The following is a 56,108-nucleotide window of genomic DNA, read 5'->3' as shown; positions in this document are numbered from 1 at the left end:
GGCGGGGTGGACATCCTGGTGAACAACGTCGGTACGGCTCGCTTCAGCGCTATCGCCGAGGCCACCGACGAGGACTACGAGCGGATGTTCTCGATCAACACCCGAGCCACCTTCGTCGCCCTGCGCGAGGCCGCGAACCGATTGCGGGACAACGGGCGGATCGTCGTCGTCTCCTCCGGGGTGACGGCGACGCATCGCCCGGGAAGCGGCCTGTACGGCGCCAGCAAAGCGGCGAGCGAGGAACTGGTCCGAGTACTCGCCAGGGAACTCGGTCCGCGCGGGATCACCGTCAACAATGTGCGACCGGGTGCGATCCGGACCGAGGCGCTGGCCGCGGCGCGCGCCTCGGAGCTGACCGAGCGGATCGTCGCGTCCACTCCGCTCGGCCGCATCGGTGAGCCCGACGATATCGCCGGGATCGTCGCCTTCCTGGCCTCCGACGCGGCACGGTGGATCACCGGTGACACCGTCCATGCGGGCGGGGGACTGTTCTGAGCATGTCGACCCTGATCATCCCGACGTCACCCGGCGCGTAGGCGCCTGCGGACCTCGGGGAGCACCTCCTCGCCCATGCGCTTGACGTTGGCCAGCACGCTGTCGTGGTCTCCGGCGGCCTCCACCTGGCACAGCACTCGACGGCAACCCGATCCACGGATCTGGTCGACCAATCGCTCCACACAGATCTGTGGTGTGCCGACCGGATGCGTCGCCATCACGCTGTCGGTCATGCCGTCGATGATCTGCTCGGGCGCGACGTCGCGGGAGATCCGCTGCGGCACATCCAGCAGCAGTTGGTAATGGCTGCTCGCCCGGACGAATTCGGTAGCCGCACGGCGCATTACCTGCCGTGCCTCCTCCGGGCCGTCGGCCACGTGCGCGAACAGGGCCGTCCCGTGGGCGTAGCCGGTGTCGGGATGGCCTGCGGCGCGGGCGATTTCGGCGTGTTCGGCGATCATCGCGGCCTTCGCGTCGATGTCCTTGTCGAAGAACAGCAGCATCGGCAGTCCGCGAGTCGCGGCCAGTTCCACCGAAGCCGGTGAGTTCGCGGCGAGATAGACCGGGGTCGAACGCCCTTGCGCGGGGCCGGGTTCGGGGACGACCTCGCGGAAGCGGTACAGATCGGAATCGGCGGACACCGGACCGGCCAGCGCGGCCAGGGTCAGATCCAGCGCCTCGGGAAGCCCACGCTGCCAGTACTCGACCCCGCGCCCGATGGCCTCGTAGTCCACGACCGGCTGCGCCCGGCCCACGCCGAGGTCGAACCGGCCGCCGGACAGGTGATCCAGCAGCGCGGTCTGCTCGGCGACATGCACCGGCGAATGCAGCGGCAGCACGGTGACGGCCGTGCCGACGCGGACCGTGCTGGTCCGGCCGAGCAGGTATCCGGCAAAGGTGAGCGCGGACGGATTGACCCCGAACGGCACGAAATGATGTTCGGTCACCCACACGTCGTCGAACCCGGCAGCCTCGGCGGCCTGTGCCGTGGCAACACCCCGCGCCAGCACCTCCCCGGCCGATTGCCCCTCGTGCCGGCTGGTGAATACGAACGCGCCTATACGGACCTCATCAGCGAAGCTCATGACGATCATCCTCCGACGACAGCGCGCCCCGGCGCTTGGACAAAAGGGAACCGGTGGTCCTCGGTCGAGCGTAGTGCTCGTCCAGCAGTGGCACCGGGTCGAGTTCGTCCACATGGTGGCCTGCGTTGAAGTGGTCGGTGAGGTCCTTGCCGTCGCGGGCCTGGACGATGCGGATGTCGTGGACCAGGAAGGTGAGGGTGTCGGCGACCTTGGTGGCGCGGCGGTAGCCGGGGGCGTCACGGTCGGTGATGATCCAGATGCGGTGGGCGCCTTCGAGCCAGTGGGCGTGGTCGGGGGTCCAGCTCAGAGCGCCGCCTGCGTTGGTGGTGGCGATGAGCCCGGCTCGGCGGGCGGCGAGGGCATCTTGTTCGCCCTCGCAGATGTAGATGTCCTCGCCGGTTTCCACGGCGTGGACGAGGTCGGGCAGGTGGAGGGGAATGTGCGCGAAACCCCCTTTCCGCCAGCCGGTTTCGGTCCAATGCTCTTGCCAGAAATGTTTGTCGTGGCCGTGTTTGTGTGGGGTATGGACGCGGGTGATCTTGCCTTCGGGACGGCCGTCGGGCCAGTAGTAGATGTAGGTGGCGACGGGCCGGGAGGGGCCGGTGGGTCGGCCGAGGTCCGGTTTGTGTGCGGACAGGGGGAGTCCGGCGGCGAGGAGAGCTCGATCAACGAGGGAGGGTTCGATCCGGCGGGAAGTGCCTGTCCTGCTGCGGCCGTGGTGGTCGGGCGGTGTGTCGAACAGGTCGCGCACATGCAGGCCGAGGCGTTCGAGCACGGCCTCGTCGGAGCAGCCCGCGAAGCAGCGGATGATCGTTTTCTGCTTGCCGTGGTTGTAAGTGACGCCGAGGGAGGGGTGGTGGCGGCGGCCGTCGCCCTCGTGCACGGGGCACAGGTAGCGGATCCAGTCACCGCTGGCCCTGCCGGGGCCGGACACGCGGTCGAGGGCCTCGGTGATGGTGTCCCAGGATCGGTGGGCGTCCATGACATGGTCTTCCTCTCACCTTCCGGTGTACCAAGCGCTGCCCCCACGGTCGAGCCGTGCGGGCGACCGCCGTCGCGGGAAGCGGCAACCAGTGCGGACTGTCGATCACCGCGAACGGCAACGGGAAGATCGACTGGGGATCGGACAAGGCCAGCTCGTTCGATCTGAAGATCACCCCGGGTGGCGGCACGGGGATGACGTTCGAAGCGACCGTCACCGACGGTCAGCTGAAGGGTGATGCGATCACGCTGTTGCCGCTGGGCGCCCAGGCCAACCCGAACTGCGACACCGCGGGAACGCTCGGCTCGCTCAGGCCAGCGGGTACTCACCCGGCGGGTAGCCCCCGCCACCATTGCCCCCGTTCGGCCCGGCGCCGTCGATGATGTCCGCGATGAGCTCGATAACCGCGCGCCCGATGGAGAGCACGTCCGTGCCGATCTCGCGGAAGTAGTCCGCAAAGCTCGAAATCATCGCTCGTAATCCTTCCCGCCGCCAGGATGGTCGCTGTTTCAAGGTTCCCAGGTTCCGGTCGAGGACACGCCGCAACCGCGTGGACCGGGCGGCCCACCCCGGTTATGAATGGGATTGCATCGTCATGCATAATCATTTGCAAGCGGTTCGGGCTGCCCGGGGTGGCGGCGGTACCGGCGCCGCACGGCAGCTTGCACGCACGAAACCTGAGGAGCTTCTGACATGGCCGATCGCGTCGTTCTCGCCTACTCCGGCGGGTTGGACACCTCCGTCGCCATCAGCTGGATCGGCAAGGAGACCGGGGCCGAGGTGGTCGCGGTCGCGATCGACCTGGGCCAGGGCGGTGAGGATATGAACGTCGTGCGCCAGCGCGCGCTGGACTGCGGTGCCGTCGAGGCGATCGTGGTCGACGCGCGCGACGAGTTCGCCGACGAGTACTGCCTGCCCACCATCCAGGCCAACGCCCTCTACATGGGCCGCTACCCGTTGGTGTCCGCGATCAGCCGCCCCCTCATCGTCAAGCATCTCGTCGAGGCCGCCGAGTACCACAATGCCTCCACCGTCGCGCACGGCTGCACCGGCAAGGGCAACGACCAGGTGCGCTTCGAGGTCGGCATCGGCGCGCTGGCGCCGGATCTGAACGTGATCGCGCCGGTGCGCGACTACGCCTGGACCCGGGAGAAGGCCATCGCCTTCGCCGAGGAGAACGACCTGCCGATCACCGTCACCAAGAAGTCGCCGTTCTCCATCGACCAGAACCTGTGGGGCCGCGCGGTCGAAACCGGCTTCCTCGAGGATCTGTGGAACGCCCCCACCAAGGACGTCTACGACTACACCGTCGACCCGACCGTCAACTTCGAGGCGCCCGACGAGCTCATCGTCACCTTCGACAAGGGCGTGCCGGTCGCCATCGACGGCCGCCCGGTCAGCGTGTACGAGGCCATCACCGAACTCAACACCCGCGCCGGTCGCCAGGGCGTGGGCCGGTTGGACATGGTCGAGGACCGCCTGGTCGGCATCAAGAGCCGCGAGATCTACGAGGCGCCGGGCGCGATCGCGCTGATCACCGCCCACCAAGAGCTGGAGGCGGTCACCATCGAGCGCGAACTGGGCCGCTACAAGCGCCAGGTCGAGCAGCGCTGGGGCGAGCTGGTGTACGACGGCCTGTGGTTCTCCCCGCTCAAGCGCGCCCTGGACGCCTTCGTGCAGAACACCCAGGAGCATGTGTCCGGCCAGGTCCGCATGGTGCTGCACGGCGGCAGCGTCGTGGTCAACGGCCGCCGCAGCGAGGAGTCGCTCTACGACTTCAACCTGGCCACCTACGACGAGGGCGACACCTTCGACCAGTCGCTGGCCAAGGGCTTCGTCCAGATCCACGGCCTGTCGTCCAAGGTCGCCGCGCGCCGGGACCTCGGCAAGAAGTAGTAGCCTGCCGCCGTGCGCACCGACGACGACAGCTGGGATATCACCGAGAGCGTGGGTGTGACCGCCCTCGGCATCGCGGCCATCCGCGCGGCCGAGACGCAACGCCCCGACGCGCTGTTCCGCGACCCCTATGCGCAGCGGCTGGTGGCGGCGGTCGGCACGGAGGGCTGGCTGCGGATCGCGCAGGGCCAGGTGCGCGCCGACGACGAGAACGCGAACCGGATGTACCAGTCCATGTCCGGCTTCGCCGTGGCGCGCACCTGCTATTTCGACTCCTACTTCGCGGACGCTGCGGCCGAGGGCATCCGGCAGGTCGTGATCCTGGCCGCGGGCCTGGATGCGCGGGCCTATCGGATCCAATGGCCGTCGGGCACGGTGGTTTACGAGCTGGATCAGCCGAAGGTGCTGCAGTTCAAGGCTGCCGCACTGGCCGATGCGCGGCCCACCGTTGACCGGCGGGAGGTCGCGGTGGACCTGCGTCACGATTGGCCGAAGGCCCTGCGGGACAAGGGTTTCGACACCAGCGCGCCCACGGCGTGGCTGGCCGAGGGGTTGCTGCGTTATCTGCCCACCGAAGCGCAGGACCGCTTGCTGGACGATGTGGTGGCGCTCAGTGCGCCCGGCAGCCGGACAGCGCTCAATATCGGCCGCGGCAACCGCCCGGACGAGCAGCTGCGCAGCATGCGGGCGCAGGCGCTGCAACAGCTGGGCGTGCGGCTGCCCGACGGTCCGCTGTGGTATCCGGACGAGGGCCGCAGCGATCCGCGAGAGTGGTTCGCCGCCAAGGGATGGACGGTGACGGAGGCCGATCCGCCGAGCGTGCTGATCGACCACGGCCGCGACGTACCGGAGCAGGTGGCCGCCGATATGCGCCGACAGATTCTGATGACCGCGATACGACCGCGAGGAGACGACAACCGATGACCCAGGGCGGCAGCACCAACGAGGGCGCGCTGTGGGGCGGGCGCTTCGCGTCCGGACCCGCCGCGGCGATGGCGGCGCTGAGCAAATCGACCCACTTCGACTGGGCATTGGCGCCCTACGACATTCGCGCCTCCAAGGCGCACGCACGCGTGCTGCACAAGGCCGGGCTGCTGTCGGAGGGCGATCTCGCGGATATGCTGGCGGGGCTGGATCGCCTTGCCGCCGACGTGGAGTCGGGTGCGTTCGTCCCGTCCGAGTCGGACGAGGATGTGCACGGTGCGCTGGAGCGCGGGCTGATCGAGCGGGTCGGGCCGGAACTGGGTGGGCGTCTGCGGGCGGGGCGTTCCCGTAACGACCAGGTGGCCACGCTGTTTCGGATGTGGCTGCGCGATGCGGTGCGCCGGGTCGCGGCCGGGGTGATGGATGTGGTGGATGCACTGGTGGCGCAGGCGGCCGCGCACCCGGACGCGGTGATGCCCGGTAAGACGCATCTGCAGGCCGCCCAGCCGGTGCTGCTGGCGCATCATCTGCTCGCGCATGCGCATCCGCTGCTGCGCGACGTGGACCGGCTGCGCGATTTCGACAAGCGGGCCGCCGTGTCCCCGTACGGGTCCGGTGCGCTGGCAGGGTCCTCGCTCGGACTGGATCCGGAGGCGATCGCGGCCGAGCTGGATTTCGATGCGGCCGCGGCCAATTCGATCGATGCCACCTCCGCGCGCGACTTCGCCGCCGAGGCGGCCTTCGTGCTGGCCATGATCGCGGTCGACCTGTCGCGCATGGCCGAAGAGGTGATCATCTGGAGCACACCGGAATTCGGGTACATCACTCTTGCCGACGCGTGGTCGACCGGTTCGTCGATCATGCCGCAGAAGAAGAATCCGGACGTCTCCGAGCTGACCCGCGGCAAGGCGGGTCGCCTCATCGGCAACCTCACCGGCCTGCTCGCCACCCTGAAGGCCCAGCCCCTGGCCTACAACCGCGACCTGCAGGAGGACAAGGAGCCCCTGTTCGATTCGGTGGCCCAGCTGGAACTGCTGCTGCCCGCCATCGCCGGACTGGTCTCCACCCTGACCTTCCACACCGACCGCATGGCCGAACTCGCCCCCGCCGGGTACACCCTGGCCACCGACATCGCCGAATGGCTTGTCCGCCAAGGCGTTCCCTTCCGCGTCGCGCACGAGGCGGCGGGTGCCTGCGTGCGTGCCGCCGAATCCCGCGGCGTGGGTCTCGATGAACTCACCGACGAGGAATTCGCCGCCATCGACCCGGCATTGACTCCCGGGGTGCGCGAGGTCCTCACGGTCGAAGGCTCGATCGCCTCCCGCAACGCGCGCGGCGGCACGGCCGGTGTCCAGGTCGCCCAGCAACTCGACGAGGTCCGGCAGACGGCGACCCGGTCTCGTACCTGGCTCGACGAACGGCCATAGGTAAAGGCCGGCCCGTCACGGCGCCGGATGTGCTTCGAAGAAGTCCCACGCAAGGTCGGTGGCGTTCACACCGGCCTCGGGGTCGGCATAGAGGCCCCGCGTGGCGCCGGGCCAGGCGTGGTCCATCTCCGGCAGGCGGTAGACCGCGAGATCGCTTCCGTCGCCGCAGCGGGACGTCGCGACGGTGATGCCCTTGGGGTACTGGGTCGGCGGGCGGTCGGCGGTGCATGCCAGCCGCTGCTGCCACTGGGTGATGCCGGTGTCGAATTGGCTGTAATAGCGGTCTTTTCCACCGAGGAAGGTGATCACCGAGACCGGCTTGGAGGGACGGTATGCCGGATCCGCCGCGGCGGGCCCGATGAAGCCGCCGCTGACCGGGGCGATGGCGGCGAAGGTTCCCGGCAGTTCCACGGCGAGTTTGAACGACATGTCGCCGCCGTTGGAAATACCGCTGGCGTACACGCGCTTTCGGTCGATCTTCCACTCGTCGGCCACCTGGTCGACGACCGTCCTGATGAAACCGACATCGTCCTCGGAACCGCAGCAGATCAACGCGTTGAACGCCGAGCCGTGCCCCTCCGGATAGACGACGACGAAATTCTCCCTGTCCGCCTTGTCATTCCAGCCCGAGGTCTCGGCGACTCCCGCGGCGTCGCCCGGGTAGTAGTGCATCGCGACGACCAGCGGCAGCGCGGCAGTGCCGTCGTGACCCGGGGGCAGGTGCACCACATAGCTGCGTTGCTTCCCACCCCAGTCGAGGGTTACTTTCCGGTCGTCGGGGCCGAGGCCGCCTGGTGGCGTGGTGGTTTCCGCTGGGGGGACCGGCGCGGGTTCGGGACTCTGACAGGCCGCAATTCCCAAGGCGCACAGTGCGATGACGACAATGCCGCGAAGCCGAGCCACAGTCCGAGTATCCGCCTGGTGGCTCGGCAATTTCGGCGAAACGGTCAACCCGCGGCTTTTGCCTGGAGCAGGAGGCAGCCGGGGTGGCCGGGGACGGGGATTCCCTCGGTGATCGCGAGACCAGCAGAGGCGCAGAGCTTTTCGAGCTCGTCGAGGGTTCGTTCCCGCCCGCCGTAGATGACGAGCATGTGGAGGTCGTAGAGGTAGGGGCCGGGTGGGGTGTCCCGGTCCGCGGCATTGCGGGCGCCTCGGGGATTGTCGAAGACCGTTCCGTGCAGGTGGGGGTGGCGTTCGGCGACGGTGGTGAGCAGGGTGCCGTCTCCGCCGCCGACGTCGACCATGGTGGTGTACCGGCCGAAGTCGTAGCAGTCGCGAATGGCCGAGCCGACCTCTCGGCTGCCCCGGCTCATGAACGAGTTGTACAGCGTGGCCAGTTCGGGCCGGTCCACGAGATAGTCGAAGATCGACATGCCGTAGGCCCCGTCGAAACCCGCCCGGCCGGTGCGGAGCGAGTGTTCCAGATGAGTCCAGGAGTTGCAGGTGATCTCCGCGGACATCAGTCGCACCATATCGCGGAGCGACTCCGGATGCCCCTCGGTCAGCAGGGCGCCGGTCTCGGTGAGAGCGTATGCGCCGGGCCGTATTTCGTGACACAGCCGCATGCGCGTCAGGGCGCGCAACAGCCGGACCAAGGGCCCCGGGGCGAGACCACGGCGCGCCGCCAGCTCGTCGACCGTGCATCCCTCGCCGATCGCCTCGGGCAGATCCATCGCGACCACCGTGGACACCACACTGGTCGCCATAGCGCCGGACAACCACTCGAATATCGGTTCGTGGGCGGCGGATTCGGTCATGGCGCTTGTCCTGTCCTGTCGAGTGTGCGAGGAGTTAGGGTTACCTAATGTTGGATGTTGACGTCGACGTCATGTCAACCGATGACTCCCTATCGATCGGGTCCGCCGCGGCGCTGTACGGCCTGACCCCCGCCACGCTGCGCTGGTGGGAGAAGCAAGGCGTGATCCCGCGCCCGGATCGGCGCGGCGGCCGCCGCCGCTACGGCGAGGCCGATCTGCGCCGCATCGGACTGGCCTACCTCTGCTGCATCACCGGCCGAATGCCCTTGTCCAGCGCGGCCGTGGTCACGTCCGGAAAGTCGCGAATCGACCAGTGGCAGAACACCGTCAGCGACCAGATCGGCCGACTCGACGACCAGATCGCGCAACTACAGGCAGCCCGCGCCTATCTGCGCCACATGCTGCACTGCACCGACGACGACATGGCCGATTGCCCATATCTCGACGACGAACTGACCACCCACACCCCGTGGCGGCGTGACGAAATCCCACCTGGCGATGACGAATTCGACCCCACCCGCTGCGCGGTCTGCGCTACACTCCTCTCGCGATCGCCACGCGGCAGACCGCCGACATATTGCTCACAGACCTGTCGCCAACGCGCATACCGCAGCCGTAGAACTCCGACACGTCGCAGCGGGCGCCGCTGACTATTGATCATGGAGTGTTCCACGGTCTCGGAAGACGACTCGTATGAAGGTCTCGGTGTGACGGTGAATGTCGTCCCGGGCCTTCGCAAGGTCCTGGTCTATGGCGTCGGCGTGCAGGTGCAGTATGCGGGTCAGGCCGATGAAACCGGTGAAGGACATCGCCAGGTCTTCCGGTGCGGCGAGATCCGCCGGGATCAGACCGGCGGCGATCCAACGGTCGAACAGGAGGCTCACCTGGGTTCTCATGGCCGAGATCGCATCCCGCAGGGCGGAGCTGTGGAGCAGGCCGTCCCGCGCCATCATGCTGATCAGTAATCGGGCGTCGTCCCGCTCCCACTCGTCGAGCGAAGCGCGCACGAGTTCGCGGAGATAGTGCGGTGGGTCGGCGTCGGCGAGGGCGGTGGGGTCGAAACCCGGCACGTCGAGCGAGGTCTTGGGGCCGAGCGCGGACAGCACGGCATCGAAGATCGCTTGTTTGCTGTCGAAGTGTGCGTAGAGCACGCTTTCGCTCAACCCGACCTCGCGCGCGATGGACCGTATCGAGGTCCCCACGTAGCCGTTGCGGGCGAACAGCCGCAGTGCGGCGTTCAGCAGTGCGGCTTTGGTGTCGCCGGCGTCCGCCTTCCGCGGCCGCCCCGGCCCACGCCGTGATGTCGTCATCCGGTCTTCCACGCTCCCTCGGCTGGGTATACAATTAATCGAGCGATCGATTATTTTATACCGCAAGGGGGATCGCATGACTACGCATCAGCGAACTCACACCAACCCACCTCCTCCGTACGTCGAGCCGGCCCCGTACGGCTACCTCTACCTCGGATTCCGCGCCGACCCGCCGCGCCGAGTCCCATTCGTGCCACGCAGTTCCCGGCGCCGTCGGATACTCCGCCGGTGTCAGAACCTGACCCGCCAGTTGAAGGCACTCGACCGGGTGATCGCGGCAACGGTCTACCGAGCCGTGGCGATCCAGCCCTCCGGTGTCAGCCCACGCTTCGACGTGATCGTCCTGATCGAGACCACCTCACCGGACACGATTGCGACAGTGCAGGCCGCACCGGCATTCCGGCAGATGGGCGCCGACTTCGTCATGCCCGCCCGCAACATCAGGCGTCTCGGCGACATCGACCGCTCACCTTCGGGCACCTTCCTGTTCAACCACTTCACCGCCGACGACCCGGATCGCGCGTTGCAGTACTTCGACTCCGTCGCCGGCTGGTTCAGTCATGACGCCGAGGTGGACGACATCGCACTACTCGGCCCCATCGACGCCGCCCCATACGTCTTCATCAACCAAGTACGGCTACCCGGCACACTCGCGGGATTCGTGCTCGCCCTGATGCGACCGAACTTCCGGCGATCGGTGTACCGGAAAATGCGCGCCAACCAGATCGGCTTCGCCTCCATCGTCTGCAAACCCATCTGACACAGCCCACCCGGCCCAACGGTGCTTCCAAGGTGAATTCTGTGCTACGGATAACTCGCATGACGGCCTCATGGCGTTCGGGGATAGAGCGAAGAAGCACACCTGCCCGTGACCGGCGGTGCTTTCGTTCCCCTTCGAAAGGGGAACTGATCATCCGTCACGCAGCGACTGCCACAGTGATCGCCGCAAGCTTTCCGTAGCGGTGAGGGTGGGCATCGCCGCGCGACCTGCGCAATATCCTCACGTCGGCATTATGGGATGTCCTGAGCCGCAGCCGGTCTCGTGGGCCGCGGTCGCCGACACGAGTTCCTTGATCCACACGCGGGAGGAGTGGCTGCCGTGGAATCCACGGCGAGCCGTCCCACATCGTCTGCCACTCGATGATCTCCTCGGCGGTTGTCATCAGAGCAGCCAGGGGTTGCCGGTGCACACCACGTCGGGGTGGGCCACGGGGTCGAGTGCGTGCAGGGTGATGGATATCGCCTTGGGCGAGTAGAGCATCGAGTTGTGGTCGGAGGTTTCCTGCTCACACCCGTCCTGCAGGACGAGATTGTGGACGGTGGCACCGGGTCCGGCCGCCAGGAACGTCCGGTCGAACGGGGTGGATACCTCGTCGTAGCGGTCGCCGACGATGGTGTAGTCCATGCCGGGCACGGTGTCGCCGCCCTCGTTCAGCTCGGTGACCACGGGCGAGTCGTATACCTGCTGGATTGCCGCAGTGCCCGCGACCTGCATGAACGGCACGTGCAGATCGATGGTGCCCGGCGGGAGTTTGCTCTGGATGGACAGCATGAGCGTGGCGAAACTGTCGAGCGAGGTGCCGTGATTGGTGGCCCCGAAGGTGATGAGGTGCTTCACCTTGTTCCGAGCGGGATCGTCCGGGTTCGCACCGCCCTCGAACTTCAAATACCGACGCGCCTCCAGGCCACCCTGGGAGTGCGCGATCATATCCACCTGGTCCGCGCCGGTGGCCGCGAGCACTCGGTCGACGAAGGTCGCCAGTTGCCTGGTCGACTCGTCGATGTCACCGGTGGCGCCGGGGAGAAGTGCATCGAGCCCGGGACCGGGGGCATTGGGACGACCGTAGTTGAACGTGAATACGCAGTAGCCGGCCCGCGCGAGTTGTGGGGACATTTCGGAGTAGGCGGCGAAGGCGCTCGCCCAGGTTCCGTGTACGAGAACGACCGGGCGCGGGTGGGCGTCGTCGGGCTTGCATCCCCAGTTGTTGGCCCCCTGGGGCGCAACGTCCGGGTTGAAGAACCCATAGACGACGGCCGCCGCCTCGTCTGTCAGTTCCGGCCGTATCCGGCGGTGTCGGCAGCGTGCGATCCGGCGTATCCAGGTGCCACCGGTGCCGGTACCGCCTGGGCCGCAGTGATATTCGCTCCCAGTGTCGTCATCATCGCGACCAGCGTGATGAGCATGGTCTTCGCGCGCTGGGTGAAGGTCGGACTCTGCAACACGTACTCCGTTCTCGAGCTGACAAGCCGGATGGATCGAAGGAGTCCATGATGGTTAGGCAATTACCTGGCAAACAGGGTCGTGGATGTCGGCCATCCGTAAGATTGTGACAATGAGGATGGTGGCGCTTCTCGTCTCCGAGGGTGTGAACGCCTTCGACCTGGCCTCGGGCGGCGAGGTCTTCGCGGGCGCGCGGATGCCGGACGGTAGCCGTTGCTATGAGGTGCGCATGTGCGGCACCGACACGATTGCCACGGCATTCGATCAGCAATGCTTTCGGCTGGAGACGCTGTGGCCGCTGGAGGCGATGGCGGAGGCCGATACCGTGATCGTGCCCGCCGCCGAGAACGTGCTCGATCCGGGTCCCGCGGTGCTCGACGCCGTCCGGGCGGCGGCGGACCGGGGCGCCCGGGTGGCCTCGATCTGCCTGGGCTCGTTCGTGCTCGCGGCGGCCGGTCTGCTGGACGGCCTGCGCGCGACGACCCACTGGCAGTACTGCGACGCGCTGGCGCGGCTGTATCCGCGGGTCGAGGTGGATCCGGAGGTGCTGTTCGTCGACGCCGGGGCGATACTCACCTCGGCCGGGCAGGCCGCGGGGCTGGATATGTGCCTGCATCTGGTCCGGCGCGACTTCGGGTCGGCGATCGCCGCCGGGACCGCGCGGTCGATGGTGCTTCCGCTGCAACGCGACGGCGGGCAGGCCCAGTTCATCGACCGGTATGTGCCCCCGGAGGACGGGTCGGCGCTGCAGCCGGTCTTGGACTGGATCGAGCAGAACCTGCACCGGCCGGTGCCCCTGACCGAGATCGCCCGCCACGCCGGTCTGAGCACCCGCACGCTGCAGCGGCGCTTCGAGGCCCAGCTCGGCACGACCGTCCAGCGCTGGCTGCTCACCGCCCGCATTCATCGCGCGCGGCAGCTCCTCGAGACCACGGGCCTGCCGATAGACCGCGTGGCCGAGGAGGCGGGATTCGGATCGGTGGAAACCCTGCGCTACCACTTCGCCCGTCAGTTGCACACCACGCCGCGCGACTACCGAAGGGCCTTCGGCGATCCGGGCAGGCAATCCTAGTCGATCGAATCGTGACGGGTCCGTTCTGGCGCGTACAGCCAACGCGACTGTGCTGGCGGCGATACGAAGTTCTACCCTCCGGTGCTCTCCATCCCATCGGCGGCTCGGCCGTTCCGGCTGCGATGATGGCTCTCGATCGACGGCCGGGAGGAAGATCGTATGTGGCTTGGGAGACTGGGGCGGGTGGGGCTGAGTGCTCTGTTGGTGGTCGTAGGGATGGTCGTGGGAGCCGGGGGAGCGGCGGCGGGTTCCGATGACTTCTACCAGGTACCGGCCGATCTGGCGGGGGTCGAGAACGGATTCGTGCTGCAGTCTCGGCCCATTACCGCGGTGGCGGTCGTGGTGCCGATTCCGGTGGCGGCGTGGCAGGTGAAGTACAAGACGGTGGATGCGCACGGGGTGCCGACCGCGGCGGTGGCGACCGTGCTCGTGCCGTACACGCCGTGGGCCGGGCCGGGGCCGCGGCCACTGCTGTCGTATCAGGAGGCCGAGGACTCGGTGGGGGCGCAGTGTGCGATATCGCATTCCCTGCGTGAGGGGCTTGCGGCTGGGCCGGGGCCGGGGCTCGGCGGGTCGATACGGATGGCGACGGCCGCGTTGACACAGGGGTGGGCCGTGGTTGCGCCGGATCATGAGGGGCCGCGGTCGGAGTTCATGGCAGGACCGATGGCGGCGCATGCGGTGCTCGACGGTATCCGCGCGGCCCTGCGCTTCCCGCCCGCGGGTCTGTCCGGCGCCACTCCGGTTGGGCTGATGGGATATTCGGGCGGGGCCTTCGCGTCGGGCTGGGCCGCCGAACAGCAGCCGCACTACGCGCCGGAGATCAATCTCGTCGGCGCGGCGCTGGGCGGCATGCCCGGCGATATGCGCGAGGTGGGTCGTGCCGTCGACGGCGGCCCGTACACGGGATTCCTGATCGGCGCCCTGATCGGCCTCGACCGGGCATATCCCGAGGCCGATGCGGCGGCGATGCTCAACGACAAGGGCCGGGCGGTCCTGGACCGCGACCGGAACCGATGCGTCCTCGATCTTCTCGACGAACATCGATCCCGGCGCCTGTCCGAGTTGACCACCACCCCTGACCCCCTCGGCGACACCGTGCTGGCAAAGCTGTTGGCGGACAACAGCCTCGGCAAGGCCACCCCACGCACACCGATATTCGAATACCACGCCACGGGCGACGACGTGACGCCCCTCCCCGCCACCGACACCGTCCTCGACGCCTACTGCACCGCAGGCACCCCGGTCCAGCGCCTCCGCATACCGGGCGACCACATGTCGGGAGGCCCCGCCGCCACCCCCTACCAACTGTCTTATCTGGCAGACCGATTCGCAGGCACCCCCGCCCCGAGCACCTGCTGACTACGCGTGGCCGATCTTGGATCGTCCCTTTTTCGGCAGTGCGAACAGCAGCAGGATAGCGAGGACGAAGGCGGCGGCGACGTACCACAGCGAATAGCCGAATGCGGCGGGCATGCCGTGACCGGCGTCGAGGCGGCCGAAGAACACCAGCGAGGAGATGCCGATGCCCAGAGCTTGGCCGAGCTGGACGGCCGTATTGAGCAATCCCGATGCGGCCCCGGCGTTTTCGTTCGGGGCCGTGGCCAGGGTGAGGTCGGCGAGCGGGGCGATGATCAGGCCGAAGCCGATTCCCATGAGCAGAATGGGAATCATCGTCTGGAGTATGCCCATGCCGGTGCCGTTGTGGGTGGCGAAGGCGTGGTAGACGACGGCCCCGAGGGCGGCGAACACGCCGCCGATCTGCAGGACGATACGTCCGAAGCGGGGCACGAGAACCTGGGCGGACACGCCCGCGCCGACCATCAACGCGAGCGACATCGGCAGTCCGGCCAGTCCGGCTTTGATCGGTGACCAGCCGAGGCCGAGCTGCAGGTAGAGCGTCCATGCCAGGAAGAACACGCCGGAGGCGAGCCCGAAGCACAGTTGCACCGACAGGCCGCCGGAGAAGCTGGGTGCCCGGAACAGAGACAGCGGCACCAGCGGCTGACCGCCGCGCCGGGCAAGCCACCGTTCGTAGCCGACGAAGACCGCCAGCACCGGCACCGAGCCGATCAGCATCGCGATCGACCATGCGGGCCAGTCGAGTTCGCGACCCTGGGTCAACGGCAGCATGAGCCCGAACAGCCCGGCGGTGAGCAGGGCGACGCCGACAGGGTCGGGCTTGGTGGCGTGGTCGGCCTTCGATTCGCGGATGACGAGCGCGCCCACGACGAGCCCGGCGACGCCGAGCGGCAGGTTCACCAGGAAGATGGGCCGCCAGTGCAGGCCGAACAGGTTCGCCTCGACCAATGCCGCGCTGATCAGCGGCCCGGCGACGGTGCCGAGACCGAGGACGGCGCCGTAGATTCCGAACACCTTCGACCGTTCGGTCTCGGCGAAGGTGACGTGGGCGATCGAGAGCACCTGCGGAACCATCAGCGCGGCCGCGGCACCCTGGACGATGCGGCCGATCAGCAGCATCTCCGGCCCGGTGGCCACGCCGCAGAGTAGTGAGCTGGCGGTGAAGAGCGCGATTCCGATGAGTACCAACCGCTTTCGCCCGAACATGTCGCCGAGGCGGCCGCCGGTGATCAGGCCGAGCGCGAAGGCGAGGGCGTAGCCGCCGGTGATCCACTGCACCTGCGCCGAGGTGGCGCCGAGGTCGTGCTGCAGGCTCGGAATCGCCATGTGCACCACGGTCACGTCGACCGAGTCCATGAAGGCCGCCGCCAACAGCACGGCCAGGGCCACCCATCGTCGCGGGTCGGCCCGCACACGTTCTTCGGAGAGGTCGGTAATGGTCATGGGGACGACGCTAGGAAGCTAATAGGACATCGAACGACCGGTTGGCGAAGCGATTGCACCGTGAGTTGTCTCACCCTCTCGGTGTCCGGCCAATAGGTCATCTACTGACCTGTTGGTGAGGGAGAATTGTCCCATGCGTGATCCCTCGGGCCGGTTGCTGCAGTTGCTGTCGCTGCTGCAGTCCCCGCGCGAGTGGACCGGGGTGGAGCTCGCCGAGCGCCTGGGGGTGACGCCCCGGACCATTCGCCGCGATATCGAGCGCCTGCGTGAGCTGGGGTATCCGGTGCACGCCACGCAGGGCAATGTGGGAGGGTATCGGCTGGTCGCCGGCACCGCGATGCCCCCGCTGGTGCTCGACGACGAGGAGGCGGTGTCGATCGCCATCGGCCTGCGGGCCGCCGCGACGACCGCGGTCGCCGGTATCGAAGATGCCTCGGTGCGCGCGTTGGCCAAGCTCGAGCAGGTGCTGCCGAGCCGACTGCGGCGGCGGCTCACCGATCTGTCACAGGCCGCGGTGCTGCCGCCCGCCGCCGACGATTCGGCTGTGGATCCGGAGGTGCTGGCGGCGCTCGCCGCCTCGTGCGCCGCGCACGAGAAGGTGCGGTTCCGATATCGGAAGGCCGATGGCGATACGGGCGGGCGGTTCGTCGAGCCGCACCGGTTGGTCGCCGCCGGGCCGCGCTGGTATCTCATTGCCTTCGACGGCGATCGCGATGACTGGCGCACCTTCCGGGTCGATCGCATCACCGACATTCACCGCACAGGGGTACGGGTCCGGCCGCGCGAACTGCCCGACGGGGTTGACGCGGCGACCTGGTTGATGAGCTCGCTGCGCCGCCGAGAGGCCGGGCTCGTGCAGGCCCGGGTGCTGCTGCACGAGCCGCTCGAGTCGGCCCGTGACCGGGTCGCCGCCCGCCAAGGCGTGCTCGAAGCCGTCGACTCCGACAGCTGCCTGCTCACGACGTACCCGGACAGACCGCCCTACGTCGCCTACAACATCGCGCTACTGCCAATGCCGTACACAGTGCTGGGCCCGCCCGAGGTGACCGAGTTGGTCCGCGCGCTGGGAGAACGAGCCGTGGCCGCCACCAGCGCCTGACTATGCGTGATCGAACTCGCCCGTGGCCAGCCCCGCGGTGAAGGCGTCCCATTCGCGCGGTGTGAAGACGAGCGCGGGGCCGGTGGGATTCTTGGAGTCGCGGACGCCGATCATGCCCTGTCGAAGGTATGCAACCTCGACACATTCTTGCCCGCCCGAGCTGTAGCTCGACTTGAACCACTCAGCTCCGGATAGATCAACGACCACTTCGGAACTCCCTTGCAATCTCTCGCATCAGGTCTCGGCTTGGGCGAACGTCCAAGCTCGCTTCCCAGACCTCCTCGAACGCCTCCTGAAAGCGTTGCACATCGGTGCTCCGTTCAAAGTACATGCCGCCAGTGAAGCTTTCGGCAAACACGATGGTTTGTTCGACCGGCTTGCCTCGGGGGTCGAGACCGAAATCCATAATCACGAAGGCGGGCAAGGGCATTCCCACTGGGAAGCCTGCTTCATAGGTCAGCACACGGATCTCGACGTTGGGGCGAGTGCTCATATCCGCGATGTGCCGCACTTGCACATCCATGATTCGACGGTTGCCGACGACGGTACGCAACGCACTTTCGTGGATGACTGCACGAAGTTTGGCTGGCTTCCGCTGGCGCGTGAGGATGTGCTGCCGCTGTAAACGGAGTTGGATGCGGCGATTCAGTTCCTCCTCCGTCTCATGAGAGAAGAACCGCCGGTCCAAGGTCCGGGCGTAGTCCGCAGTCTGCAGCAAACCCGGAATGATGAGCGGTTGGAATATGGTCAACTGTTGTGTAGCCGCCTCCAAGTCGAGGTAGAGATTGAAGGTGGCAGGGACCAAATCGCCGTAGGCATGCCACCACGACTTCGTCGGGATCTGCTTGGCCAGATCGATCAGCGCGGCCGTCCTGTCCTCATTGCACCCGTAGATCTCGCACAGATCCCGCACATTGCGCCAGTGGACCTTCTGGTTCCGGGCGGTTTCCAGGTTCTGCACCGTGGTCTTGCCCCACTCCATCAAGTTCGCCGCCTGTTGGAGCGTCATCCCGGCCGCCTCACGCGCCTCTCTGAGGTATCTCCCCAGCTGGCGTCGGGACAGGGGACTACCCGTGTCCCCCGGTTCCTCCTCGATCATGCCGACCCCCTCGTTCCGATAGCGAACCGCTTTCGGCCGCGTTGCGGAAAAGGGTAGGCGCACGACGCGATCCGACCCTGCGCTTTCGCAAGACTTTCGCAAACAAGCTCGCTAACCCGGCGTGAGCAGTGGTTTCGAGGTCATCTAGTGCACATGGATGCCGACAAGCACGTCCGTGATTTCGACGCCTGGGTCGCTGGGCTGACCGCGAAAGCCGAACGGCGGGGTTGGATTCTGCAACGCAAACCCTTGCCGCCATATGGGTGGGAGTTGCTGGACGAGGCGACTCGCGATCCGGTGCGCGAGCGTACCCGGCTGGGGGACATGCCCGTCTTCGGTTCGCTCGAGTACATCGAGCGCTATCTGGACCAGGGGCAGCACGAGGAGGGGACGTGCTGACCAATCCGCTGCCGTCGAAACATGAACTGCTGCGGGCATGTCGCGCCGAGCCCGAGGGGGATCATGTGCTGTTGAACCATGCCCATGCGCTGACCGTCCTGCACGAGCGGCGGCTCGGCGCCAACGGCGATATCGACGAGATCGACGGCGAGAGAACGCGTCTGGTTCATGAGATCGACTGCTGGGTGATCTCCCGTCTGCCGCCGTCGCACGGTGGGGCGTCGCTGCACACCGAGACGGTCGGTGCGGTGGTCGATCGCCTGGCCCAGTACACCGCTTGCGCATACGCCGCCCTGGCGAATGCGGGGGATTGGAACCTGTTCGACGCCTGGGAACGCCTGGCGGAATTGGCGGTCGGCTACGAGGATCTCGCCAACGATGTGAGTTCGGGTCGGCGTCGTCTCCCCGGCGGGCCGTAATCGGGTCGTGTTTTTGTCGGGGTGGAAGCGTACCTTGGGATCGGGGTCGGGCCGACGAAGGGAAGGGCGAAATGGCCGAGGGGGCAAAGGGTTCCGTGCAGCTGCCGGGATGGGTGAAGCATCTGAACCGGGTGATCATCTTCCTGCAGCGACGCGGGATCGCGTTCTTGACGTTCTATCTGCTGAGTGTGCCGGGGCGGAAGTCGGGGAAGATGATCACGACGCCGGTGTCGCCGTTCACCGTGGACGGCAAGCAGTACATCATGTCGGTGGGGATGACGGGGTGGGTGAAGAATGCGCTCGCCTCGGGGTGGGGCGTGCTGGCTCGGGGTAAGCGCGAGCAACGGGTGAAGCTCGTGGAGGTCGGGCCGCAGGAGCGCAGGCCGATCGTGCGTGAGTTCCCGGTGCAGGTGCCCCGCGGGGTGCAGTTCTTCCTGCGGACCGGAGTGGTTGCGCCGCCGGGGGATCCGGACGATTTCGAGGCGGCGGCCGACAAGCTGGTCTGTTTCCGGGCGGACCCCGACTGAGACGGGTGCGGGGCCGCGGTGGCTATCCTGCGGCTATGACGTTCCTGCTGTTGGCGCTGGCCATCGTGTCCGAGGTTACGGCGACCGTCTCGCTGAAGATATCCGACGGGTTCAGCAAACTGGTGCCGTCGATCGTCGTGGTGATCGGGTACGCCGGGGCGTTCTTCTTTCTGTCCCAGGCGCTGAAGCGGGGCATGTCGATCGGTGTCGCCTACGGCGTGTGGTCGGCGATCGGTGTGGCCGCGGTGGCGACCATCGGCGCGCTGTTTCTCAACGAGACCCTCACCGCGATTCAGGTGGGCGGAATCGTCCTGGTGATTCTGGGGGTCTTGGCGCTGGAACTCGGCGGAGCGCACTGACCTGCCCCGGAAACTGCGGTCCGATGATCTTCGGCGATTTCGGCCACGGTGCGTCGCGGGCGAAACTACGATCGGGCGGGCGGGCCGGACGTCCGCTGGAGTCGATGTCGCCGGGGTGATCGGATGTCTGCCGTGGTGTTGGAGGCCGAGGGGTTGGTCAAACGCTACGGCGGCGTGGAGGCCTTGCGCGGGGCCAACTTTCAGGCCGATGCCGGTGAGGTGGTCGCCCTCATCGGCGATAACGGGGCCGGGAAATCCACACTGGTGAAATGCCTTTCGGGCGCCGAACAGCCCGATGCGGGCCGGATCCTGCTCGACGGCCGACCCGTGCGGATGGCCACGCCGACCGCCGCCCGCAACCTGGGCGTGGAGACCGTGTACCAGGACCTGGCCGTCGCCCCGGATCTCGACCCGGCCGCCAATCTGTTCCTCGGCCGCGAACTGTTCCGCCGCGGCCTGCCCGGACAGCTCGGCATGCTCGACCGCAAATCCATGAAAGCGCAAGCGACCGAACACTTCCGGCGGCTGGGAGTGACCCTGCCCCGCGCCGACGTGCCGATCGGCGCCCTGTCCGGCGGCCAGCGCCAGACCGTCGCGGTGGCGCGGGCGGTGATGTGGGCGAGCAAGGTGGTGTTCATGGACGAACCGACCGCAGCCCTGGGCGTGGTGCAGCGCGAACGCGTCCTCGACGTCATCCGCCGCGTGCGCGACCAGGGCATCTCGGTCGTGCTGATCAGCCACAACATGCCCGAGGTGCTGTCGGTGGCCGACCGCATCGAGGTGCTGCGCCTGGGGCGTCGGGTGGCGCGATTCGGTTCCGACGCCACCCTCGACCAGCTGGTCGGCGCGATGACCGGCGCCCTGACCCACGAGGACGGCTCATGAGCGAACGTACCGAGGAAGTCACCAACGGCACCGAGACCGTCGAACTCCCCGAACGCACGGTGTGGCAACGGCTTGTGGGGGCGAGCACGCTGTGGATCGGGCTGGTGCTGATCGTGCTGTACGCGGCGTTCAGCCTGCTGCGCCCCAACGCCTTCCCCACCCGCTTCACCCTGCAGACCCTGCTGATCGAGACCGCGGTGCTGCTGGTCCTGTCGATCGGGATGACATTCGTGATCATCACCGCGGGCATCGACCTGTCGGTGGGGATGGTGCTGATCTTCTCGGGCGTGGTCGGCTCGAAGATCATGGAATGGCTCAGTCCGGGCGAGGATGCCACCCGCGCCGGCTGGGGCATCGTCGCGCTCGGCTTCCTGGGTTCGATTGCCGGAGGCGCACTCTGGGGTTTCCTCAACGGAATCCTGGTGGCCAAGGCAAGAATTCCGCCACTGATCGTGACGCTGGGTTCCTTCGGTGCGGCACTGGGCGCGGCGCAGCTGATCACCGGCGGCGTCGATACCCGCACGGTGCCCGAAAAACTGCGCGGCTCACTGGGGTCGGGCACCCTACTCGGCGGCATCCCCATCCTGGTCCTGGTGGCCGCGGCGGTCACCGTCTTCGGTGCCTGGCTGTTGCACACCACCCGCTTCGGCCGCTACACCTACGCCATCGGTTCCAATGCCGAAGCCGCCCGCCGGGCCGGTATCGGTGTCACCCGCCATCTGGTGCTGGTGTATCTGATGACCGGGGTGCTGGCGGGTCTGGCCGGATTCATGAACCTCGCCTACTTCGGCACCACCACCATCGGCGGGCACACCACCGACAATCTCGATGCCATCGCGGGCGTGGTGATCGGCGGCACGAGTCTGTTCGGCGGGGCCGGGTCGGTGCTGGGCACCGTGATCGGGGTGTTCATTCCGTCGGTGCTGCGCAAGGGTTTTGTCATCGCGGATGTGCCGGTGTTCTGGCAGCCGATCGCGGTGAGCGTCGTGCTCGTGGCCGCCGTGTGGTTCGACCAGATGCGAAGGCGGTCACGAGACCGGAAGTAAGACAACAGATCTCGAAGGTGAGGCGCAGATGAGGACCGGTGGAAGAGCCGCCGTACTGGCCGGTGCGGTGATCACCGCGGCGGCGATGCTGGCGGCGTGCGGCGGAAAGGTCGGCGATTCCGGCGGCGCCGACACCAAACGGATCGTGCTCATCCCGGGCGCGGCCAACGAGCCGTTCTACATTTCGATGCAGTGCGGTGCTCAGGACCAAGCGAACAAACTGGGGTACAAGCTGGAAACCCAGGCGCCCACCCAATTCGACGCCTCCCTCCAAACGCCGATCGTCACCGGCGTGATCGCCAACAAGCCGGGCGCCATCCTGATCGCCCCGACCCATGCCACGGCCATGGCCAGCCCGATCAAGCAGGCCAAGGACGCCGGGGTCAAGGTGATCGAGGTCGACACGGCCCTCGACGACACCTCGGTCGCGCTGTCGTCGATCTCCTCCGACAACCGCAAGGGCGGCCAGCTGGCGGCGCAGACGCTGGCGAAGTTGGTGGGGGAGAGGGGACCTGTGCTGGTGATCAACACCAAGGCAGGCACCTCCACCACCGATCTGCGGGCGCAGGGGTTCGTAGACGAGCTGAAGAATTATCCGGGCATGAGCTCGCTGGGCGTGCAGTACAACAACAACGATGCCGCCCAGGCCGCCTCGATCGTCACCGCGACCCTGGCCGCCCATCCGGATCTGGCCGGAATCTTCGCCACCAACTTGAGTTCGGCCGAGGGCGCCGGCACCGGCCTGCGCAATGCGGGCAAGCTCGGTCAGGTGAAAGTGGTCGGCTTCGACGCCAGCCCCAAACAGGTCGAGGACTTGAAGGCAGGAACCGTCCAGGCCCTCATCGCCCAGAACCCCGCCCAAATCGGCGCCGACGGCGTAACCCAGGCCGCGGCCGCCCTCGAGGGCAAACCGGTGCAGCGCACCATCCAAACCGACATGATCGCCATCACCCAGACCGATATGGACGCCAACGCACAGTACTTCTACAAGAGCAGGTGCTGACGCTGCTCCGTCCAATCCCGTCACTCGGTCGGTGTGCGTTCGGCGAGTAGTGCGAGCACGATGCGGCAGAACCGTAGGTTAGCGGCTCCGAGCAGCGGTGGGGCCCAACCGTTCTTGCTTCGGCGCAGGTGACCGGTCGGGGTCGGTTGCACCCATCCGCGGCGTCGTCGGCGACGAAGTGAAGTATGTGCGTGTCCGTGGGCACGCGCCGGATCTACGTCAGTCGACACGGAGGGGCTTGCGATCGGCCGAAGAGCAGGGCGGCCTCGAGGCGGCTCGACACTCCTCCGACCTACCTGAGGAGAGAAAGCTGATGCCACACAGTAAGTGCAAGCGCAAAGCAGCGGCAGCCCTGGCGGGCGTCGGCACGGTGCTCGCGTTGTTGACCGGCACCGCGCACGCGGACTTGCCGGAGCCGCCGAAGAAGCAGGACACGGAGGATATAGACCAGGCCCAGGCGCTGGAGAAGCAGCATGCCGATGACAACCTCGAGACCTGGCTGAAGATCGCCGAGGTCTTCTGCAATATAGATGGCAAGGCGGCGCTCAGCCCGAATGGGGATCCGGCCGCTGCCGAACAACAATTCAGCGACGCCGGCATCAGGGAGTGGTACGAAAAATGGTTCTCCCTCTCGCCTCTGGTGTTTGTCGACGACCCCTGGCGATTGGCGATGACCGAACTCCTGACGAATGAATCCGGCAGGGCGCCCGCCAGCGGCAAGTACGAGGACAGGCTGCGCCAACTGCGGCATCTGACGTGCGAAGCCGCGGATTTCAAGGAGGACTGGGAGGCGGCGCTGAAGACTTTCACCGAACGGTACGGGGTGCGGATGAAACCAGGGATGACCGAGGAGAAGGCCATCCTGGACCTCTACGACAAAAAGATGCGCGGGGAGATAGCCCTGCTGATCAAGGAGCAGAAGCGCCAAGACATCGAGCCCGACCCTGATTTGGAGGCCATATTGGAAGGCTCGTCCGGGAGCTAGCGCAGGGCTAATCCTGCACGCGGACTGCGTAACCCGCGTTCTCCAAGGCTTCCAGGACGTCGTCGCGGTGGGCGGGGCCGCGGGTTTCCAGGGTGAGCAGGACCTCGACCTCGTCGATGGCCAGCCAGGCGCCGGTGCGGGAGTGCACGACGTCGAGGACGCTGGCGGCGGTGTCGCCGACCGTCGCCAGCAGGCGGCCCAGGCTGCCCGGGCGGTCCGAAATCGTCACGCGCACGGCGAGATAGCGTCCTGCGGCGCTGAGGCCGTGGCCGATCAACCGGGTCAGCAGCAGCGGGTCGACGTTGCCGCCGGACAAGATCGCGCATACCGGGCCCTGCAGGTCCAGTTCGTCGGTGGAGCAGGCCATCAACGCCGCGACCGCCGCCGCACCGGCCGGTTCGACGATCAGCTTCGCGCGCTCCATGCACAGCAGCAGTGCGCTGGACAGCGCGTCCTCGTCGACGGTGACGATCCTCGACGCGTACTTCTCGACGTGCGCGAACGGCACCTCGCCGGGCAGGCCGACCGCGATGCCGTCGGCCATGGTCGACATGCGTTCCAGCGCAACGGGTTTACCCGCCGACAGCGATTCGGGCCACGCCGCCGCCCGGGCCGCCTGCACGCCGACCACCCGCACCTGCGGGGCCAGATGATGCAGGGCGATCGCCATACCGGCGAGCAGGCCGCCACCACCGGTGGGAACGAGGACCGTGCCCACGTCGGGGAGTTGCTCGAGCAGTTCCAGCGCCACCGTCGCCTGCCCGGCGACGATGTCGGGGTGGTCGAACGGGTGGATCAGCGTCGCGCCGGTCTGCGCGCCGAAATCCAGTGCGGCCGACAGCGATTGGTCGATCGTCTCGCCGACCTGGTGCACGGTGGCACCGTAGGCCTTGGTGGCCACCAGCTTCGGCAGCGAGGCGCCCACGGGCATGAAGACCGTCGATTCGATGCCCAGCGTCGTCGCCGCCCAGGCCACTCCCTGGGCGTGGTTACCGGCGCTGGCCGCCACCACGCCGCGCCGCCGATCGGCCTCGGGCAGATTCGCGATCCGGTTGTAGGCCCCGCGCGGCTTGAACGAACCCGTCCGCTGCAGATTCTCACATTTGAGCCGCACCTCGAACCCGGTCCGTTCCGACAGCACCCGCGACGCCACGACCGGTGTCCGCCGAATGACCGGCTCCAGCGATTTCGCCGCCGCCTCGATCCGATCCAACCCGATCAACTCCATGGCGGCCATGCTGCCAGAAGGCAGTGGTCCTGTTCGATAGAACAGCCTCCAGCGAGCCTCCTGCGCACTGTGCCCGCCGTATCCGCTCTGCAACTGAGCAGTTTGAGCAGCAACGCACCGCCCTGCGTGAGTGTCGCAATCTCAACACAGTGTGTCGTTTGTACGCCTCGTGATGCGAACAGCGTTCCCTTACCGTGTGAAGGAACCATCGCGTCGACATCACCGCGCGTGGAGTGACTCGATTCGACGGTCGTCGAATGGATCTCGTTGTCAACCCGCACAGAGGAGATGCATGGCAGTGACCGACTTTTCCCTGCTGGATCTGCCTATAACACAAGGCGTAGATCCGAACGAGTATCTGCGGGTCGTGATGCAATGGCACTTCGGCCCGGAGACGGGTTCCCGGTTCTGGCTCGAGCGCGCCGCGGAACTGGACTTCGATCCGCGCGTCGACGTCGAGTCCTTCGACGACCTGGCCCTGTTTCCCAATGTGGTCGACGAAATGCGGGACGTCCCGGTGGAGGATCTGATCCCGCAAGGCTACGGACCCGACTGTGCCAAGCCTCGGATATTCGAAAGCGGGGGCACCACAGGGGCTCCCAAACGAGTGATTTTCACGGATGAATGGATGGATCATGTCGTAGAGCGCAGCTTGCGGTGGTACGCGGAGCAAGGATCGCCGATAGAGAAGAATCTCTTGTCCCTGTTCCCCAGCGGTCCGCATTTTGTCGGGGCGATCTGGGATCACGTGGCCAGGAAGACCAACACGATCAAATACGCGGTGGACATCGACCCCCGATGGGTCAAACTGCTGACGGCCCGTGGCGACAAAGAGGGCGTTCAGGCCTACACCGACCACATTCTGGACCAGGCTCTGTACGTCCTGCGCACACAGGACGTGGGTGTGCTGTGCATCACCCCGCCGATGCTGCGACAGCTGACCCGCCGCCGAGAGGCGGTCGATCTGGTGAATGCCAAAATCACTCTGATAAATTGGGGCGGAGCGCACATGACCACGGACGATCGCTTCGAATACACCCACATTCACTTCCCGGAGGTCGAATTGTGGTGCGGGAGTTACGGCAGCACCATGATCCTGGGCCATGCCCTGCAACGCCCCGGTCTCGGCCCGGACGACGACATGATCTTCGATCCCGATGCGCCGATCGTCACCTTCCGCGTCATCGATCCCGCAACAGGCGAACCGGTGCAGTACGGGCGGCGCGGTCAGGTGGTGATGAACCATCTCAGCAAGGGGATGTTTCTGCCCAACAATCTCGAACGCGACACTGCGCTACGGGTTCCCGCGCCCGGGAATGTCGGCGATTCGGTTGCTGCTGTCCAACCGGTCGACGCCTTCGGCGGCGAACGGGTTATCGAAGGAATCTATTGACAGACAATCCACCGACGAAAAGGAGATAGTCATATGCCACAGCGGGTCGTCACACCCCAAACGGACCACCACCTCGTCGTGGACACCGATGCCGGTGCGGTCGAGGGCACCCTCGACCACGGCGTACCCGCGTGGTTGGGTATTCCCTACGCACGACCCCCGGTAGGTGAGTTGCGCTTTCGCCCTCCGCAGCCGATGCCACCCTGGCCCGGTGTGCGCCCGGCCACCATGTTCGGCAACATCGCCCGGCAACTCCCGGTCGCCCCGGACGTCGTGATACCCGGCATCATTCGGCCGGATGCCACCGAATCCGAGGACTGCCTGTACCTCAATGTGTGGTCACCGGCCGCCGACGATCACCGTCGCCCGGTCCTGGTCTGGTTCCATCCGGGCGGTAATACCTTCGGTGCCGGTGTGGGCGCGTACGAGCCGCGGACGTTTGCGCGCAAGCACGGGCTGGTCCTCGTCACGATCAATCATCGCCTGGGGCCCTGGGGATTTCTGCATCTGGCCACCATCGACAGTGATTTCTCCGATACCAAGAATCTGGGCGTGCTCGACCATCTCGCGGCGCTGGGCTGGGTGCAGCGCAATATCGTCAACTTCGGCGGCGATCCCGACAACGTCACGATATTCGGCCTCTCCGGCGGCGGCTTCAACGTGGGGACCCTGCTCACCGTGCCTGCGGCGCGCGGGTTGTTCCATAAAGCGGCTCTGTACAGCGGCCGGGCCGATCTGGCGACGAGCCACGACATCGTGGCCCACCGGACCCGTCAATTCACCGAGACCCTCGCGCACATCGGAGACTTGCGCACGGCACCGAACTCGGCACTGCGTTACGCGCAGAACACCCTCCTGCGGCGCTACGGCCGCAACCCGTATTTCGACCTGATCGACGGTGACATCATTCCCCGGAGAGGACTGGACGCGATCGGGGCGGGCGCCTGCCGCGATATCCCGCTGCTCGTTTCCGTGACCGCCGAGGAAGGTGATTTCTTCACCTTCACGCTGCAGGAGAAGGAACTCTCGGTGATCGACTACGTCGGCGACATGGATCCAGAGGTGCTGGGGTTGCGGACCGAATACCGTAAGGCCATTCCCGACGTCGCGCGGGCCGACGCCAGGCTGGTAGGTGACCTCGCCTACTACGGCCCGGCGTTCAAACTGATCGACGCCCAACACCGGGCCGGTGGTAAGGCATGGATGCAGGTGTACGACTACGTGCCCTCCACCGCCGTCGATCCCTCGTTCGGCGCCATGCACGGCAGCGATATGCCGAGCCTGTTCCTGAGCGAGGAGACTTCGGATCACCCCGACGACATCGCCTCGGCCGCGGCCCACCAAGAGCCGCTGGTCACCCTGGCTCGCCACGGTGTCCCGAGCAGCAGCTACGAAAACCATTGGGATCCTTACACCGCCGACAACAAAAGGGCACTGATCATCACCACCACGGCACACGCCGAGGAGTTCGTCCCCCGCCCCGCAGCGCAGATCGATCTGACCGAACCGGTCGTCACCCTGTAGCCGGCCGCGAGTTCACGCGGGACGGTGGCGTCGACGGACACGCCGGAGGCGTTGCTCGGTCGGCCGAGACGGCCGAGGCGGCAGGATCGACCCGATCGAAGAGTGCATTCCGGGTCGGTTACTGCTCTGGGAGAGGTGCTGTGGCGATGCGAATGAAGGTGGCCATGCTGACGGCGGCTGTGGTCGCTGCGGGAACGGCGGTGGCTCCCACCGGCTTTGCCGCGGGCGCGCAGGTGGGTGCCTGCGGTGGGGGAGAGTTTCGCTGGACGGCCGCCGAGGGGGCGATCACGATGTCGCCGCAGTGGCTGACATTCACCTCGACAGGGGTCCTGCACGAGTGCGTCGGAACCGAGCCGGGAATCACCGGGGGCACCTTCACCGGTGTGCACACGGCCCGCTCGGACTGCATGCGCCCGGCCGACGGGCCGATCACCGTCACGGTCACCTGGTCGGACGGCCGGACGAGCGTCCTGTCGGGCCCGTGGCCGGTGGCCGTGGCGCAACCGACCATCGGCGTGCTGGAGGTGTCGGAGGGGTTGGGCCACGGCAACCGCGTCCGCATCGTCGCCGAATACGACGTGCTGACCGCTGACAACGTGGCCGGATGCATGGGTCCGGGGGTGCGCACCGGCACCGGCCGGGTGCTCGGCGCGACCTTCGAGTGAGCGGCGCGGCTACTCGGCGTGACCGGCGACCGTGAGCACACCCGGCAGCCACGGTGTGTAGCGGTCGGGCTCAGCGGCGATGGAAGCGTTCAGCTCCTCCGGTCTCACCCATGCATAGTCGGCGACCTCGGCGGGGTCGGGGTGCGGGGGTGCGCCGTCGAAGCGGCCGATGAGCACGTGGTCCCATTCGGATTCGACCCGTCCCGTCCGCGGGTCCGCGGCGTGATACCGGAAGGTGCCGACCTCGCGCAGGTCGGCCCGGATCCCCAGTTCCTCGGCCAACCGCGTCGCCGCCGCGTCGGTGACCGGCTCGCCCGGCGCCGGATGTCCGCAGCAGGTGTTGGCCCACTGCAGCGGGAACCGGGTCTTTACCGCGGCCCGCTGCTGCAGCAGCACGCGCCCGGTCGCGTCGAACAGCAGCACCGAGAACGCCCGGTGCAGCAGGCCGGGTGCGGTGTGGGCCTCGGCGACCGGGCAGGTGCCGGCGGTGCGGCCCTGCTCGTCGACCAGTTCGACGGGCAGGGACTCCCGATCGGACGTCGTATCCTCGCTCACCGCCCCACCTTATCGGCGGCGATCAACAGGTACTGGAAACTTCCCTCCCGATAGGCGGTCAGAAACGGCTCCTCCACCCCGGTGGCCAGGTGCGACTGCGCCCGCAACTCCCAATAGGGAATGGTCGCGGCGGTCAGATCGGTGACGGTGACCGGCACCAGATTGTGCGCCGCCAGCGCCCGGAAATATTCGCCGCGGGGATGGATCATGCAGCCGTAGTGGGCGTCGATCCAGCTCACCGCCGCGGATCGGCCGCCGGTCACATCGTTGGAGCAGCCGGTGATGCATACGTAGCGCCCGCCCGGCCGCAGCAGTCGCGCGAATTCGGCGAACAGCTCGAACAGGTCCACGTACATGGTGGTTTCGTCGGTCCAGACCCCGCGCATGCAGCCGGTGTCGAATCCGGTGTCGAGCATATTGCGGAAATGGAACCGCACCCGATCGGCCACGTCGCGCTCGCGGGCCCGGTCGTTGGCGAAGCCCACCTGGTATTCGGAGATCGTGACGCCGTCCACCTGGCAGCCGAAGCGCTGATGGGCCATGAGGCTGGTGCCGCCGCGTCCGGAGCCGGCATCCAGCAGTCGGTCATCGGGGCCGACCTCGCCGAGGTGGTCCAGCAGCAGGTCGGCCTGGGCGGTCTCGAGCCGGTGCAGCTCCCGCACGATGCGGTCCTGCCGGGTGGCTTCCGGACCCTGCAGGACGGTCCAGTCCGGCTGGCCGATGCCGTAGTGATGGTGGTAGAGCCCATCGACCTCGCCGAGTTCGGTGTTGACGCGGTCGTCGTTGGGATTGTTGTTCCAATATTCGGCGACCGCCCGTTGATACGGGGTGTGCAGGACGTCGTCGGCCTTGGGTTCGAGCACGGTCATGACGAATCCCCCTCTGGGTCAGTCCTTTTCGTGGTATCGGCGGCTTCCGGCATGCCAGGCCCGGCTGCCGCCCGTCCAGTTCCACACGCCGCGCAGGAAGCGACCGAGTTCGGGCGAGCCGACCGCGGTGAGCGCCGCCGCCTCCCGCTCGATCCGGTACATCAGTTCGTCGTGCACGGCGGCGGTGCGCCGGACCGCCTCGCGCCGGGAGCACTGCTCCTCCGCCTCCAGCACCGTCGGCAGGTTGAATTCCCTTCCGTCCGAAAGATCTTCTTTCGCAAGCGAATACAGGTCGTTGACGATCTGGGCGGCCAGCGCGGCGTTGGTGACGACCCGTCGCACGCGAGGATCCACGTACTCCGCGGCGGTGAGTTCATAGCCGCCGATGGCGTCGACAAGGGCTAGGCAGGGCAGGAAGCTGTTGATGTGCCGGTTGGTCAGATACTCCCAGACCGGCGGCATCCGCCCGGCCGCCCGCCACCCGGCCTCGGCGCCGACCCCGAGGAAGAATCCGGCGATCTCGCTGCGCAGCCGAGCCAGTTGGGCAGGCGTCGCATAGTGCGCCAGATGGTCGAACGCGGTGCGGTGGGCGCGCAGGATCGGGTCGGCATCGAGGGCGCGTTCCAGCTCGAGCTGATATCGGCCGGTCAGGTGCACGGGATCGATTGCGGCCATGGCCAATTCCAGCCGCGGCCCCAGTTCGGCCTCGGCGCTCGACGGTGTGCCGTCCGGCGCCAGGTCGCCGGCATCCTCCTCACAGTAGTAGTCGTCGACCGACCACTCCGACACCGCCATTTGGGCCGCCGCCAGCAGCTGGTCCGCATCGTCACAGTCCGGGTGCGCCAACATGATCAGCCGCCCGAAGTCGGCCCGGCGCAGCTCGCCCAGGCGGCCCTCGTAGAGGCCGATGGCCGAGGCCCACCCGATGATGCCCTCGTTGACCGCCGCCGCCAAGGCGGGATCGTCACGGACCGGCGGCGGACAGTGCAGCGGCGGGATCGCCGACTCGGACTCCTGCGGCGGGGAACCACTCTCGTTCGCGCCCTGCGGAATCGGGGCCCTGGTCGCGAGTGCGGCGGTGCCGATGCCGGTGGGGCTCGGCGGCAATCTCGGTGGTGGGGAACCGGCCCGGGTGGCAGCGGAACTCTGTGCTGACGCGGAACCCGTTGTGCCGGAGCCAATCCGGTGCGAGCGCGGGGGAGGCTCCGGGGGCCGCAGCAGCAGACTCGCCGCGCCGAGTCCGGCCGGCCCGAGCAATCGCCGCGGTGCTACCCCGCCGACCATGTCGGCCAGCGGAGGGTGCTCGTGCGGGGGCAGGGTCGGGGGAGCGTGATCGAACGTGGTCAAGAGCGCGGCGATCTCCGCCGCCACCTCGTGGGTGGCAGGCAGCGCCGCGGCGCGCGACAGCACCGACATGGTCTGCTCACCTCGTCAGTCGGTGGGCCGGGCGACCAGGACATTGCCGAGTACACCCAGTGCGTCGGGCACCAGCACGGCCGCGGAGTAGTAGCAGCTGACCAGGTAGGAGATGATCGACTGGTCGTCGATGCCCTTGAAGCGGACGTTCAGGCTCGGCGCGTATTCGTCGGGAATGCCGGTCTGGTGCAGGCCGACCACGCCCTGATCCTGCTCCCCGGTGCGCATGGCCAGGATCGAGGTCGTCTGGGTCTCGGAGACCGGGATCTTGCCGCACGGGAAGATCGGCACCCCGCGCCAGGCCGGGACGTGATGGCCGTCGACCTCGACCGGGTCGGGATACAGTCCGCGCTTGTTGCACTCGCGCCCGAACGCGGCGATGGCCTTGGGGTGCGCCAGGAACAGTTTCGTGCTGCGGCGCATGCTGAGCAGCTCGTCCAGATCGTCCGGGGTCGGCGGGCCCGATTCGGTGTAGATGCGCTGCTTGGGATCGCAGTTGTGCAGCAGTCCGAAGTCCGGATTGTTGACCAGATCGTGTTCGCGGCGCTCGTAGAGGGCCTCGATGGTGAGCCGGAGCTGCTGTTCGACCTGGTTGTGCGGGTCGTTGAACAGATCGGCCACGCGGGTGTGCACCCGTAGCACGCTCTGTGCCAGGCTCAGCTCGTATTCCCGGGGTGCGGCATCGTAGTCGACGAAGGTCCCCTCCAGCAGCGGCTCACCCGCATGGCCGGACACGATCTCGATATTCGCCTCACCGTGTTTGTTCTGCGGCTTGGTCTTCGCGGCGGCGGCCCGGGCGAGTTGCTCGCGCAGGGCGGGGGTGTTCTCGAGGATCTCGTCGAGGGCCGATCGGTGCAGTGACAGCACCGTGGCGCGGGTGAGGGTCTTGACCGTCACCGGCCAGATGGCATCGCGATCGATCAGGAGCGTGTCGCCGAAATAGTCTCCGCCGGAGAGCATTCCGATTTTGGTGGTCTCCCCGTACTCGCCGGTGCCCAGCTTGGTGAGCTTGCCGTGCACGACCAGCAGCACCTGATCCATGGGGTTACCGAATTCGGCGACGACCGAGCCGGGCTCGAGGTCGCGCTGCTCGAACCGCTCGGCGAGCGCGCCGAGCACCTGTTCGTCGCCGAAGCCGCGCAGCTGCGGCAATTCCTGCAGTTCGGCGGGGATGACGCGGGCCCGATCGCCCTCGCAGTCGAATTCGACCTCGCCGTCGCCCAGGGTGTGGGTCAGGCGCCGGTTCACCCGGTACACGCCGCCGTGCACCTGGACCCAGGGCAGCATGCGAGTCAGCCACCGCGAGGTGATGCCCTGCATCTGTGGTTCGGATTTGGTGGTGTGCGCCAGTTGGTGTGCGGCCGTGGTGGAAAGGGCCTTGCGAACCTCGTTCTCGGTCCGCTCCGGCATTTCGATCGTCATGCTCCAGTCCTCACGTCGAAGCAACCACCGGCAAAGGTGCGGGCGGCGGTGTGGCGGTTGTGCGGCAGACGACAGACTGTCTACAGAAAGCTGAACGCTTGAGCGAATCGGTAAGCGCGGCAGTGCGTTCCGACGGCACCATGATAGGTTCCGCCGATAGTTCCGCGCAGCAGAATCGGCGACCTCTCGTCAAAACCGTTGAGCTGTAACGAATCGGCACCGATTCGGGTCGACAATGGCACCGCGGGACGGTCCGCTACGAACGCGCTCGCCCGCGGTTCGCCATCCGGTTGCCCGCGCCACGCCGCGACCCGCCCTGGCACATGGGACGCGTCACAGCGGCCGCGCAGTACGCTGAGGATGTGGCAAGCTCAACAGGACACGCAGGGGTCTGTGATGGGTGTCACGCGCAGGGTAAGGGCTGGGAGCTATCGTGAAGTTCACTACGAGGTCGGTCGTCGAGTCGATGCAGCGGTTGATGGCAACCGCGCAGAACGGGCTGGAGGTCATCCGGTTCGGGGGGTTGACCCATGACGTCGAGTCCTCGCCCTACGAGGTGACCGAGCGTAAGCGCATGTATCGGCTGCGCCATTACTTCCCCGACGACACCACCCCCGGCCGTCCGGTCGCCGTCCTCGTGCCGCCGCTGATGGTGAGCGCCGACATCTACGACGTCAACGTCGAGGGTGGCGCCGTGGGCATCCTGCATCGCGCCGGAATCGACTGCTGGGTCATGGATTTCGGCTCTCCGGCGGTGGAGGAGGGCGGCTGGCAGCGCGACCTCGCCGACCATGTGCTGGCCCTGTCCAGCGCCATCGACACGGTCACCGAGCTGACCGGTCACAACGTGCATCTAATGGGCTACTCGCAGGGCGGCATGTTCGCCTACCAGACCACCGCCTACCGCTACGGCAAGGGCGTGGAGAGCATCGTCACCTTCGGCAGCCCGGTCGATGTGGTGGCGGGCCTGCCGTTCGGCCTGCCGCACGGGCTGGTGTCCGAGGTCGCCGATTTCGTCGCCGATCATGTGCTCAACCGGCTGCCCATCACCGACGCCATGGTCCGGGTCGGCTTCCAGATGCTCGACCCGGTCAAGACCGCCAAGGCTCGCTTCGACTTCCTGCGCCAGCTGCACGACCGCGAGGCGCTGTTGCCCAAGGAACGCCAGCGGCGCTTCCTCGAGCGGGAGGGGTGGGTCGGCTACGCCGGTCCGGCCGCGGCGGATCTGCTCAAGCAGTTCGTGGTGCACAACCGATTGATGTTGGGCGGCTTCGTCATTCGGGATCAGCCGGTATCGCTGGCCGAGCTGAAATGCCCGATCCTGGCGTTCGTCGGCGAGGTCGACGATATCGGCCAGCCCGCGGCGGTGCGCGGCATCCTGCGGGCCGCGCCCAACGCCGATGTGTACGAGGTATCGCTGGTGGCCGGGCATTTCGGCCTGGTCGCGGGCAGTATGGCCACCAATCACACCTGGCCGCTGGTGCGCGACTGGGTGAACTGGCTGTCGGGCAAGGGGGAGCTGCCCGAGCAGGTCGTACCGATGACCGAGCACGAGGCCGCCACCCGGCAGCGGTCGGCCGCCACCCGGGTCGTGCACACCGCCGCCAGCCTCGCCGAGGCCGGTGCCGGACTGGGCACGGCCCTGGGCGGCATCGCGAGCAACACCGTGCGCGGGTCGCTGGAGCTGACCGGTGAGGCGGCGCGGGCGCTGCCCCGGCTGACCCGGCTGGGCATGATCCAGTCGCATACTCGAATTTCGTTGGGGCGGTTGCTGTCCGAGCAGTCGCGGCGGGCACCGCTGCGGGAATGCTTCCTGTTCGACGATCGCGTGCACACCAATGCCGCGGTGAACGTGCGCATCGACAATGTGGTGCGCGGGCTGATCTCGGCCGGGGTGCGGCCCGCGGCCCGGGTCGGGGTGCTGATGGAGACCCGGCCCAGCGCGCTGGTCGCGGTGGCGGCGCTGTCGCGGATCGGGGCGGTGGCCGTGCTGCTGGCGCCCGGTAGCGAATTGGCGCGAGCGGTCGAGTTGACCGGTACCAGGACGATCATCGCCGACCCGGAGAATCTGCGGGACGCGGCCGAAACCGGGACGCGCGTGCTGGTGCTCGGTGGTGGCGATGCGCGCGGGCTGGACCTACCGCTGGACGGGGATGTGGTCGATCTCGAGCAGATCGATCCGTCGAAGGTGGTGCTGCCGGGCTGGTTCCGTCCCGATCCCGGGCTGGCGCGGGAGTTGGCGTTCGTGTTGGTCACCGGCACCGGCGACAAGCTCGAGATCAAGTACATCACCAACCATCGCTGGGCGCTGTCGGCGTTCGGGACTGCCACCTCCGCGGATCTGGATCGCCGCGACACCGTGTATTGCCTTGCGCCGCTGCATCATTCGTCCGGGCTGCTGGTGAGCCTGGGCGGGGCGGTGGCGGGCGGCAGCCGGATCGCGCTGGCGCGGTCGCTGGATCCGGCGCGATTCGCCGAGGAGGTGCACCGCTACGGGGTCACCGTGGTCACCTATACGTGGACGATGATGCGCGACATCCTCGACGCCGATACCTTCCCGAACGGGCATCCGCATCCGATCCGGCTGTTCATCGGCTCGGGTATGCCCGCCGGGCTGTGGCGGCGGACCACCGAACGGTTCGCTCCCGCACGGGTGCTGGAGTTCTACGCCTCGATCGAGGGCGATGTGGTGCTGGCCAATGTGGCGGGGGTGAAGATCGGCTGCAAGGGCCGCCCGGTGCCGGGGACCGCGCGCGTGGAGTTGGTCTCCTATGATCCCGAGACCGATGAAATCCTCACCGATGCACAGGGTTTCGCCCGCCGTGCCGGGGACAACGAGGTGGGTCTGCTGATCGGCAAGGCATCGGAGACCGTCGACATCTCCCAGGGCGGGTTGCGCGGAGTGTTCGCGCCGGGCGACGCCTGGATGCCGACGGAGAACCTGTTCCGCCGCGACGGCGATGGCGACTACTGGCTGATGGATCGCCGCGACACCGTCATTCATACCCCGCGCGGTCCGGTGTTCACCCAGCCGATCGTGGACGCGCTCAACGACATCACCCCCGTCGATATGGAGGTGGCCTTCGCCCTGCCCGCCGACGGCAAGATGCTGGCCGTCGCCGCGGTCAGCATTCGCAAGGGTTACCGCCTGGCGCCCAAGGACGTCACCGAGTGCCTGCGCACCCTCGAGGCCTCCCAGCGCCCCGACCTCATCTACGTCGTCGACGAGATCCCCCGCAGCTCCACCTACCGCCCCTCCACTCGCGCGGTCCAGGCAGCGGTGAAACTGGAGCCGGGGGAGAACACCTGGTACTACAACCGCGACACCGAATCGTATGAGGTCCTCACAGAGGAGGCGCTGGACCGGCTCCTGGACTGATTCTGCTATGCCGACTTGAGATCGATGGGGAGCCAGGGTTTCAGGACGGTGCCGAAATCCCCGAGCTTCTCGGCCCAGAAGTCGAGCCTGTTGTCCTTCTGCTCCTGGTCGTTCCCTGCGTACTCGGGTCGAACCCTGACGTTTTTGCCATAGCCTGAGACGATCTTTTTGGCGGTAGCGACGTAGTCGGCGTATTTCTCATCGTCGGCGACGACCTCACAGAGGCCGTGCCGCACCTTGTCGGTGTATTTACTGTCCCCGAATACCTCTTTCCAAATCTTTCCCACGACATCGTCGGGATGTGCCGGATCGCCGAATTCGACATAGAAGTCTTTGAACGCGAAGTTCAGGTCGTTGCGAACTTCATCGCCCACATCGTCGTTGGTGCACGACGCCTCGCCCACGTAGTACATCTGGTTCGGGGTGATCAAGCTCTTGGCCTCTGGGAATTTGACTCCGGGGATCTGGACGAGGATGGACTGGTACCTGGCTCCTTTGTCCTTATCTGGTTTGGCGGTCTTGACGGGACCGCCAAGCAAGCCGGTTTCCGCCCCGGCCACCTGTGGAAACACTGCCAACAACACGATCGCCGAGGACATCACCCCAATGCGAAAAGCCGTTACCCTCACAGGATCACCCTTTCTTCTCGTCCTGACCGTCGGTCACCGGACAATATTCGTTGTGGCTGACCCCGCTGGATGGGCCAGGGAAGGTAGCAAACCGGAGATCATCGGCAACGGCCTCACCCTGGCCCGGAGTGCTGCATGTCCACGGCATCCCGGCCACGTTCAGCGGGAAGGCTGTTGTGGGCGTAGCATGCGGAGGCGAAAGCGGCGGATGTCCACCGGTTGCTCAGGGGAGCTTCTTGAAAACCAGCTTGATCTACCGTGATGGGCGCATCTATGAGCTGCTCATGCGCGGGTTGTACGGCGCGCACTATAAGGCTCGGTTTCGGGCCATCGCGGAGTTGATTCCCGAGGGAGTCGGCGTGGTCGACGTGTGCTGTGGGCCGGGGACGCTGTACACCCGGTATCTGCGCGGCAAATCCGTTGCCTACACGGGGCTCGATCTCAATGCCGGGTTCATCGCCCGGCTCAATGCCGCAGGCGGGCGGGGGCAGGTGTGGAATGTGCACGCCGATACCCCGCTCCCGGCGGCCGACTATCTCGTCATGCAGGCCAGCCTCTACCACTTCCTCCCCGACGCGGCGCCCATCGTGGACCGGATGCTGGCCGCGGCGCGCAGGCAGGTGATCATCACCGAGCCGATCCGGAATCTGGCGACCAGCGACAATCCGGTGCTCGCCAGCATCGGGCGTCGATGCACCGACGCCGGCGAGGGCGCTCAGACGCGGAGGTTCAGCGAGGACACACTCGATGATCTGTTCCGCGGCTACGAATCCCGGATAGTGCGGCGGGCGCGGATCGCGGGCGGGCGGGAGAAGCTGTTCGTTCTCGAGGCCTGAGGTCAGACCGTGAATGCGGTGACGGCGTCGACGACGCGCCCGACCTGCTCAGCGGTCAGATCGGGCCACAGCGGCAGGCGCACAACGGTTTCCGAGAATTCGGCGGCGCGCACGCACGCACGCGGCGTATGCCCCAGCTTCATCCCGGCGGGACTGGAATCCAGCGGCACATAGTGGAACGGTGCCGAGATACCGCGGGCGCGCAGGTGCGCGATGAGATCGTCGCGGCGCCGCTCGGTGGGCAGGCGCAGGTAATACAGATGAGCGGTGTGCTCGCGATCGGACGGCACCGACATGAGCCGAACGTCGTTGCGGCGCGCCCACTCCGGCAGTGCGGTCGCATACGCATCCCACACCCGGTGCCGCCCGGCCTGGATCGTGTCGAATTCGTCCAGCTGCGCATCCAGTACCGCCGCATTCAATTCGCTCGGCAGATAGCTGGAACCGATGTCCTGCCACGAGTACTTGTCCACCGCGCCGCGCAGGAATCGGGCGCGATCGGTGCCCTTCTCCCGGATGATCTCCGCGCGCGCCATCAGGATCTCGTCGGTGAGCAGCAGCGCGCCGCCCTCACCGCAGTGCACGTTCTTGGTGTCGTGGAAGCTGAGCGCGCCCATCGTGCCGAGCGTGCCCAGCGGCCGGCCGCGCCACCGCCCGCCCAACCCATGCGCGTTATCCTCCACGATGGCAATGCCGTGCGCAGCCGCCAGCGCGAGGAACCGCTCCATATCGGCGGCCACGCCACCGTAATGAATGATCACCACAGCCTTCGTCCGCTCGGTGATCACCGCCGCCACCGCCTCCGGGTCGAGATTGCCCGTCTCCGGGTCGATATCGGCGAAGACGCAGGTGGCCCCGCGCAGCGCCATGGCCGTGGCGGTCGAGGTGAAGGCGAAACTCGGCACGATCACCTCGTCGTCCGGGCCCAGCTCCAGCAGCAGACCGGCCATCTCCAGCGCCGAGGTGCAGGAGGTGGTCAGCAGGGCATGCGGCGCCTCGGTGATGGTCTTCAGCTTCTCGGTAGCCGATCGGGTGAACGGCCCGTCGCCGTGGCTGTGGTCGGAGGCCAGCACGGCCTCCAGGTTGGCCAGCTCCCGGCGTGCCCGGTACGGGCGGCTGAAGATGATGCGGTCAGTGGTCAACCCGATCGGTCCCCTTGGTGGTCGTGGACAGTTCCCGGTTCTCGGTGGTGACTGCGACGGTATCGTTCGGGCGCGGCGTGGGTGAATCGACGGTCAGATAGAGGGGCTTGCCCACCAGCACATGCAGGGCCACCCCGAGATACTCGGCGATGAGACCCAGCGAGAACAGGATCGCGCCCGAGCACAGCAACAGCACCACGATGGTGGACGCCCAGCCCTCGGGTGCCCAGTCGTCGCGGGTGAGGGCCTCGTAGACGACGGTCGCAGCCATGACCGCGCCGCCGAGGGCCAGCGTGATACCGAGCAGGCTCACCAGACGCAGGCCGCGAGTTCCACTGCACAGCACCATCTTCCAGAACAGCGAGAACAGCCGACGGTAGTTGTAGCCGGAATTCTCACGACCCTCCGCGCGCAGCACCACCGGCACCTGGGCGACGGTGTCGACCACCCAGGTCAACGCGACGTCGAGGTAGACACCGTTGGACGCGACCCCCGCCAGCTGACGGCCGATATCGCCGCGGATCAGCCGATAGCTTTCGAACCGCGTGGAATCCGGGAAGGCGAACACCGTGGCCAGCACGATCTTCGCGCCGCGCGAGGTGAGGTTGCGCAGGAATCCGTGCGGCCGGGTGTTGGACGGCTTCGAATAGACCAGATCGGCGCGCTGTGCCAGCGCCGCGTCCAGGAAGGCGCCGATGAATTCGGGGTCGTGCTGACCGTCCTCGTCCATGGTGACGATCCAGTCGCCGCGCGCGGCCGACATCCCGGCGATCGTCGCAGCGTCCTGGCCGAAGTTGCGGCTGAGCCAGACCGCGCGCACATTGTCGTGGTCGCGCTCCAATTGCTGCAGCACCACATCGGAGCGATCCGGGCCGTGATCGTGGACGAGGATGATCTCGTCGACGACGAAGATGGCGCCGCCGGCTGTCGTCGACGGTCGCGCGTATCCCGCGAGTTCGTCCACCAGTCCGGCGATGGTCCGCTCGCCTCGGTAGACGGGGATGACGACGGACACGGTGTGCACCCGTGCGGACCCGTGGTGTCCGTTTGACTCCACGGGGCCGGTTCGGTGCGTTGCGGAGGGAATCGGCATCAGCTGGATCGACTTTCGATGACGGTGCGTGCCGGTACTCCTCGCTGGTCAGCAGAGCCCGAGCCGCTGTGAACTGTAGCACGGTGAAAATAGCCGTCCCCGGCACCGGCGGCACGGCGCTGGTCGGTGCGCCCGGAGCCGATGCCAAGCGCCGAAGTCGCCTGTAGGGTTGGGAACTCGTGACGGACAGTGCATCGCGGCGACAAGTCCACGTGTGGGGAGCGGTGACCGCGATCGGGGTCGTCGCGGGATATGCCGCCGTGCTGCTCGGCAATGTCCGCCACTTCTATACCGACGACACCGAATCCCAGTACACGGGTCTGTGGGTGGCGCTGGGACGCGCGCTGCGCAACGGGGAATTCCCGGTGATGTGGCCCGACCAGTGGATGACGGGCAACAACACGATGGACGACGCGGGGCTGTTCAACCCGCCGCAGCTGCTGATCGATCTGATCGCCCCCTCGGTCGACAATGTCGCGCTCTACGCGACCGTGGTGAAACTGATCTTCTCGATCATCGCCGCGCTCGGCGTCTACCGTATCTGCCTCGCCTACGGCGGTCGCCCGGCGTGGTCGGCGGCGGCGGGCGTGGCGTTCCCGTTCAGCGGCTGGTTCCTGTTCTTCGACGAGGCGAGCTGGATGACCGCCCTCACCGGCACCGCGTGGCTGGTGCACGCGTGGGCGGCCGCGGTGCGCTACACCCGGGGCAGGGGCGGTCCGATCCCGGTCTTCGTCTACCTGTACCTGACCATCTCCACGCAGTACATCTTCCCGGCCGTGGAGGCGGTGCTGATGCTCGCCGCGGTGGCCGTGGGCGAGATCCTGTACCAGCGCACCTGGCGGCCGGTGGCACGGCTGACCGCCGCGGCGGCGTGCGCCGGACTCGCGGGCCTGCTGACCTTCCTGCCCAGCATGCTGTCGGCGAAGGTGACCTGGCGCGGCACCGCGCAGGTCATCAACGACCAGTTCCTCACCGTCCCATGGTCGGAATCGCTGAACGCCAGCCTGCCCAGCTCGATGCCCGCACTGACCTCCTGGTGGGGTTATGTGCAGCCGCTGCCGATGACCTATATCGCCTGGTTCCTGATTCCGGCGCTGGCATTCATCGACTGGCGGCGGGCGCGGGAGTCGTGGCGAGAGCTGAGCGCGGTCGCGCTGTTCGCGATCACGATGCTGATGTGGGCCGCGGGGCCGGGCACGATCGGGCCGCTGCGCTGGCCCGCGCGCGTGCTGCCGATGCTGGCGATCGGCCTGCTGGTGCTGGTGTGTGTGCTGCTCGGGCGCTACGGCACGGTCCGGGACTGGAAGCCGCGCGGCATCGCCGCCGCAGTGCTGGTTCTCGCGCTGTGGGTGCGCTCGTTCTCCGCCGACCCGCACGACGCCCTCTGGCATGTGGTCGCGGCCGTGGCCATTGCCGCATTGGGTGCCGGGGTGGTGTGGCTGGGCCGCACCCGCGGCACGGCCGCGGCCTGCGTGCTGACCATCGCCGCGATGTTCCCCATCGCCTACTTCCAGGTCAGCGCCGTCCAGCCCACGCCGATGCCGTGGAATCTGCCCGCGAATCGAGCGGAGGCGCGGGCGGCGTTCCCGAAGTTCACCGGCACCACCCTGCAGCTCGGCGACCGCGGCCTGCTGCAGCCGGGCGAGAAGAACCTCGAAGGCGCCTACGGCTCACTGGTTTTCGGCAACTACGCCAAGAATCTGGAGCTCGACTACATCAACGGCTACACCCCGACCGGCTACTACTACTTCGGCGAGATGCTGTGCATGCGCTGGGACTCGAGCGTCTGCCCGGACGCCTACCGCCGCATGTTCGCCCCGGAACCGACCACGGGACGTCCGCTCGTCGATCTGATGAAGGTCGACCGAGTCGTCCTGCAGCGTGCTCTGTACCCGGATGCCCGCAACCAGCCCGCGCCCGAGGGCTGGAAGTGGGTCGACTATCCGGGCCACGAGCGCTATATCGCGGTGCTGGAACGGGTGAACGGTCCCATCTCCACCGTGAACGGCCGGGTCGCCGTGGCGAAGGACGTGACCGCGACCTCGGTGACGGAGACCGACACCAACAGCCGGGTGCGCGTGAGCTCGGCATCCGGCGGCCGGGTGGTGTTCGCGCGGCTCGGCTGGCCCGGCTACCGCGTCACCCTGAACGGAAAGCCCATCCCGTTCACGACCGTGGCGAAATCCTTCGTGGCCGTGGATATTCCCGCCGGTACCCGCGACGCCGACCTGGAGCTGACCTGGCGGCCGCCGGGCTGGAAGATCGGTACCGCGACCCTGCTGGCCGGACTGGCCGGAATCGGTGTCCTGCAATGGATGTTCGTGCGGGCCCGCCGCCGCGACGAGGGCGAGCGGCCCGACGATCGGACACCCGGCGAGCCGGACCGCGAGTTGGCGGACTCGGTCTCCATGTAGGGTCTGGAACTCGTGGTGGAAAGTGCGCGTAAGGACGTGTATCGGTGGGGCGCGATCACCGCGCTCGGAGTGGTGGCCGGATATGCCGCGGTCCTGCTGGCCAATGCCCGCCATTTCTACACCGACGACACCGAATCCCAGTACGCCCCGCTGTGGGTGATGCTGGGCCGCCACCTGCGCGACGGTCATCTGCCGCTGCTGATTCCCGAGCAGTGGATGACCGGCAACTACACGATGGAGGAGGCGGGGCTGTTCAACCCGCCGCAGCTGCTGATCGATCTGGTCGCGCCCTCGGTCGACAATCTGGCGCTGCTGGCGACGGTCGTGAAACTGGTGTTCTCGATCATTGCCGCGCTGGGTGTGTTCCGGGTGTGCCTGGCCTACGGCGGCCGCCCGCAGTGGGCGGCGGTGGCCGGTGTCGCCTTTCCGCTGACCGGCTGGTTCCTGTTCTTCGACGAGGCCAGCTGGGTCACCTCGCTGACCGGCACGGCGTGGATGGTGCACGCCTGGGCGTCGTCGGTGCGATATGCGCGCGGCAAAGGCGGGCCGACCCCGGTTTTCGTCTTTCTGTACCTGGCGATTTCGGTCGAATACGTCTTCCCGGCTGTCGAGTCCGCGTTGATGCTGGTCGCGGTTGCGGTGGGGGAGCTGGTGTATCAGCGCAAGTGGCGGCCGGTCGCGCGGTTGGCGCTGGTGGCCGGGTTCGCGGGGCTGGCGGGTCTGCTGACGTATCTGCCGAGCATGCTCTCGGCCAAGGTGAGCTGGCGCGGCACCGCGCAGATCAACAACGACCAGTTCCTCACCGTGCCGTGGTCGGAGTCGCTCAACGCCAGCCTGCCGTCGACGCTGCCCGCGTTCAATTCCTGGTGGGGCTATATCCAGCCCATGCCGGTGACCTATATCGCCTGGTTCCTCATCCCGGCGCTGGCGTTCATCGACTGGGGTAGGGCCCGCGCGGCGTGGCGTGAGCTGACCGCGGTGGCGCTGTTCGCGATCATGTTCCTGATGTGGACGGCCGGGCCGGGGACGGTCGGCCCGCTGCGCTGGCCCTCGCGCGTGCTGCCGATGCTGGCGCTGGGTCTGTTGGTGCTGGTGTGCGTGCTGCTGGGGCGGTTCGGCACGGTGCGGGACTGGAAGCCGCGCGGGATCGCGGCCGGGGTGCTGATTCTCGCGCTGTGGGTGCGCACCTTCTCCGCCGATCCGCACCACGTGCTGTGGCATGTGCTGTCGGTGGTGGCCGTCGCCGCACTCGGCGCGGCGGCGGTGTGGCTGGGACGCACCCGCGGCACGGCCGCCGCGGCGGTGTTGACGATCGTGGCCATGTTCCCGATCGCCTATGTGCAAGTGAATGCCGCGCAACCGACCCCGATGGGCTGGGATCTGCCCGCGAGCCGCGCCGAGGCCCAGGCGGTGTTCCCCAAGTTCCAGGGTGTGACCCTGCAGCTGGGCGACCGGGGTCTGCTGCAGCCGGGCGAGAGGAATCCGCAGGGCGCCTACGGTTCGCTGGTTTTCGGCAATTACGCCAAGGACCTGAAGCTGAACTACGTCAACGGCTATACCCCCAACGGCCACTACTGGTTCGGCGAAATGCTGTGCATGCGGTGGGATTCCAGCGTCTGCCCCGACTCTTTCCGCCGGCTGTTCAGCCCCGAGCCGACCACCGGGCGGACCCTGGTGGATCTGATGAAGCTCGACCGAGTGGTGTTGCAGCGAGCCATGTTCCCCGATGCCGGTGACCATCCCGCGCCGGAGGGCTGGAAGTGGGTCGACTATCCGGGCCACGAGCGCTACATCTGGGTGCTGGAACGCGAGGGTGGCCCGGTGTCGATGGTCAACGGCCGCATCGCCGACGCCCACGATGTCACCGCCACCTCGGTGTCGGAGTCCGATACCACCAGCGTCGCCCGGGTGTCCTCGTCCTCCGGTGGGCGCGTGGTCTTCGCCCGGCTGGCCTGGCCCGGCTATCGGGTCACCCTGAACGGTCACCAGATCCCGTTCACCGAAGTCTCGAAATCGATTCTCGCCGTGGATATTCCCGCCGGTACCGATAACGCCGTGCTGGACGTGACCTGGCGTCCGCCGGGCTGGAAGATCGGCATCGCCGCGGCGGTCGTCGGACTGATCGGCCTCGGCGTGATGCAGTGGTTCTACATCCGGTCCCGGCGGCGGGAGGACGACGAAGCCCCCGCCTCGCCGAGCGGTGAGACGGAACGCGAGCTGGCGGAAGTGGTCTCATGAAACACGCGGGCCGAGCGGCGAATCCGACTGTCGGTTCGGAACCCGTGGCTGCCGATTCGCCCACCCAGCCACCGCCCGGCCTGTTGCTCCGCCTGATCCGCCGGCAGGAGATCGCCTTCGCCGCGGTGGGGGCCGTCAACACGCTGCTGGGCATGGCGTTGACAGTGTTCTGGCTGAAGGTGCTCGGCGATGCCTGGCCCCCGGCGATGGCGGTGGTGTTGGCGTACTGCGTCAGCATCGTGTTCGCCTTCGTCGCCCATCGCACGCTGGTGTTCCGGGTGCGCGGGCACGTGGTGCGCGACTTCGCCCGCTTCGTGATCGTCAATTCCGGCGGGCTGCTGCTGAATATGGCGGGCGTGCAGATCGCGGTCGGGGTGCTGCAGCTGCCGGAGACGCCGGCCACGGTAGGGGTGATGGGCCTGGTGGCGGTGGCCAGCTTCTTCGGGCACCGGCACTTCTCGTTCCGCCGGGCGGGCGGGACGGGATGGCACGGCGAGCGGTAGGTTATCGATCATGCCGGAGGAAGCCTTGGATACCACACTGTTGACCCTGCTGGCCTGCCCGCAGGACAAGGGCCCGCTGTCGCTGGTCCGCGACGCGAACGGCGACAGCCTGCTCTACAACCCCCGCCTGCGCCGCGCCTACCGGATCGACAACGGCATCCCCGTGCTGCTGATCGACGAGGCGCGCGAGGTGAGCGACGCCGAGCACGAGGCGTTCGTCGCCCAGAGCTGAATCGGGCAGAGCTCCGAATCAGGGCGAGACCGGCGGCAGGTCGAGATCGCCGGTGAGATAGCGCTGCAGCGTCGGCCCGGACAGCCGGGCCACCTCCTGCGCGGGCATCGATGCCAGCGGCTCGATGCCGACGATCTTGCGCGCCACCAGCAGCCCGATCATCTGCGAGGCGGCCAGCACGACGCGGGTGGTGCCGGTGCCCGGCGGTGAATCCACCCGCGCCCGTACGTCTTTCAGCGCGACTTCCAGCAGGAAGGCCCGCGCCAGCGAGCCGTCGGCACCGCCGAGAATGGCGCGAAACGCCGCCACGGCCTGGACTCCGACGGGAGAGTCCCACACCTCGACCACATGCCGCACGATCGTTTCGCCGATCTGGTGGAGCGGAGCGGCGGCGATCTTCGCCCGGATGATGTCCGGATCGATCGGCAGATCGAGTGCGGCGGTGAGCAAGTCGGCCTTGGCGCCGAAGTAGTGGTGCACGAGTGCCGGATCCACTCCGGCGGCCGAGGCGATGGAGCGGATCGACGCCTTGTCGAATCCGACCTCGGCGAAGCGCATGCGGGCGGCCGCGAGAATCGCCTCCCGCGTCCCGGATTGTCCGGGCCGCCGCCCGCTGCGCCCGTCGGCTGTCATGCCGTTCGTCTCCGTAGGGTGGCAGCACCCAGGGTCAGGGCCACCGCGGCGAAGCCGGCGACCACCACGAGATCACGCCACATCTGCCCGGTCGCACCGGATTTGGTGGAGACCTCCTGCAGCGCGTCCACCGCATAGCTGAGCGGCAGCACATTGCTGATGGCCTCCAGCCAGCCCGGGAGCTGACCGCGCGGCACCAGCAGTCCGCACAGGAAGAACTGGGGTAGCACGATCACGGGCATGAACTGTACGGCCTGGAACTCGGTGCGGGCGAATGCACTTGCCAGCAGGCCCAGCGCGACGCCCAGTACCGCGTCCACCATGGCGATGAGCACGACCAGCCCGGGTGCCCCTTCCGCCTCCAGGCCCAGCAGCCAGAATGCGACCCCGCACGCGATGGCGGCCTGGGCGGCGGCCGCGGTGGAGAAGGCGGTCCCGTACCCGGCCAGCAGATCCAGTTTCGACAAGGGCGTGGTCATCAGCCGCTCGAGCGTCCCGGAGGTGCGTTCGCGCTGCATCGCGATCGCGGTGATGAGGAACATGACCACGAACGGCAGCACCCCGAGCATGCTGATGCCGACCCGGTCGAACAGCCCGGGCTGCCCGGGTGGATGCGGATAGTCGGCATAGATGAAGTACAGCAACGTCATCAGCAGCGCCGGGACCAGCAGCAGCATGGCGACGGTGCGATGGTCGGCGCGCAGCTGACGCAGAATCCGCACCGTGGTGGCGGTGTAGCAGCGCAGGGGACGGGGGCTCGGGCGCACGGAAGTCGTTGTCATTGCGGCTGTTCCATTCTGATCAACGCGAGAAATGCGTTCTCCAAACTGCTTTCACCGGTCCGGTCGCGCAGTTCGTCGGGGCTGAGCTGAGCCAGCAGATAGCCGTCGCGCAGGAGCAGCAGCCGGTCGCAGTGCTCGGCCTCGTCCATGACATGGCTCGAGACCAGCAGGGTGCGGCCCTGGGCGGCGAGGGCGTGGAACTGATTCCACAAGTCCACGCGCAGCACCGGGTCCAGGCCGACGGTCGGCTCGTCGAGGACCAGCAGGTCCGGATCGGCCACCAGCGCGCAGGCCAATGACGCCCGCGTGCGCTGACCGCCCGACAGTTGGTTGCCGCGCTGGCGCGCGTGATCGGCGAGCCCGACCGCCTCGATGGCGGCCGCCACGTCGGTGCTCGAGCGCCCGTACAGCGCGCCGAAATAGGACACGTTGTCGGTGACGCTCAGGTCGTCGTAGATGCTGGGCGCCTGCGTGACATAGCCGACGCGGGCGCGCAGGCCGGGCGTTCCGGCCTCGGCGCCGAGCACCCGGACGCTGCCCGCCTGTACCAGCTGAGTGCCGACGATGCTGCGCATGAGTGTGGTCTTGCCGCAGCCGGACGGCCCGAGCAGCCCGGTGATGCAGCCGCGCGGCACGGTCAGCGAGATGTCGTGCAGAACTTCGCGTCCGCCGCGCTGAACCCGCAGGTGCGCGATCTCGATCGCGGAATCAGGTGCCGCCATGGGCCACCCCTTATTCATCGAGCGTTGAATTCATTATGCGTTGAATTCTGCGCCGAGGCGGTGCGGAGCGCAAGCCCCTCGACGACTTCGCGGGACTGTGATGCAGGACACATATGGTGGTGTCACGTTCGGGCCGCCCGGCTTGTCCCATGGTCGACTTCCTCCAACCGAGACCATCGGGAGAACATCATGAACACCACCGCACCCCACGAGATCGTCGTCCTGGGCGCCGGATACACCGGCATGCTCGCCACAGTGCGGCTCGCGCATCGCACCCGGCGTGAGAATGTGCGCATCACGCTGGTCAACCCGTCCGATCGGTTCACCGAGCGGCTGCGCATGCATCAGGTCGCCGCCGGGCAGGAACTGGGCGATCACCGCATCCCCGGCCTGCTCGCCGGCACGGGCGTCGTCTTCCGTAAGGCCGCTGCCACCGCGATCGACCCTGCGGCACACCGGGTCACCCTCGACGACGGCGGCGTCCTGGCCTACGACACCCTCGTGTACGCGCTCGGCAGCAAGGCCGACACCGGCATTGTCCCGGGTGCCGACGAACACGCCTGGACCCTCGACGCTCCGCGGCAAGCCCACCACTTCTCGCGGCGGTTGGCCGATCTGGCGGCCGTCGGCGGCACGGTCACCGTGATCGGCGGTGGTCTGACCGGAGTCGAGGCAGCCACCGAGATCGCCGAGAGCCATCCGGCGCTGACCGTCACGCTGATCGCCGGGTCGGAACCGGGTTCGATGATGGGGGAGCGGGCCCGCGCCCACCTCACCCGCGCGCTGGACCGGCTCGGCATCGTCCGCAAGGTCGGGGTGCGGGCGACCAAGGTACTGCCCGACGCCGTCCGGCTGGATACCGGGGAACTGGTGGCGTCGGATCTGGTGATGTGGACCGCCGGGGTGCGGGTGTCACCGCTGGCCGCGGACGCCGGAATCGCCTCGGACGCCAAGGGTTTGGTGATCACCGATCCGACACTGCGCTCGGTGTCGCATCCGGATGTCTACGCCATCGGTGACGCGGCGGCCGTGCGGCAGCCGTGGGGACGGATCCACGGCACCTGCCAGAGCGGCATGCCCACCGCCGCCTATGTCGCCGATGCGATCGCTCGCCGGTTGCGTGGTAAGCAGGTGAAGCCGTTCCGGTTCGGCTATTTCCACCAGCCGGTGAGCCTGGGCCGCCGCGACGCGGTCATCCAGTTCACCAATGCCGACGACACCCCGAAGCGCTGGTATCTGACGGGCCGGGCGGCGATCTTCTACAAGGAGAGCGTCAGCAGCAGCCCGCTGCCGATCTTCCGGCTCAGCCGCAGGATGAATGTCTCGGTGTCGCTGTCCAAAGGCGGCCGTGCGGCACTATGAGTGCGATGCAGGACCGCAACAACGACCCCGGGACGGTCGATCCGTTCGTCGAACATCGGCGGCTGCTGTTCGGCACCGCGTACCGGATGCTGGGCAGCGTCGCCGATGCCGAAGACATCCTGCAGGACGCCTGGCTGAAATGGCATGACGTCGAGCAGGATTCGATCGAGAACCCGCGGGCGTATCTGGTCCGCACCGTCACCAATCTGGCGTTGAACCGGCTGACCTCCGCCCGGGCCACGCGCGAAACCTATGTGGGGCCTTGGCTTCCCGAACCGCTGCTCACCGCACCGAACGCCGACGAGGAGGCCGTGATGGCCGACAGTGTCTCCACCGCCATGCTCGTCGTGCTCGAAACCCTCGGCCCGGTCGAACGTGCGGTCTTCGTCCTGCGTGAGGTGTTCGGGTTCTCGCACGCGGAGATCGCCGGATTCATCGACCGTCCCGAGGCGACGGTGCGTCAGATCGCCCATCGTGCCCGCAATCACGTGCACTCGCGCCGCCCCCGCTACGATGCCGATCCCGCCGCCCGCCAGGAGGTGACGCGGAAGTTCCTCGCCGCCGCTCACGGCGGTGACGTCAACGCCCTCATGGAATTGCTGGCCCCCGACGTCACGCTGTGGAACGACGGCGGCGGGAAGGTGACCGCGGCCCGCCGCCCGCTGCACGGCCCCGACCACGTCGCCCGCTGGCTCCTGGGCGTCATGGCCAAACCGGTCTCGGCCGGCGTCACCATGGAACCGGCAACCGTCAACGGCGAACTCGGCCTCCTGGTCATGCTCGCCGGCCAGCCCATGGGAGCCCTCACCTTCGACCTACTCGACAACCGCATCCACGACGTCCACTTCCAGGTAAACCCGGACAAACTCGCCGGGCTACACCGCCCGCGCCTCTGAACAGTGCGAAGGGCCTGGTGCCCGCGGCCCCAGGCCCTCTTATTGCGGCGCTGTCGATCAGCCCTCGGCGGTGAGCCTCCTGATTTCCCTAGGTGAGTCGATCAATCCCGTTCGCTCGGCCCCAACGCCTTCGCGCTGCGAACCTCGATCTTGCGGGGCTCCGCCTTCGCCGGGCCGACATCGCGTACCCGGACTCGGAGCATGCCGTCGGCGTGCTCGGCCTCGATCGAGTCGGCGGTGACATGGTCGGGGAGGGCGAACTCCCGGCGGAAGGAACCGCTGCGGATCTCGCGGATCAGCACGCCATCCTTGTCGCTGGAGCGCTCCTCGCGCCGCTCGCCGCTGACGCGCAGCGTGCCGTCGACAACCTCGACGTCCACATCCTCGGCAGGCACGCCGGGCAGTTCCAGGCTGATCACGACGTCGTTGCCGTCCCGGGTGACGTCGGCCGCCGGGACGAACCCGGTGCGCACCGGCGCGGCCCCGCCGAAGGCACGACGGACGATCGCGTCGAATTCACTGTCGAACTGGCGTACCAGCGCGGTGAACGGATCCCAGCTGTTGCGAACCGGCAGCGTCATGACTACCTCCTGCTATCTCCTTCTTGTTTCTCGTTTATGGGTGATGACCTGGTGCTTTAGCACTCGGCCTCTGTGAGTGCCAACGCTTGGAACGTTCCGATTGTTCCCGGCCGACCGCCGGGAGGGAGAATGGGTCGCTGTGTCTGCCGAGGAACTTGCCGTCGAACCGTTGGCGGCCGCACGCCGGTTGTTGGGCGCGACCCTGTGGTCCGGGCCCGTCGGAGCCCGCATCGTCGAGGTGGAGGCCTATGGCGGTGATCCGGCCGGGCCCTGGCACGACCCGGCCGCACACTCCGGGCGGGGTCGCACCCCGCGCAATGCGGTCATGTTCGGTCCGCCCGGTCGGCTGTACGTGTACTTCAGCTACGGCATGCACACCTGTGTCAATGTCACCAGTGGGCCGGACGGGATCGCCAGCGCGGTGCTGATCCGGGCCGGTGAGGTGATCGCGGGCCACGATGTCGCCCGCGCCCGCCGCCCCGCCGCCCGCACCGACGCCGGATTGGCTCGCGGTCCGGGCAATTTCGGCTCGGCCCTGGGAATCACGCTGGACGACTACGGAATCGACCTGTTCGACGACGAATCCCCGATTCGCCTGGAACTGAACCCGCCGATCACCGACCCGTCGGCGATCGGCGTCGGCCCACGCGTAGGCGTGAGCCTGGCCGCCGATCGCCCATGGCGCGTGTGGTTGCGCGATTCACCCGCGGTCTCGCCCTACCGCCGCAGCCCGCGCGCGCCCCGGGCCGAGAAGTCGGCCTAACCGGTCGGCAGCAGCGGAATCTCATCCGCCGATCGGGAGGCCGCCGAGATCACCGCGCCGAGAGCCGAGTCGACCGGCGAGTGCCCGAACCCGATGGCCCACCGCGTGGTTCCCTGTGCTCGGTACTCCAGATAGGTGGCCGACGCGCCGACTTCGGAGCGATCGACGGCCTGTTCGGTGAGCGACAGCACCTCGATCCGCACGCCGCAACCGGCCAGCAGGTCGACCAGGACCGAGACCGGTTCTCTTTCGCCGAACTCGCGGTCGATCGTGCGCCCGTCGATCTCCACGGCGATCCGTCCGTCCGCGATTGCCCGAATTGGATGACTCACCAACCGGATCCGGTCGTCGGCGGCCGTGTAGACCTCGGTGAGCAAGTCCCGCAGCACCGCCGCCGATACCTCGGCGCCGGTGGTATCGGTGTGCCGCTGCACGTGCCGGGCGAAGTCGATCTGCAAGCGGCGCGGCAACTCCAGGCCGTACTCGGTCTGCAGCAGATAGGCGATCCCGCCCTTGCCGGACTGGGAGTTGACCCGGATCACCGCCTCGTAGGAGCGACCCACATCGGCCGGATCGATCGGCAGATACGGGATCTGCCAGTCGATTTCCCGTTCGGGAACACCCAGCTGCGCCGCCCGCGCCCGGTGCTCGGCGAAACCCTTCTTGATCGCGTCCTGATGTGTACCGGAGAAGGCGGTGTAGACCAGATCGCCGACATAGGGATGCCGCTCGGGTATCGGCATGCGCGTGCAGTCCTCGACCACCCGCCGCACCGCGTCGATATCGGAGAAGTCGATCATCGGATTCACGCCCTGCGCATGCAGATTCAGGGCCAATGTCGCCAGATCGACATTGCCGGTGCGCTCGCCGTTGCCGAATACACAGCCCTCCACCCGCTGCGCACCGGCCAGCACCGCCAACTCGGCGCAGGCGATTCCGGTCCCGCGATCGTTGTGCGGATGCACCGACAGGATCACGCCGTCGCGGCGGGACAGATTGCGATGCATGTACTCGATCTGATCGGCGTAGACGTTGGGCGTGGCGACCTCCACGGTCGCGGGAAGATTCAGGGTGACCGGGCGATCCGGTGAGGCATCCCACAGCGTGGTCATCCGATCGCACAGCTCCAGAACGAAATCCGGCTCGGTGAGGATGAAAACCTCGGGGGAGAACTGGAATCGGATGGTGGGACAGTCCCCGGCCAGCTCCAGAATGTCCCGTCCGCCCGACACGATGAGCTCGGTCAGCTCCGCACGCGAGACCCCCAGCACCACATCGCGCCAGAGCGGGGCCGTCGCCGCATACATGTGGATGACGACGTCGTTGCGGATTCCGCGCACCGACTCGACGGTGCGCTCGATGAGATCGCGGCGTGCCGGGGTGAACACGACGATCGTCACGTCCTCGGGCGCCAGGTCCGACTCCGCGATCAGCCGGACGAAATCGAAGTCGGTCTGCGAGGCGCTGGGATAGCCGACCTCGATCTCCTTGTAGCCCATGGCCACCAGCTGCTCGAAGAAACGGCGCTTGCGGGCCGGATCCATCGGCTCGGCCAGGGCTTGATTGCCGTCGCGCAGATCGACCGGAACCCACAGCGGCGGCCGGGTGATCCGGTTCGTGGGCCAGCGGCGTTCGGTCACCGGGACCGAAACCCGTTCGTAGACATCGCGATACCGGTGCGACGGCATGACCGAGGGGCGCTGGCGATTCCAGGTGAAGGGAGAAGACATTCTCGCAGTTGCTTTCGCGTCGGAGGGAGACGACCGGCGCGCCACAGCAACCCGCGGGCAGGGTGCCGGTCGATCAGACCCCGCCGCGGCGGCGAAGGAGAAGCAGACCGTGTCCCATGTGGCCTACACTAACGAGAAATAACTCCTCAGACAAGTAGAGAGGTCTCACCGTTTTGGCGCACGTACAGCGGCATCCGTTGGCCGCGCAGGCCGCAGACCTGCTCCTGCGGCGGATCCGGGCCGGGGAATGGCAGCTGGGTCACAAGCTGCCGGGCGAGACGACGCTGGCCGCCCAGCTGGGCGTGGGCCGCTCCACGGTGCGGGAGGCGATTCGCGAACTGTCCGGCAAGGGAGTCCTCGAAAGCCGCCAGGGCGCCGGTGTTTTCGTGACCGCGCTGGATGTCGTCGAGGATTGGGACACGGTGTTGCGCCGGGCCGACATCGTCACCGTCATCGAGGCCCGGATCGCCATCGAGGCCGAGTGCGCGGCCTTGGCGGCCCGGCGCCGCACACCGGCGGACCTGCGGTCCATGTGGCGTGCGCTCGCGGCCCGCGCCGAGGTGTCCGAATCCGTCGAGGATCTCGTCGACGCCGACACCGCATTCCATCGGACGGTCGTCACCGGCGCCCACAACGAGGTGCTCTCCGGAATGTTCGACGCCTTCGTCCCGCGGTCGCGCGCGGCCATGATCGACATGCTGCGGATGCGCCCGCTGCCCGACGCGGAAGCCGACCATCGCGCGCACGAGGCGCTGATCGACGCCATCCGCCGCCGCGATGCCGCGGCCGCGGCCACCGCGAGCCGCGTGCACCTGACCGCCCTCGGACAGGCCTTCGCCTGACCGATGAGTTTCCGCGGGGGCCCTCGTCCTACTGGATGAGCGCGTTCGACAGCGAACCAGCAAGCCCCGAAAGGAAATCCGCCATGACTGCCGCTACCTACCCCGCTCGGCCCGCCGTCCCCGGCAAGATCCGCAACCGCATCCTGTGGACCCTCCAGATCGTGCTGGGTGTGTTCTTCATCGTCGCCTCCGGACTGCCCAAACTGGTCGGCCAGGCCGAGGCCGTGCGCGTCTTCGACGAGATCGGCTGGGGCGACTGGTTCCGGTACCTGACCGGCCTGGTCGAGCTGGCGGGCGGGATCGGCCTGCTGGTGCCGCGGCTGTCCGGCCTGGCCGCGGCCGGTCTGTCGATCACGATGGTCTGCGCGGCGGCAATCCAGGCATTCCTCATGGACGCACCGGCCATGGCGCCGTTCCCGCTGGTGCTGGCCGTGGTGTTCGCCTGGATCGCCCGCGAGCGGGGGATGGCCCGCTGAATATTCCCTCGACGCCCGGGTCTGCCGCCGATCACAATCGGCGGCAGACCTGTGCATAGCTCGAGAAAGTGCGTGCGGAAAGATAGGACGGCGTGAGCGTCGACATCATCGAGGAACTGACCTGGCGTGGCTTGATCGCGCAGTCCACCGACCTGGACGCCCTGCGGTCGGAACTGGCCGAGGGGCCGATCACCCTCTATGCCGGATTCGACCCGACCGCCGCGAGCCTGCATGCCGGACACTTGGTTCCCCTGTTGGCGCTGAAACGGTTCCAGCGGGCCGGTAATCGGCCCATCGTGCTGGCCGGCGGCGCCACCGGCCTCATCGGTGACCCCCGCGACGTCGGCGAGCGCGTCATGAACTCGGCCGACACCGTCGCCGCCTGGGCCGAGCGGATCCGCGGCCAGTTGGAGCGCTTCGTCGATCTCGACGATCCGAAGACGGGCGCGATCATCGCGAACAATATGGAGTGGACCGGCAAGCTGACCGCGGTCGACTTCCTGCGGGACATCGGCAAGCACTTCTCCGTGAACGTCATGCTGGCGCGCGACACGGTCAAGCGGCGCCTCGAGGCCGACGGCATGTCCTACACCGAGTTCAGCTACATGCTGCTGCAGGCCAACGACTACGTGCAGCTGCGCCGCAACTACGGCTGCCGGTTGCAGGTCGGCGGGTCCGATCAGTGGGGCAACATCATCGCCGGCGTGGAGCTGAACCGCCGCGTGGACGGCGAACATGTGCACGGCCTGACGGTGCCGCTGGTGACCTCGGCCGACGGCAAGAAGTTCGGGAAATCCACCGGCGGCGGCAGCCTCTGGCTGGATCCGGAGTTGACCAGCCCGTACGCCTGGTACCAGTACTTCGTCAACACCTCCGATGCGGATGTCGTGGGGTACCTACGCTGGTTCACCTTCCTGGAGCGGGAGGAGCTGGACGAGCTGGAGAAGGCGACCCAGGAGCGCCCGCACGCCCGGGAGGCCCAGCGCCGCCTGGCCGCGGAAATGACCACGCTCGTGCACGGCGAGGCGAACACCCGTGCCGTCCAGCTCGCCAGCCAGGCCCTGTTCGGTCGCGGCGACCTGCACGAACTGGACGAGTCGACGCTGGCCGCGGCGTTGTCGGAGGCCGCGGTGGACGGAGAGGTCGCCGAGGCCGCACCGGGGGCGACGATCGTGGATCTGCTGGTGGCATCGGGATTGTCGGAGAGCCGGGGTGCTGCCCGCCGGGCCGTCAACGAGGGTGGCGCGTCGGTGAACAACACTCGCATCTCCGATCCCGAGTGGACCCCCGCCGATTCCGACTACCTGCACGGGCGGTGGCTGGTGCTGCGCCGCGGCAAGAAGAACTTCGCCGGAGTGCGCCGGGCCGCGCGCTGACCCCGCTCATGACCTGAGTCACATCGGCGTGACTCGGGTCGGGCGGCCGCCCGACCCCGGCCCGTTGACCAGCACGAATGTCGGCTGTCTTGGGGATTTGACGTTCAGTTATCCGACACGTAACTTATTCAACGTCAGAGCGACACGGACGCCGACCCGGAGCCGAGAGCCCCGGGAAACGAGGTCGGACGGAGGAGCGCCTGACGATCAGCCAGACACGCCCGAACCTCGGACTTGACTCTGCGGGTTGGAGTGGTTAGGCTGGAAAAGTTGCCTCTCCAGAAGGTCGGAAATCCGGCCCGATGGGTTGTGCGCCTGTTCTTTGAGAACTCAATAGTGTGTCGATGAATGTCAGTGCCAATTATTTTTGGTTTCTGTCTCTCATACCCCCGTGTGAGGGATGGACATTTTTTGTCAGCTAATTTCCGGCTGGCGTTTTAGTTAGGTTTTCGGACTCTGGTTCGAGATACTTTTGATTCGCTTCTTTGTGGAGCGTGTCTAGAGTCTTCAACGGAGAGTTTGATCCTGGCTCAGGACGAACGCTGGCGGCGTGCTTAACACATGCAAGTCGAGCGGTAAGGCCCTTCGGGGTACACGAGCGGCGAACGGGTG

56 protein-coding genes and 1 rRNA gene (1 of these 57 running past the window's edge) are annotated in these 56,108 nt (G+C 67.4%); 34 read left to right on the top strand and 23 right to left on the bottom strand.

Annotated elements, in window-relative coordinates; all coding sequences use genetic code 11:
• Positions 1-495, top strand: partial view of a glucose 1-dehydrogenase gene (locus IU452_RS15285; RefSeq protein WP_195109732.1) — the 3' portion only. It extends 231 nt beyond the left edge of the window; the window shows 495 of its 726 coding nt (coding positions 232-726); its start codon lies beyond the left edge, outside the window; it ends in the stop codon at positions 493-495.
• A gap of 26 nt (positions 496-521) precedes the next feature.
• Here IU452_RS15285 and IU452_RS15280 read toward each other — a convergent pair whose 3' ends face one another.
• A complete protein-coding gene (locus IU452_RS15280; RefSeq protein ID WP_195109731.1) occupies positions 522-1,580 on the bottom strand; it encodes an LLM class flavin-dependent oxidoreductase in 1,059 nt (352 codons plus the stop codon).
• On the bottom strand, positions 1,567-2,562 hold the full coding sequence (locus IU452_RS15275) for a toprim domain-containing protein (protein WP_195109730.1): 996 nt from the start codon (positions 2,560-2,562) through the stop codon (positions 1,567-1,569). The genes IU452_RS15280 and IU452_RS15275 overlap by 14 nt, the downstream gene beginning before the upstream one ends.
• A 56-nt stretch (positions 2,563-2,618) precedes the next feature.
• Here IU452_RS15275 and IU452_RS15270 point away from each other — a divergent pair, with 56 nt between their 5' ends.
• From IU452_RS15270 to argH, 4 genes are all read left to right on the top strand, one after another.
• Positions 2,619-2,945 carry a hypothetical protein gene (locus IU452_RS15270; protein ID WP_195109729.1) on the top strand — a complete coding sequence of 109 codons (327 nt, stop codon included), beginning with the start codon at positions 2,619-2,621 and terminating at the stop codon, positions 2,943-2,945.
• 310 nt (positions 2,946-3,255) lie between these two features.
• Positions 3,256-4,458: an argininosuccinate synthase gene (locus tag IU452_RS15265; RefSeq protein ID WP_195109728.1), complete on the top strand. Its 1,203-nt coding sequence runs from the start codon at positions 3,256-3,258 to the stop codon at positions 4,456-4,458.
• A gap of 12 nt (positions 4,459-4,470) precedes the next feature.
• A complete protein-coding gene (locus IU452_RS15260) occupies positions 4,471-5,382 on the top strand; it encodes an SAM-dependent methyltransferase (protein WP_195109727.1) in 912 nt (303 codons plus the stop codon).
• Positions 5,379-6,809: an argininosuccinate lyase gene (gene argH, locus IU452_RS15255; protein ID WP_195109726.1), complete on the top strand. Its 1,431-nt coding sequence runs from the start codon at positions 5,379-5,381 to the stop codon at positions 6,807-6,809. Before IU452_RS15260 ends, argH begins: the two co-directional genes overlap by 4 nt.
• A gap of 15 nt (positions 6,810-6,824) precedes the next feature.
• Here the strand turns inward: argH and IU452_RS15250 are convergent, their stop codons facing one another.
• Entirely contained in the window at positions 6,825-7,712 is an 888-nt protein-coding gene (locus IU452_RS15250; protein ID WP_324192638.1) for an alpha/beta hydrolase family esterase, read from the bottom strand.
• A gap of 44 nt (positions 7,713-7,756) precedes the next feature.
• Positions 7,757-8,566, bottom strand: coding sequence for a methyltransferase (locus IU452_RS15245; protein ID WP_195109725.1), 810 nt, complete (start codon positions 8,564-8,566; stop codon positions 7,757-7,759).
• Positions 8,567-8,613: 47 nt separating this feature from the next.
• On the opposite strand from IU452_RS15245, the gene IU452_RS15240 reads away from it, so the two are divergent.
• Positions 8,614-9,216: a MerR family transcriptional regulator gene (locus IU452_RS15240; protein WP_416382324.1), complete on the top strand. Its 603-nt coding sequence runs from the start codon at positions 8,614-8,616 to the stop codon at positions 9,214-9,216.
• Here IU452_RS15240 and IU452_RS15235 read toward each other — a convergent pair whose 3' ends face one another.
• Positions 9,217-9,876 carry a TetR/AcrR family transcriptional regulator gene (locus tag IU452_RS15235; RefSeq protein ID WP_228817905.1) on the bottom strand — a complete coding sequence of 220 codons (660 nt, stop codon included), beginning with the start codon at positions 9,874-9,876 and terminating at the stop codon, positions 9,217-9,219.
• 76 nt (positions 9,877-9,952) lie between these two features.
• Between IU452_RS15235 and IU452_RS15230 the strand changes: the two genes are divergently transcribed.
• Positions 9,953-10,636: a hypothetical protein gene (locus IU452_RS15230; RefSeq protein WP_195109724.1), complete on the top strand. Its 684-nt coding sequence runs from the start codon at positions 9,953-9,955 to the stop codon at positions 10,634-10,636.
• Positions 10,637-11,038: 402 nt separating this feature from the next.
• Here the strand turns inward: IU452_RS15230 and IU452_RS15225 are convergent, their stop codons facing one another.
• Complete coding sequence (locus IU452_RS15225) at positions 11,039-11,929, bottom strand: esterase/lipase family protein (RefSeq protein ID WP_267467578.1); 891 nt, start codon at positions 11,927-11,929, stop codon at positions 11,039-11,041.
• On the bottom strand, positions 11,926-12,096 hold the full coding sequence (locus IU452_RS38160; protein WP_228817901.1) for a hypothetical protein: 171 nt from the start codon (positions 12,094-12,096) through the stop codon (positions 11,926-11,928). The genes IU452_RS15225 and IU452_RS38160 overlap by 4 nt, the downstream gene beginning before the upstream one ends.
• A 113-nt stretch (positions 12,097-12,209) precedes the next feature.
• Here IU452_RS38160 and IU452_RS15220 point away from each other — a divergent pair, with 113 nt between their 5' ends.
• Positions 12,210-13,169, top strand: coding sequence for a GlxA family transcriptional regulator (locus IU452_RS15220; RefSeq protein WP_195109723.1), 960 nt, complete (start codon positions 12,210-12,212; stop codon positions 13,167-13,169).
• A 183-nt stretch (positions 13,170-13,352) separates the two neighbouring features.
• A complete protein-coding gene (locus IU452_RS15215; RefSeq protein ID WP_195109722.1) occupies positions 13,353-14,531 on the top strand; it encodes a lipase family protein in 1,179 nt (392 codons plus the stop codon).
• Here the strand turns inward: IU452_RS15215 and IU452_RS15210 are convergent, their stop codons facing one another.
• Positions 14,532-15,974: an MFS transporter gene (locus IU452_RS15210; protein WP_195109721.1), complete on the bottom strand. Its 1,443-nt coding sequence runs from the start codon at positions 15,972-15,974 to the stop codon at positions 14,532-14,534.
• Between the two features lie 133 nt (positions 15,975-16,107).
• Between IU452_RS15210 and IU452_RS15205 the strand changes: the two genes are divergently transcribed.
• On the top strand, positions 16,108-17,073 hold the full coding sequence (locus IU452_RS15205; RefSeq protein ID WP_195109720.1) for a helix-turn-helix transcriptional regulator: 966 nt from the start codon (positions 16,108-16,110) through the stop codon (positions 17,071-17,073).
• Here the strand turns inward: IU452_RS15205 and IU452_RS15200 are convergent, their stop codons facing one another.
• Both IU452_RS15200 and IU452_RS15195 read right to left on the bottom strand, forming a co-directional pair.
• A complete protein-coding gene (locus tag IU452_RS15200) occupies positions 17,074-17,280 on the bottom strand; it encodes a DUF397 domain-containing protein (protein WP_195109719.1) in 207 nt (68 codons plus the stop codon). It abuts the gene before it with no gap.
• Positions 17,270-18,172, bottom strand: a complete 903-nt coding sequence (locus IU452_RS15195; protein ID WP_195109718.1) for a helix-turn-helix domain-containing protein — start codon at positions 18,170-18,172, stop codon at positions 17,270-17,272. The genes IU452_RS15200 and IU452_RS15195 overlap by 11 nt, the downstream gene beginning before the upstream one ends.
• A gap of 153 nt (positions 18,173-18,325) precedes the next feature.
• Here IU452_RS15195 and IU452_RS15190 point away from each other — a divergent pair, with 153 nt between their 5' ends.
• The 8 genes from IU452_RS15190 (at position 18,326) to IU452_RS15155 (ending at position 23,795) form a co-directional block, all read left to right on the top strand.
• Entirely contained in the window at positions 18,326-18,571 is a 246-nt protein-coding gene (locus IU452_RS15190) for a hypothetical protein (protein WP_195109717.1), read from the top strand.
• Positions 18,565-18,990, top strand: coding sequence for a DUF4254 domain-containing protein (locus IU452_RS15185; protein WP_195109716.1), 426 nt, complete (start codon positions 18,565-18,567; stop codon positions 18,988-18,990). Before IU452_RS15190 ends, IU452_RS15185 begins: the two co-directional genes overlap by 7 nt.
• Before the next feature lie 71 nt (positions 18,991-19,061).
• Positions 19,062-19,517, top strand: coding sequence for a deazaflavin-dependent nitroreductase (locus IU452_RS15180; RefSeq protein ID WP_195109715.1), 456 nt, complete (start codon positions 19,062-19,064; stop codon positions 19,515-19,517).
• A gap of 35 nt (positions 19,518-19,552) precedes the next feature.
• The gene (locus IU452_RS15175) at positions 19,553-19,876 is read left to right on the top strand and encodes a DMT family transporter (protein WP_195109714.1); all 324 of its coding nucleotides are present in this window, start codon (positions 19,553-19,555) and stop codon (positions 19,874-19,876) included.
• A 123-nt stretch (positions 19,877-19,999) separates the two neighbouring features.
• A complete protein-coding gene (locus tag IU452_RS15170; protein ID WP_195109713.1) occupies positions 20,000-20,761 on the top strand; it encodes an ATP-binding cassette domain-containing protein in 762 nt (253 codons plus the stop codon).
• Entirely contained in the window at positions 20,758-21,807 is a 1,050-nt protein-coding gene (locus IU452_RS15165) for an ABC transporter permease (protein WP_195109712.1), read from the top strand. The genes IU452_RS15170 and IU452_RS15165 overlap by 4 nt, the downstream gene beginning before the upstream one ends.
• A 28-nt stretch (positions 21,808-21,835) precedes the next feature.
• Complete coding sequence (locus IU452_RS15160; RefSeq protein WP_195109711.1) at positions 21,836-22,810, top strand: ABC transporter substrate-binding protein; 975 nt, start codon at positions 21,836-21,838, stop codon at positions 22,808-22,810.
• 313 nt (positions 22,811-23,123) lie between these two features.
• Positions 23,124-23,795 carry a hypothetical protein gene (locus tag IU452_RS15155; RefSeq protein ID WP_195109710.1) on the top strand — a complete coding sequence of 224 codons (672 nt, stop codon included), beginning with the start codon at positions 23,124-23,126 and terminating at the stop codon, positions 23,793-23,795.
• A 7-nt stretch (positions 23,796-23,802) separates the two neighbouring features.
• On the opposite strand, the gene ilvA is transcribed toward IU452_RS15155, so the two are convergent.
• The gene (ilvA, locus tag IU452_RS15150) at positions 23,803-25,032 is read right to left on the bottom strand and encodes a threonine ammonia-lyase (protein ID WP_195109709.1); all 1,230 of its coding nucleotides are present in this window, start codon (positions 25,030-25,032) and stop codon (positions 23,803-23,805) included.
• 283 nt (positions 25,033-25,315) lie between these two features.
• On the opposite strand from ilvA, the gene IU452_RS15145 reads away from it, so the two are divergent.
• From IU452_RS15145 to IU452_RS15135, 3 genes are all read left to right on the top strand, one after another.
• Positions 25,316-26,416, top strand: coding sequence for a phenazine antibiotic biosynthesis protein (locus IU452_RS15145; RefSeq protein WP_195110199.1), 1,101 nt, complete (start codon positions 25,316-25,318; stop codon positions 26,414-26,416).
• A gap of 33 nt (positions 26,417-26,449) precedes the next feature.
• The gene (locus tag IU452_RS15140; RefSeq protein WP_195109708.1) at positions 26,450-27,940 is read left to right on the top strand and encodes a carboxylesterase/lipase family protein; all 1,491 of its coding nucleotides are present in this window, start codon (positions 26,450-26,452) and stop codon (positions 27,938-27,940) included.
• 146 nt (positions 27,941-28,086) lie between these two features.
• Complete coding sequence (locus IU452_RS15135; RefSeq protein WP_195109707.1) at positions 28,087-28,605, top strand: hypothetical protein; 519 nt, start codon at positions 28,087-28,089, stop codon at positions 28,603-28,605.
• A 9-nt stretch (positions 28,606-28,614) separates the two neighbouring features.
• Here IU452_RS15135 and idi read toward each other — a convergent pair whose 3' ends face one another.
• Genes idi through IU452_RS15115 form a run of 4 tightly spaced genes read right to left on the bottom strand, consistent with a single transcriptional unit; the run spans position 28,615 to position 32,867 of the window.
• Entirely contained in the window at positions 28,615-29,160 is a 546-nt protein-coding gene (gene idi, locus IU452_RS15130) for an isopentenyl-diphosphate Delta-isomerase (RefSeq protein WP_324192636.1), read from the bottom strand.
• On the bottom strand, positions 29,157-30,029 hold the full coding sequence (locus IU452_RS15125; protein ID WP_195109706.1) for a geranyl diphosphate 2-C-methyltransferase: 873 nt from the start codon (positions 30,027-30,029) through the stop codon (positions 29,157-29,159). The genes idi and IU452_RS15125 overlap by 4 nt, the downstream gene beginning before the upstream one ends.
• An 18-nt stretch (positions 30,030-30,047) precedes the next feature.
• Positions 30,048-31,445, bottom strand: a complete 1,398-nt coding sequence (locus tag IU452_RS15120) for a family 2 encapsulin nanocompartment cargo protein terpene cyclase (RefSeq protein ID WP_195109705.1) — start codon at positions 31,443-31,445, stop codon at positions 30,048-30,050.
• 15 nt (positions 31,446-31,460) lie between these two features.
• Positions 31,461-32,867, bottom strand: coding sequence for a family 2B encapsulin nanocompartment shell protein (locus IU452_RS15115; RefSeq protein ID WP_195109704.1), 1,407 nt, complete (start codon positions 32,865-32,867; stop codon positions 31,461-31,463).
• Between the two features lie 433 nt (positions 32,868-33,300).
• Between IU452_RS15115 and IU452_RS15110 the strand changes: the two genes are divergently transcribed.
• On the top strand, positions 33,301-36,246 hold the full coding sequence (locus IU452_RS15110; RefSeq protein ID WP_195109703.1) for an AMP-binding protein: 2,946 nt from the start codon (positions 33,301-33,303) through the stop codon (positions 36,244-36,246).
• A 5-nt stretch (positions 36,247-36,251) separates the two neighbouring features.
• On the opposite strand, the gene IU452_RS15105 is transcribed toward IU452_RS15110, so the two are convergent.
• A complete protein-coding gene (locus IU452_RS15105) occupies positions 36,252-36,845 on the bottom strand; it encodes a hypothetical protein (RefSeq protein ID WP_195109702.1) in 594 nt (197 codons plus the stop codon).
• Between the two features lie 266 nt (positions 36,846-37,111).
• Between IU452_RS15105 and IU452_RS15100 the strand changes: the two genes are divergently transcribed.
• Positions 37,112-37,711, top strand: a complete 600-nt coding sequence (locus IU452_RS15100) for a class I SAM-dependent methyltransferase (RefSeq protein ID WP_195109701.1) — start codon at positions 37,112-37,114, stop codon at positions 37,709-37,711.
• Positions 37,712-37,713: 2 nt separating this feature from the next.
• Here IU452_RS15100 and rffA read toward each other — a convergent pair whose 3' ends face one another.
• Positions 37,714-38,853: a dTDP-4-amino-4,6-dideoxygalactose transaminase gene (gene rffA / locus IU452_RS15095; RefSeq protein ID WP_195109700.1), complete on the bottom strand. Its 1,140-nt coding sequence runs from the start codon at positions 38,851-38,853 to the stop codon at positions 37,714-37,716.
• Positions 38,843-39,877, bottom strand: coding sequence for a glycosyltransferase (locus tag IU452_RS15090; RefSeq protein ID WP_324192635.1), 1,035 nt, complete (start codon positions 39,875-39,877; stop codon positions 38,843-38,845). The genes rffA and IU452_RS15090 overlap by 11 nt, the downstream gene beginning before the upstream one ends.
• 248 nt (positions 39,878-40,125) lie before the next feature.
• Between IU452_RS15090 and IU452_RS15085 the strand changes: the two genes are divergently transcribed.
• The 4 genes from IU452_RS15085 to IU452_RS15070 are packed head-to-tail and all read left to right on the top strand — an operon-like array spanning position 40,126 to position 45,333.
• Positions 40,126-42,360 carry a hypothetical protein gene (locus IU452_RS15085; RefSeq protein WP_195109698.1) on the top strand — a complete coding sequence of 745 codons (2,235 nt, stop codon included), beginning with the start codon at positions 40,126-40,128 and terminating at the stop codon, positions 42,358-42,360.
• Positions 42,361-42,372: 12 nt separating this feature from the next.
• Positions 42,373-44,598, top strand: coding sequence for a hypothetical protein (locus IU452_RS15080; protein WP_416382323.1), 2,226 nt, complete (start codon positions 42,373-42,375; stop codon positions 44,596-44,598).
• A 44-nt stretch (positions 44,599-44,642) separates the two neighbouring features.
• A complete protein-coding gene (locus IU452_RS15075; RefSeq protein WP_324192634.1) occupies positions 44,643-45,101 on the top strand; it encodes a GtrA family protein in 459 nt (152 codons plus the stop codon).
• Positions 45,102-45,111: 10 nt separating this feature from the next.
• Complete coding sequence (locus tag IU452_RS15070) at positions 45,112-45,333, top strand: Trm112 family protein (protein ID WP_195109696.1); 222 nt, start codon at positions 45,112-45,114, stop codon at positions 45,331-45,333.
• An 18-nt stretch (positions 45,334-45,351) separates the two neighbouring features.
• Here the strand turns inward: IU452_RS15070 and IU452_RS15065 are convergent, their stop codons facing one another.
• The 3 genes from IU452_RS15065 to IU452_RS15055 are packed head-to-tail and all read right to left on the bottom strand — an operon-like array spanning position 45,352 to position 47,470.
• Positions 45,352-45,966 carry a TetR family transcriptional regulator gene (locus IU452_RS15065; protein WP_195109695.1) on the bottom strand — a complete coding sequence of 205 codons (615 nt, stop codon included), beginning with the start codon at positions 45,964-45,966 and terminating at the stop codon, positions 45,352-45,354.
• Positions 45,963-46,748, bottom strand: coding sequence for an ABC transporter permease (locus tag IU452_RS15060; protein WP_195109694.1), 786 nt, complete (start codon positions 46,746-46,748; stop codon positions 45,963-45,965). The genes IU452_RS15065 and IU452_RS15060 overlap by 4 nt, the downstream gene beginning before the upstream one ends.
• Positions 46,745-47,470 (bottom strand): ABC transporter ATP-binding protein, encoded by a 726-nt coding sequence (locus IU452_RS15055; RefSeq protein ID WP_195109693.1) that lies wholly within the window; start codon positions 47,468-47,470, stop codon positions 46,745-46,747. Before IU452_RS15055 ends, IU452_RS15060 begins: the two co-directional genes overlap by 4 nt.
• Positions 47,471-47,659: 189 nt before the next feature.
• Here IU452_RS15055 and IU452_RS15050 point away from each other — a divergent pair, with 189 nt between their 5' ends.
• Both IU452_RS15050 and IU452_RS15045 read left to right on the top strand, forming a co-directional pair.
• Positions 47,660-48,832, top strand: a complete 1,173-nt coding sequence (locus tag IU452_RS15050; protein WP_195109692.1) for an NAD(P)/FAD-dependent oxidoreductase — start codon at positions 47,660-47,662, stop codon at positions 48,830-48,832.
• Between the two features lie 5 nt (positions 48,833-48,837).
• Positions 48,838-49,728: an RNA polymerase sigma-70 factor gene (locus tag IU452_RS15045; RefSeq protein ID WP_195109691.1), complete on the top strand. Its 891-nt coding sequence runs from the start codon at positions 48,838-48,840 to the stop codon at positions 49,726-49,728.
• 101 nt (positions 49,729-49,829) lie between these two features.
• Here IU452_RS15045 and IU452_RS15040 read toward each other — a convergent pair whose 3' ends face one another.
• A complete protein-coding gene (locus tag IU452_RS15040) occupies positions 49,830-50,309 on the bottom strand; it encodes an Hsp20/alpha crystallin family protein (protein ID WP_195109690.1) in 480 nt (159 codons plus the stop codon).
• A gap of 139 nt (positions 50,310-50,448) precedes the next feature.
• On the opposite strand from IU452_RS15040, the gene IU452_RS15035 reads away from it, so the two are divergent.
• Positions 50,449-51,072 carry a DNA-3-methyladenine glycosylase gene (locus IU452_RS15035; RefSeq protein ID WP_195109689.1) on the top strand — a complete coding sequence of 208 codons (624 nt, stop codon included), beginning with the start codon at positions 50,449-50,451 and terminating at the stop codon, positions 51,070-51,072.
• Here IU452_RS15035 and IU452_RS15030 read toward each other — a convergent pair.
• Complete coding sequence (locus IU452_RS15030) at positions 51,069-52,802, bottom strand: 2-isopropylmalate synthase (RefSeq protein WP_416382322.1); 1,734 nt, start codon at positions 52,800-52,802, stop codon at positions 51,069-51,071. The two genes, IU452_RS15035 and IU452_RS15030, sit on opposite strands and share 4 nt — an antisense overlap.
• Before the next feature lie 173 nt (positions 52,803-52,975).
• Between IU452_RS15030 and IU452_RS15025 the strand changes: the two genes are divergently transcribed.
• From IU452_RS15025 to IU452_RS15010, 4 genes are all read left to right on the top strand, one after another.
• Positions 52,976-53,644: a FadR/GntR family transcriptional regulator gene (locus IU452_RS15025; protein WP_195109688.1), complete on the top strand. Its 669-nt coding sequence runs from the start codon at positions 52,976-52,978 to the stop codon at positions 53,642-53,644.
• Positions 53,645-53,727: 83 nt separating this feature from the next.
• Positions 53,728-54,120 carry a DoxX family protein gene (locus IU452_RS15020; RefSeq protein ID WP_195109687.1) on the top strand — a complete coding sequence of 131 codons (393 nt, stop codon included), beginning with the start codon at positions 53,728-53,730 and terminating at the stop codon, positions 54,118-54,120.
• Positions 54,121-54,212: 92 nt separating this feature from the next.
• Entirely contained in the window at positions 54,213-55,496 is a 1,284-nt protein-coding gene (gene tyrS / locus IU452_RS15015) for a tyrosine--tRNA ligase (RefSeq protein ID WP_195109686.1), read from the top strand.
• Between the two features lie 507 nt (positions 55,497-56,003).
• A 16S ribosomal RNA gene (locus IU452_RS15010) occupies positions 56,004-56,108 on the top strand; the annotation flags it as partial.

It is taken from the genome of Nocardia transvalensis (assembly GCF_015477765.1).
GTDB classification, from domain to species: Bacteria; Actinomycetota; Actinomycetes; order Mycobacteriales; family Mycobacteriaceae; genus Nocardia; species Nocardia transvalensis_A.
The sequence above is the reverse complement of the archived record's forward strand: the minus strand, read 5'-3'. Positions and strand labels throughout refer to the sequence as shown.

What these genes read in the sequence shown, in the direction of transcription:
- IU452_RS15280 (WP_195109731.1), bottom strand. Translation starts at nt 1,580, where the DNA reads ATGAGCTTCGCTGATGAGGTCCGTATAGGCGCGTTCGTATTCACCAGC.
- IU452_RS15275 (WP_195109730.1), bottom strand. Translation starts at nt 2,562, where the DNA reads ATGGACGCCCACCGATCCTGGGACACCATCACCGAGGCCCTCGACCGC.
- IU452_RS15265 (WP_195109728.1), top strand. Translation starts at nt 3,256, where the DNA reads ATGGCCGATCGCGTCGTTCTCGCCTACTCCGGCGGGTTGGACACCTCC.
- argH (WP_195109726.1), top strand. Translation starts at nt 5,379, where the DNA reads ATGACCCAGGGCGGCAGCACCAACGAGGGCGCGCTGTGGGGCGGGCGC.
- IU452_RS15245 (WP_195109725.1), bottom strand. Translation starts at nt 8,566, where the DNA reads ATGACCGAATCCGCCGCCCACGAACCGATATTCGAGTGGTTGTCCGGC.
- IU452_RS15240 (WP_416382324.1), top strand. Translation starts at nt 8,614, where the DNA reads ATGTTGGATGTTGACGTCGACGTCATGTCAACCGATGACTCCCTATCG.
- IU452_RS15235 (WP_228817905.1), bottom strand. Translation starts at nt 9,876, where the DNA reads ATGACGACATCACGGCGTGGGCCGGGGCGGCCGCGGAAGGCGGACGCC.
- IU452_RS15230 (WP_195109724.1), top strand. Translation starts at nt 9,953, where the DNA reads ATGACTACGCATCAGCGAACTCACACCAACCCACCTCCTCCGTACGTC.
- IU452_RS15220 (WP_195109723.1), top strand. Translation starts at nt 12,210, where the DNA reads ATGAGGATGGTGGCGCTTCTCGTCTCCGAGGGTGTGAACGCCTTCGAC.
- IU452_RS15210 (WP_195109721.1), bottom strand. Translation starts at nt 15,974, where the DNA reads ATGACCATTACCGACCTCTCCGAAGAACGTGTGCGGGCCGACCCGCGA.
- IU452_RS15205 (WP_195109720.1), top strand. Translation starts at nt 16,108, where the DNA reads ATGCGTGATCCCTCGGGCCGGTTGCTGCAGTTGCTGTCGCTGCTGCAG.
- IU452_RS15195 (WP_195109718.1), bottom strand. Translation starts at nt 18,172, where the DNA reads ATGATCGAGGAGGAACCGGGGGACACGGGTAGTCCCCTGTCCCGACGC.
- IU452_RS15190 (WP_195109717.1), top strand. Translation starts at nt 18,326, where the DNA reads ATGGATGCCGACAAGCACGTCCGTGATTTCGACGCCTGGGTCGCTGGG.
- IU452_RS15180 (WP_195109715.1), top strand. Translation starts at nt 19,062, where the DNA reads ATGGCCGAGGGGGCAAAGGGTTCCGTGCAGCTGCCGGGATGGGTGAAG.
- IU452_RS15175 (WP_195109714.1), top strand. Translation starts at nt 19,553, where the DNA reads ATGACGTTCCTGCTGTTGGCGCTGGCCATCGTGTCCGAGGTTACGGCG.
- IU452_RS15170 (WP_195109713.1), top strand. Translation starts at nt 20,000, where the DNA reads ATGTCTGCCGTGGTGTTGGAGGCCGAGGGGTTGGTCAAACGCTACGGC.
- IU452_RS15165 (WP_195109712.1), top strand. Translation starts at nt 20,758, where the DNA reads ATGAGCGAACGTACCGAGGAAGTCACCAACGGCACCGAGACCGTCGAA.
- IU452_RS15160 (WP_195109711.1), top strand. Translation starts at nt 21,836, where the DNA reads ATGAGGACCGGTGGAAGAGCCGCCGTACTGGCCGGTGCGGTGATCACC.
- IU452_RS15155 (WP_195109710.1), top strand. Translation starts at nt 23,124, where the DNA reads ATGCCACACAGTAAGTGCAAGCGCAAAGCAGCGGCAGCCCTGGCGGGC.
- ilvA (WP_195109709.1), bottom strand. Translation starts at nt 25,032, where the DNA reads ATGGCCGCCATGGAGTTGATCGGGTTGGATCGGATCGAGGCGGCGGCG.
- IU452_RS15145 (WP_195110199.1), top strand. Translation starts at nt 25,316, where the DNA reads ATGGCAGTGACCGACTTTTCCCTGCTGGATCTGCCTATAACACAAGGC.
- IU452_RS15140 (WP_195109708.1), top strand. Translation starts at nt 26,450, where the DNA reads ATGCCACAGCGGGTCGTCACACCCCAAACGGACCACCACCTCGTCGTG.
- IU452_RS15135 (WP_195109707.1), top strand. Translation starts at nt 28,087, where the DNA reads ATGCGAATGAAGGTGGCCATGCTGACGGCGGCTGTGGTCGCTGCGGGA.
- IU452_RS15125 (WP_195109706.1), bottom strand. Translation starts at nt 30,029, where the DNA reads ATGACCGTGCTCGAACCCAAGGCCGACGACGTCCTGCACACCCCGTAT.
- IU452_RS15120 (WP_195109705.1), bottom strand. Translation starts at nt 31,445, where the DNA reads ATGTCGGTGCTGTCGCGCGCCGCGGCGCTGCCTGCCACCCACGAGGTG.
- IU452_RS15115 (WP_195109704.1), bottom strand. Translation starts at nt 32,867, where the DNA reads ATGACGATCGAAATGCCGGAGCGGACCGAGAACGAGGTTCGCAAGGCC.
- IU452_RS15105 (WP_195109702.1), bottom strand. Translation starts at nt 36,845, where the DNA reads ATGTCCTCGGCGATCGTGTTGTTGGCAGTGTTTCCACAGGTGGCCGGG.
- IU452_RS15070 (WP_195109696.1), top strand. Translation starts at nt 45,112, where the DNA reads ATGCCGGAGGAAGCCTTGGATACCACACTGTTGACCCTGCTGGCCTGC.
- IU452_RS15065 (WP_195109695.1), bottom strand. Translation starts at nt 45,966, where the DNA reads ATGACAGCCGACGGGCGCAGCGGGCGGCGGCCCGGACAATCCGGGACG.
- IU452_RS15060 (WP_195109694.1), bottom strand. Translation starts at nt 46,748, where the DNA reads ATGACAACGACTTCCGTGCGCCCGAGCCCCCGTCCCCTGCGCTGCTAC.
- IU452_RS15055 (WP_195109693.1), bottom strand. Translation starts at nt 47,470, where the DNA reads ATGGCGGCACCTGATTCCGCGATCGAGATCGCGCACCTGCGGGTTCAG.
- IU452_RS15050 (WP_195109692.1), top strand. Translation starts at nt 47,660, where the DNA reads ATGAACACCACCGCACCCCACGAGATCGTCGTCCTGGGCGCCGGATAC.
- IU452_RS15045 (WP_195109691.1), top strand. Translation starts at nt 48,838, where the DNA reads ATGCAGGACCGCAACAACGACCCCGGGACGGTCGATCCGTTCGTCGAA.
- IU452_RS15040 (WP_195109690.1), bottom strand. Translation starts at nt 50,309, where the DNA reads ATGACGCTGCCGGTTCGCAACAGCTGGGATCCGTTCACCGCGCTGGTA.
- IU452_RS15030 (WP_416382322.1), bottom strand. Translation starts at nt 52,802, where the DNA reads ATGTCTTCTCCCTTCACCTGGAATCGCCAGCGCCCCTCGGTCATGCCG.
- IU452_RS15020 (WP_195109687.1), top strand. Translation starts at nt 53,728, where the DNA reads ATGACTGCCGCTACCTACCCCGCTCGGCCCGCCGTCCCCGGCAAGATC.